This window comes from Rhodococcus sp. PSBB066 (assembly GCF_017068255.1).
In the GTDB taxonomy this organism is placed as follows: Bacteria; Actinomycetota; Actinomycetes; order Mycobacteriales; family Mycobacteriaceae; genus Rhodococcus; species Rhodococcus aetherivorans.
In genome coordinates this window covers 1,766,595-1,821,960 of the sequence record NZ_CP070859.1, presented here as the reverse complement: position 1 = coordinate 1,821,960, position 55,366 = coordinate 1,766,595, and the positions used below count along the sequence as shown (strand labels likewise).

58 protein-coding genes and 2 pseudogenes (2 of these 60 only partly in view) are annotated in these 55,366 nt (G+C 70.9%); 21 read left to right on the top strand and 39 right to left on the bottom strand.

All coding sequences use genetic code 11. The annotated features are described in order from the left end of the window. From JYA75_RS08555 to JYA75_RS08545, 3 genes are all read right to left on the bottom strand, one after another. Positions 1-57: the 5' portion of a TetR/AcrR family transcriptional regulator gene (locus JYA75_RS08555; RefSeq protein ID WP_203329872.1), read on the bottom strand. 549 nt of this gene lie to the left of the window's left edge; only the first 57 of its 606 coding nucleotides appear in the window; its start codon is at positions 55-57; its stop codon lies off the left edge, out of view. Positions 58-162: 105 nt separating this feature from the next. Then, on the bottom strand, positions 163-1,140 hold the full coding sequence (locus JYA75_RS08550) for an alpha/beta hydrolase (RefSeq protein ID WP_043802701.1): 978 nt from the start codon (positions 1,138-1,140) through the stop codon (positions 163-165). Positions 1,141-1,231: 91 nt separating this feature from the next. Continuing rightward, positions 1,232-2,458 (bottom strand): acyl-CoA dehydrogenase family protein, encoded by a 1,227-nt coding sequence (locus tag JYA75_RS08545; RefSeq protein ID WP_185713104.1) that lies wholly within the window; start codon positions 2,456-2,458, stop codon positions 1,232-1,234. Positions 2,459-2,604: 146 nt separating this feature from the next. On the opposite strand from JYA75_RS08545, the gene JYA75_RS08540 reads away from it, so the two are divergent. Further along, on the top strand, positions 2,605-3,003 hold the full coding sequence (locus JYA75_RS08540) for a DUF5313 family protein (RefSeq protein WP_065922066.1): 399 nt from the start codon (positions 2,605-2,607) through the stop codon (positions 3,001-3,003). 168 nt (positions 3,004-3,171) lie between these two features. On the opposite strand, the pseudogene JYA75_RS28740 reads toward JYA75_RS08540, so the two are convergent. Both JYA75_RS28740 and JYA75_RS08535 read right to left on the bottom strand, forming a co-directional pair. After that, a pseudogene (locus JYA75_RS28740) lies at positions 3,172-3,574 on the bottom strand (deaminase); the annotation flags it as partial. Between the two features lie 187 nt (positions 3,575-3,761). Then, positions 3,762-4,043: a hypothetical protein gene (locus JYA75_RS08535; protein ID WP_006941479.1), complete on the bottom strand. Its 282-nt coding sequence runs from the start codon at positions 4,041-4,043 to the stop codon at positions 3,762-3,764. Positions 4,044-4,390: 347 nt separating this feature from the next. Here JYA75_RS08535 and JYA75_RS08530 point away from each other — a divergent pair, with 347 nt between their 5' ends. After that, complete coding sequence (locus JYA75_RS08530) at positions 4,391-5,266, top strand: hypothetical protein (protein ID WP_072636296.1); 876 nt, start codon at positions 4,391-4,393, stop codon at positions 5,264-5,266. 80 nt (positions 5,267-5,346) lie between these two features. Here the strand turns inward: JYA75_RS08530 and JYA75_RS28735 are convergent. From JYA75_RS28735 to JYA75_RS08515, 4 genes and pseudogenes are all read right to left on the bottom strand, one after another. Then, positions 5,347-5,737: pseudogene (locus JYA75_RS28735) on the bottom strand (IS3 family transposase); the annotation flags it as partial. A gap of 585 nt (positions 5,738-6,322) precedes the next feature. Further along, the gene (locus JYA75_RS08525) at positions 6,323-7,021 is read right to left on the bottom strand and encodes a UPF0158 family protein (RefSeq protein ID WP_185713105.1); all 699 of its coding nucleotides are present in this window, start codon (positions 7,019-7,021) and stop codon (positions 6,323-6,325) included. A gap of 444 nt (positions 7,022-7,465) precedes the next feature. Continuing rightward, on the bottom strand, positions 7,466-8,266 hold the full coding sequence (locus tag JYA75_RS08520; RefSeq protein WP_239010548.1) for an extensin family protein: 801 nt from the start codon (positions 8,264-8,266) through the stop codon (positions 7,466-7,468). A gap of 209 nt (positions 8,267-8,475) precedes the next feature. After that, positions 8,476-9,198, bottom strand: a complete 723-nt coding sequence (locus JYA75_RS08515; RefSeq protein WP_185713107.1) for a GNAT family N-acetyltransferase — start codon at positions 9,196-9,198, stop codon at positions 8,476-8,478. A gap of 649 nt (positions 9,199-9,847) precedes the next feature. Here JYA75_RS08515 and JYA75_RS08510 point away from each other — a divergent pair. From JYA75_RS08510 to JYA75_RS29170, 4 genes are all read left to right on the top strand, one after another. Next, positions 9,848-10,072, top strand: coding sequence for a hypothetical protein (locus JYA75_RS08510; RefSeq protein ID WP_185713108.1), 225 nt, complete (start codon positions 9,848-9,850; stop codon positions 10,070-10,072). Positions 10,073-10,160: 88 nt separating this feature from the next. Further along, positions 10,161-11,843, top strand: a complete 1,683-nt coding sequence (locus JYA75_RS08505; protein WP_203329871.1) for an alpha/beta fold hydrolase — start codon at positions 10,161-10,163, stop codon at positions 11,841-11,843. Positions 11,844-12,264: 421 nt separating this feature from the next. Next, on the top strand, positions 12,265-12,894 hold the full coding sequence (locus tag JYA75_RS08500) for an antibiotic biosynthesis monooxygenase (protein ID WP_006941464.1): 630 nt from the start codon (positions 12,265-12,267) through the stop codon (positions 12,892-12,894). 234 nt (positions 12,895-13,128) lie between these two features. Then, positions 13,129-14,115, top strand: a complete 987-nt coding sequence (locus JYA75_RS29170; protein ID WP_312026487.1) for a DUF4188 domain-containing protein — start codon at positions 13,129-13,131, stop codon at positions 14,113-14,115. A 141-nt stretch (positions 14,116-14,256) separates the two neighbouring features. Here JYA75_RS29170 and JYA75_RS08485 read toward each other — a convergent pair whose 3' ends face one another. From JYA75_RS08485 to JYA75_RS08465, 5 genes are all read right to left on the bottom strand, one after another. Continuing rightward, the gene (locus JYA75_RS08485; protein WP_231385953.1) at positions 14,257-14,754 is read right to left on the bottom strand and encodes a GNAT family N-acetyltransferase; all 498 of its coding nucleotides are present in this window, start codon (positions 14,752-14,754) and stop codon (positions 14,257-14,259) included. 86 nt (positions 14,755-14,840) lie between these two features. Next, positions 14,841-15,296, bottom strand: coding sequence for a nitroreductase/quinone reductase family protein (locus tag JYA75_RS08480; RefSeq protein ID WP_231772428.1), 456 nt, complete (start codon positions 15,294-15,296; stop codon positions 14,841-14,843). Positions 15,297-15,310: 14 nt separating this feature from the next. After that, positions 15,311-16,189 carry an alpha/beta hydrolase gene (locus JYA75_RS08475; RefSeq protein WP_029546187.1) on the bottom strand — a complete coding sequence of 293 codons (879 nt, stop codon included), beginning with the start codon at positions 16,187-16,189 and terminating at the stop codon, positions 15,311-15,313. Between the two features lie 20 nt (positions 16,190-16,209). Continuing rightward, positions 16,210-16,842, bottom strand: a complete 633-nt coding sequence (locus JYA75_RS08470) for a TetR/AcrR family transcriptional regulator (protein WP_006941449.1) — start codon at positions 16,840-16,842, stop codon at positions 16,210-16,212. Beyond that, positions 16,839-18,644, bottom strand: a complete 1,806-nt coding sequence (locus JYA75_RS08465) for an amidohydrolase family protein (RefSeq protein ID WP_185713109.1) — start codon at positions 18,642-18,644, stop codon at positions 16,839-16,841. Before JYA75_RS08465 ends, JYA75_RS08470 begins: the two co-directional genes overlap by 4 nt. A 117-nt stretch (positions 18,645-18,761) precedes the next feature. On the opposite strand from JYA75_RS08465, the gene JYA75_RS08460 reads away from it, so the two are divergent. Next, the gene (locus JYA75_RS08460) at positions 18,762-19,832 is read left to right on the top strand and encodes an alanine racemase (RefSeq protein ID WP_203329870.1); all 1,071 of its coding nucleotides are present in this window, start codon (positions 18,762-18,764) and stop codon (positions 19,830-19,832) included. Between the two features lie 32 nt (positions 19,833-19,864). Here JYA75_RS08460 and JYA75_RS08455 read toward each other — a convergent pair whose 3' ends face one another. Next, a complete protein-coding gene (locus JYA75_RS08455; protein ID WP_203329869.1) occupies positions 19,865-21,307 on the bottom strand; it encodes a PLP-dependent aminotransferase family protein in 1,443 nt (480 codons plus the stop codon). Between the two features lie 79 nt (positions 21,308-21,386). Here JYA75_RS08455 and JYA75_RS08450 point away from each other — a divergent pair, with 79 nt between their 5' ends. Continuing rightward, the gene (locus JYA75_RS08450; protein ID WP_029546196.1) at positions 21,387-22,082 is read left to right on the top strand and encodes a pyridoxamine 5'-phosphate oxidase family protein; all 696 of its coding nucleotides are present in this window, start codon (positions 21,387-21,389) and stop codon (positions 22,080-22,082) included. Here JYA75_RS08450 and JYA75_RS08445 read toward each other — a convergent pair. From JYA75_RS08445 to JYA75_RS08435, 3 genes are read right to left on the bottom strand one after another with little or no spacing between them, the layout of a single operon-like run. Further along, entirely contained in the window at positions 22,010-22,462 is a 453-nt protein-coding gene (locus JYA75_RS08445) for a MaoC family dehydratase (RefSeq protein WP_006941443.1), read from the bottom strand. The genes JYA75_RS08450 and JYA75_RS08445 overlap by 73 nt on opposite strands. 17 nt (positions 22,463-22,479) lie before the next feature. Then, positions 22,480-23,244, bottom strand: a complete 765-nt coding sequence (locus JYA75_RS08440; RefSeq protein WP_050035933.1) for a GntR family transcriptional regulator — start codon at positions 23,242-23,244, stop codon at positions 22,480-22,482. Positions 23,245-23,263: 19 nt separating this feature from the next. Further along, positions 23,264-24,415 (bottom strand): acyl-CoA dehydrogenase family protein, encoded by a 1,152-nt coding sequence (locus tag JYA75_RS08435; RefSeq protein WP_006941441.1) that lies wholly within the window; start codon positions 24,413-24,415, stop codon positions 23,264-23,266. A gap of 259 nt (positions 24,416-24,674) precedes the next feature. Between JYA75_RS08435 and JYA75_RS08430 the strand changes: the two genes are divergently transcribed. The 3 genes from JYA75_RS08430 to JYA75_RS08420 are packed head-to-tail and all read left to right on the top strand — an operon-like array spanning position 24,675 to position 26,866. Further along, a complete protein-coding gene (locus JYA75_RS08430) occupies positions 24,675-25,502 on the top strand; it encodes a CoA ester lyase (protein ID WP_037201171.1) in 828 nt (275 codons plus the stop codon). A 1-nt stretch (position 25,503) separates the two neighbouring features. After that, positions 25,504-26,511, top strand: coding sequence for a MaoC family dehydratase (locus JYA75_RS08425; RefSeq protein WP_043802726.1), 1,008 nt, complete (start codon positions 25,504-25,506; stop codon positions 26,509-26,511). A gap of 13 nt (positions 26,512-26,524) precedes the next feature. Beyond that, positions 26,525-26,866 carry a WhiB family transcriptional regulator gene (locus JYA75_RS08420; protein WP_043802729.1) on the top strand — a complete coding sequence of 114 codons (342 nt, stop codon included), beginning with the start codon at positions 26,525-26,527 and terminating at the stop codon, positions 26,864-26,866. A gap of 87 nt (positions 26,867-26,953) precedes the next feature. On the opposite strand, the gene JYA75_RS08415 is transcribed toward JYA75_RS08420, so the two are convergent. Further along, positions 26,954-28,024, bottom strand: a complete 1,071-nt coding sequence (locus tag JYA75_RS08415) for an enoyl-CoA hydratase/isomerase family protein (protein WP_043802732.1) — start codon at positions 28,022-28,024, stop codon at positions 26,954-26,956. Between the two features lie 44 nt (positions 28,025-28,068). Between JYA75_RS08415 and JYA75_RS08410 the strand changes: the two genes are divergently transcribed. After that, complete coding sequence (locus JYA75_RS08410) at positions 28,069-29,295, top strand: CoA transferase (RefSeq protein WP_185713113.1); 1,227 nt, start codon at positions 28,069-28,071, stop codon at positions 29,293-29,295. After that, positions 29,292-30,686, top strand: coding sequence for an amidohydrolase family protein (locus JYA75_RS08405; RefSeq protein WP_065922059.1), 1,395 nt, complete (start codon positions 29,292-29,294; stop codon positions 30,684-30,686). Before JYA75_RS08410 ends, JYA75_RS08405 begins: the two co-directional genes overlap by 4 nt. Positions 30,687-30,867: 181 nt before the next feature. Here JYA75_RS08405 and JYA75_RS08400 read toward each other — a convergent pair whose 3' ends face one another. From JYA75_RS08400 to JYA75_RS08325, 16 genes are all read right to left on the bottom strand, one after another. After that, positions 30,868-31,680: an ABC transporter permease gene (locus JYA75_RS08400; RefSeq protein ID WP_006941430.1), complete on the bottom strand. Its 813-nt coding sequence runs from the start codon at positions 31,678-31,680 to the stop codon at positions 30,868-30,870. Continuing rightward, entirely contained in the window at positions 31,677-32,603 is a 927-nt protein-coding gene (locus JYA75_RS08395) for an ATP-binding cassette domain-containing protein (protein WP_185713115.1), read from the bottom strand. Before JYA75_RS08395 ends, JYA75_RS08400 begins: the two co-directional genes overlap by 4 nt. A 1-nt stretch (position 32,604) precedes the next feature. Then, positions 32,605-32,748, bottom strand: coding sequence for a hypothetical protein (locus JYA75_RS08390; protein ID WP_185713116.1), 144 nt, complete (start codon positions 32,746-32,748; stop codon positions 32,605-32,607). Positions 32,749-33,165: 417 nt separating this feature from the next. Further along, positions 33,166-33,810 carry an NAD(P)H-dependent oxidoreductase gene (locus JYA75_RS08385; protein ID WP_006947373.1) on the bottom strand — a complete coding sequence of 215 codons (645 nt, stop codon included), beginning with the start codon at positions 33,808-33,810 and terminating at the stop codon, positions 33,166-33,168. Between the two features lie 44 nt (positions 33,811-33,854). Further along, the gene (locus JYA75_RS08380; protein WP_029546222.1) at positions 33,855-35,072 is read right to left on the bottom strand and encodes a CaiB/BaiF CoA-transferase family protein; all 1,218 of its coding nucleotides are present in this window, start codon (positions 35,070-35,072) and stop codon (positions 33,855-33,857) included. Next, positions 35,069-35,842 (bottom strand): tyrosine-protein phosphatase, encoded by a 774-nt coding sequence (locus tag JYA75_RS08375; RefSeq protein WP_006947371.1) that lies wholly within the window; start codon positions 35,840-35,842, stop codon positions 35,069-35,071. Before JYA75_RS08375 ends, JYA75_RS08380 begins: the two co-directional genes overlap by 4 nt. Before the next feature lie 102 nt (positions 35,843-35,944). Further along, positions 35,945-37,021 (bottom strand): acyl-CoA dehydrogenase, encoded by a 1,077-nt coding sequence (locus JYA75_RS08370; RefSeq protein ID WP_185713117.1) that lies wholly within the window; start codon positions 37,019-37,021, stop codon positions 35,945-35,947. Then, on the bottom strand, positions 37,021-38,169 hold the full coding sequence (locus JYA75_RS08365; RefSeq protein WP_185713118.1) for an acyl-CoA dehydrogenase family protein: 1,149 nt from the start codon (positions 38,167-38,169) through the stop codon (positions 37,021-37,023). The genes JYA75_RS08370 and JYA75_RS08365 overlap by 1 nt, the downstream gene beginning before the upstream one ends. 23 nt (positions 38,170-38,192) lie before the next feature. Next, complete coding sequence (locus JYA75_RS08360; protein ID WP_043802744.1) at positions 38,193-38,816, bottom strand: TetR/AcrR family transcriptional regulator; 624 nt, start codon at positions 38,814-38,816, stop codon at positions 38,193-38,195. Continuing rightward, positions 38,813-40,363, bottom strand: a complete 1,551-nt coding sequence (locus tag JYA75_RS08355; protein ID WP_029546230.1) for an acyl-CoA synthetase — start codon at positions 40,361-40,363, stop codon at positions 38,813-38,815. The genes JYA75_RS08360 and JYA75_RS08355 overlap by 4 nt, the downstream gene beginning before the upstream one ends. Before the next feature lie 32 nt (positions 40,364-40,395). Further along, the gene (locus JYA75_RS08350) at positions 40,396-41,553 is read right to left on the bottom strand and encodes an acyl-CoA dehydrogenase family protein (RefSeq protein ID WP_029546232.1); all 1,158 of its coding nucleotides are present in this window, start codon (positions 41,551-41,553) and stop codon (positions 40,396-40,398) included. Between the two features lie 46 nt (positions 41,554-41,599). Next, complete coding sequence (locus JYA75_RS08345; RefSeq protein WP_006947364.1) at positions 41,600-42,409, bottom strand: crotonase/enoyl-CoA hydratase family protein; 810 nt, start codon at positions 42,407-42,409, stop codon at positions 41,600-41,602. A 128-nt stretch (positions 42,410-42,537) separates the two neighbouring features. Next, the gene (locus JYA75_RS08340) at positions 42,538-43,881 is read right to left on the bottom strand and encodes a permease prefix domain 1-containing protein (protein WP_203329868.1); all 1,344 of its coding nucleotides are present in this window, start codon (positions 43,879-43,881) and stop codon (positions 42,538-42,540) included. After that, positions 43,881-44,243 (bottom strand): PadR family transcriptional regulator, encoded by a 363-nt coding sequence (locus JYA75_RS08335; RefSeq protein WP_006947362.1) that lies wholly within the window; start codon positions 44,241-44,243, stop codon positions 43,881-43,883. Before JYA75_RS08335 ends, JYA75_RS08340 begins: the two co-directional genes overlap by 1 nt. Positions 44,244-44,385: 142 nt before the next feature. Beyond that, the gene (locus tag JYA75_RS08330; RefSeq protein WP_006947358.1) at positions 44,386-44,637 is read right to left on the bottom strand and encodes a hypothetical protein; all 252 of its coding nucleotides are present in this window, start codon (positions 44,635-44,637) and stop codon (positions 44,386-44,388) included. Between the two features lie 96 nt (positions 44,638-44,733). Beyond that, the gene (locus tag JYA75_RS08325; RefSeq protein ID WP_050035943.1) at positions 44,734-45,138 is read right to left on the bottom strand and encodes a hypothetical protein; all 405 of its coding nucleotides are present in this window, start codon (positions 45,136-45,138) and stop codon (positions 44,734-44,736) included. Between the two features lie 210 nt (positions 45,139-45,348). On the opposite strand from JYA75_RS08325, the gene JYA75_RS08320 reads away from it, so the two are divergent. Both JYA75_RS08320 and JYA75_RS08315 read left to right on the top strand, forming a co-directional pair. Beyond that, on the top strand, positions 45,349-45,687 hold the full coding sequence (locus tag JYA75_RS08320; RefSeq protein ID WP_168580136.1) for a hypothetical protein: 339 nt from the start codon (positions 45,349-45,351) through the stop codon (positions 45,685-45,687). Between the two features lie 54 nt (positions 45,688-45,741). After that, positions 45,742-46,218, top strand: coding sequence for a hypothetical protein (locus JYA75_RS08315; protein ID WP_050035944.1), 477 nt, complete (start codon positions 45,742-45,744; stop codon positions 46,216-46,218). A gap of 39 nt (positions 46,219-46,257) precedes the next feature. On the opposite strand, the gene JYA75_RS08310 is transcribed toward JYA75_RS08315, so the two are convergent. Next, entirely contained in the window at positions 46,258-46,530 is a 273-nt protein-coding gene (locus JYA75_RS08310) for an alpha/beta hydrolase (protein WP_231772418.1), read from the bottom strand. A 67-nt stretch (positions 46,531-46,597) separates the two neighbouring features. Beyond that, positions 46,598-47,305, bottom strand: a complete 708-nt coding sequence (locus JYA75_RS08305) for an SOS response-associated peptidase (protein ID WP_100056014.1) — start codon at positions 47,303-47,305, stop codon at positions 46,598-46,600. 260 nt (positions 47,306-47,565) lie between these two features. Here JYA75_RS08305 and thiD point away from each other — a divergent pair, with 260 nt between their 5' ends. Both thiD and JYA75_RS08295 read left to right on the top strand, forming a co-directional pair. Next, positions 47,566-48,378 carry a bifunctional hydroxymethylpyrimidine kinase/phosphomethylpyrimidine kinase gene (thiD, locus tag JYA75_RS08300; RefSeq protein ID WP_185713124.1) on the top strand — a complete coding sequence of 271 codons (813 nt, stop codon included), beginning with the start codon at positions 47,566-47,568 and terminating at the stop codon, positions 48,376-48,378. Between the two features lie 181 nt (positions 48,379-48,559). Further along, the gene (locus JYA75_RS08295; RefSeq protein WP_029546250.1) at positions 48,560-49,258 is read left to right on the top strand and encodes an SDR family oxidoreductase; all 699 of its coding nucleotides are present in this window, start codon (positions 48,560-48,562) and stop codon (positions 49,256-49,258) included. Between the two features lie 127 nt (positions 49,259-49,385). On the opposite strand, the gene JYA75_RS08290 is transcribed toward JYA75_RS08295, so the two are convergent. Further along, the gene (locus JYA75_RS08290; RefSeq protein ID WP_203329867.1) at positions 49,386-50,786 is read right to left on the bottom strand and encodes an AarF/UbiB family protein; all 1,401 of its coding nucleotides are present in this window, start codon (positions 50,784-50,786) and stop codon (positions 49,386-49,388) included. A 168-nt stretch (positions 50,787-50,954) separates the two neighbouring features. On the opposite strand from JYA75_RS08290, the gene JYA75_RS08285 reads away from it, so the two are divergent. Next, complete coding sequence (locus JYA75_RS08285; protein ID WP_006947344.1) at positions 50,955-51,950, top strand: sigma-70 family RNA polymerase sigma factor; 996 nt, start codon at positions 50,955-50,957, stop codon at positions 51,948-51,950. 9 nt (positions 51,951-51,959) lie between these two features. Here JYA75_RS08285 and JYA75_RS08280 read toward each other — a convergent pair whose 3' ends face one another. Then, the gene (locus tag JYA75_RS08280) at positions 51,960-52,412 is read right to left on the bottom strand and encodes a VOC family protein (RefSeq protein ID WP_029546253.1); all 453 of its coding nucleotides are present in this window, start codon (positions 52,410-52,412) and stop codon (positions 51,960-51,962) included. Positions 52,413-52,858: 446 nt separating this feature from the next. Here JYA75_RS08280 and JYA75_RS08275 point away from each other — a divergent pair, with 446 nt between their 5' ends. From JYA75_RS08275 to JYA75_RS08265, 3 genes are all read left to right on the top strand, one after another. Then, complete coding sequence (locus tag JYA75_RS08275; protein ID WP_006947342.1) at positions 52,859-53,827, top strand: pirin family protein; 969 nt, start codon at positions 52,859-52,861, stop codon at positions 53,825-53,827. A 104-nt stretch (positions 53,828-53,931) separates the two neighbouring features. Next, positions 53,932-54,705, top strand: coding sequence for a pirin-like bicupin family protein (locus JYA75_RS08270; RefSeq protein WP_006947341.1), 774 nt, complete (start codon positions 53,932-53,934; stop codon positions 54,703-54,705). 89 nt (positions 54,706-54,794) lie between these two features. Continuing rightward, positions 54,795-55,366 carry the 5' portion of a PaaI family thioesterase gene (locus tag JYA75_RS08265; RefSeq protein WP_203329866.1) on the top strand. 343 nt of this gene lie beyond the right edge of the window, so 572 of the gene's 915 nt are visible here — the first part of the coding sequence; it begins with the start codon at positions 54,795-54,797; the stop codon falls past the right edge of the window.

The window sequence follows — 55,366 nt, the reverse complement described above, 5'->3', positions numbered from 1 at the left end:
TATCACTGCGTGGCGGGTCCGTTCGGCCCGCGCGACGCGTCCGTCGGTGACGGTCACGTGTCCCTCCTCCCGTGTCGCCGACCGGTTCCTCCCAACCGGTGCGGCGCACTCGATTGTGCCAGGGCCTGTGTCACCGAGGGGGTGGCGCCGCGCGGGGGCGGGTCAGTCGTGGTCGAGGACGGGGGTGCGGGCGGTGGCCCGGACGATCGCGTCGTACAGCGAGCGAGCGGCGCGACGCGTGGCGCCGGCCCCTCGGACGAGGGTGAATCCGTGGAATACGCCCGGCCAGCAGTGCAGTTCGACGCGTACCCCGGCCTGCAGGAGACGCTGGGCGTAGACGAGCCCCTCGTCGCGGAGCGGGTCGAGTTCGTTGACGGTGAGGTAGGTGGGCGGCAGTCCGGTCAGGTCGGCCCGGCGCGCGGGCACGGACTGCTCGGTGGGCTCCTGCCCGCCGAGGTAGTGCCGCCAGCTCTGGGCGGCCTTGCGGTTGTCCCACACGGCGGTGGCGCCGCCGCCGCGCATGGAGGCGGTCTCGAGCCGGTCGTCGAGGGCAGGTTCGAGCAGGGCCTGCAGCGCAATGCGCGGGCCGCCCTCGTCCCGGGCCCGCAGCGCGACGGTCGCAGCGAGGGCGCCGCCCGCGGAATCGCCGAGGACGACGACGCGGTCCGGATCGATGTCGAGACATGCTGCGCCGGAAGCGATCCACTCGAGGACCGCGTAACAGTCGTCGGCGGCAGCGGGATAGGGGTGCTCGGGGGCGAGCCGGTAGTCGACGGAGATGACGACGGCACCGGTCGCGCGGGCGACGGCGGCGGCGAAGGCTTCGCTGTGGGCGGCGCTGCCGAGGACGAATCCTCCGCCGTGGATTTCGAGAACGACGGGCCGGCCCGCGGGGTTGCCGTCGGGACACATGTCGGGCGTGTGGATCCGCACGGGCACCTCGGGGCCGCCGGGCGCGCCGGGGACGAGCCACTCCTCGACGGTGACACCGGTGGTGTCGGCGGGGCCGGCGGCCGCAACGATCGAGTCGAGGGTGCGACGGCCTCCGTCCACGTCGGCGAGATCGAGGTCGGGGAGGGTCGTCACCGCGTCGGCCAGTTCGGGATCGACGTCGGTCGAGACTGGCATGATCTCGGTCATGGCGACACGATAGTGGAATCTGCAGCGCAGGTGCAGATACCGGTCCCGGGTACCGGGACCCCGGACCGCGCGGCCCGGCCCGGGGTCCTGGTCACTCGGCGAGCAGGCCCTTGGCGATGTGCGTCACCTGGATCTCGTTGCTGCCCGCGTAGATCATCAGCGATTTCGCGTCCCGCGCGAGCTGCTCGACGCGGTACTCGGCCATGTAGCCGTTGCCGCCGAAGAGCTGCACCGCCTCCATCGCCACGTCGGTGGCCGCGCGCGAGGAGTACAGCTTCATGGCCGAGGCCTCGGCCAGGCCGACGGGCTTGCCGGCCTCCGTGCGTTCGATGGCGCTGAACACCATGTTGCGGACGTTGATGCGGGCGATCTCCATCTCGGCGAGCTTGAGCTGGATCAGCTGGAACCGGGAGATCTCCGCTCCCCACAGCTTGCGGGTGCGGGCGTAGTCCTTGCACAGGCGCAGACATTCCTCGATGATGCCGAGGGCCAGGTAGGCGATGCCGATCCGCTCGGCGGCGAAGGATTCGCGCGCGCTCTCCTTGCCGTCGCTGCGGCCACCCTCCTCGGTCTCGCCGAGCAGCCGGTCGCGGGTGATGCGGACGTTGTCGAAGAACAGCTCGCCGGTGGGCGAGGAGTTCATCCCCATCTTCTTGAACGGCGGGCTCTGGGTCAGTCCCTCCATGCCCTTCTCGAGCACGAATGCGAGCACCTTGCGGTCCCGGCGGTCGATGCTCGGGTCGCCCTCGTCGAGCTTGGCGTACACGATGAGGACGTCGGCGTAGGGACCGTTGGTGATGAAGGTCTTCTGCCCGTTGAGGATGTAGTCGTCGCCGTCGCGCCGGACGGTGGACTTCATTCCACCGAAGGCGTCCGACCCGGAGTCGGGTTCGGTGATGGCCCAGGCGCCGACCTTCTCGAAGGTCACCAACTCGGGCAGCCACCGCTTCTTCTGGGCGAGCGTGCCGCGGCTGCGGATGGTGCCCGCGGTGAGGCCGAGGCTGACGCCCATCGAAGCGACGAGCCCGAGGCTGACCCCGGCGATCTCGCTGTTGAGCAGGGCCGCCATGCCGCCGGAGCCCATACCGCCGCCCGGCTTGGCGGACGACGCCTCGCCGGCCTCCTCCCGGGCGAGGGCCTTGTTGAGGCCGTCGCGGGCCAGCTCGTCGATGCCGAAGGCGGCGAACAGTCTGCGGATGATGTCGTAGGGCGGCAGCTCACCGCTCTCGAGCCGATCCACGTGGGGGCGGATCTCCTTGTCGATGAATCCGCGCAGCGCGTCACGGAACATGAGATCGGTGTCGGACCACTCGTACATGCCTCGAAATATAGAACACGTTCTCGTGTACGTATACGGATCCACGGAACCGGCAGTGACATCGGGCATATTTAGCCTACGATTAGTTAATGCACGATCTATTTGCGTAGACTCCTGGTGTCGCCCCCGCACGAAAGGCCCGAGAGATGCGCACCCGTCCCGGCCCGTTCCAGTGGCTCGCCTACGCCGTCGGCCGCCCCCTTCCCGCCTCGATGCGCGAGTGGGTGCGCAACGACCTGATCGGCGACCACGCCGTCGCCCGCCACATGGTCCGCAGCCAGGTCCCGTTCCTCCCGCTGTACGCCGCGTTTCTGCTGCTGCCCGGCCCGGTGTGGCTGCGCCTGTCGACGATGGGGCTCGGCGTCGCCCTCGCGCTGTTCTTCTCCGCCGCCTACATGGCGCAGAACCGCCGGCGCCGGCTCGAGCGCAACGGCCTGCCGGGAGACCTCGAGAATCCCCGGCGCGTCCGGGAGCGCGACGCCGAGAAGGCCGCCTACGAGCGGCTCCACTCCACGATGCGCGCCGACCTGCGGACGCGGGGGTAAGGCGCAGTCACCTCTGCCGAGTTGACGTTGCAGAGGTGGGTCCGAGGAAGCTTCACCACAGGACGACCAGCCGTCGGTGTGGCCTTTCAGCCCGAGATCCGGGTTCTCACAGCCGATACGGCAGCGGCGTGCCGATCGCCTCCACCAACGGCAGAAGACGGCACCGATCGTCTCCTCCTCGAGCCGCGCGACGACGTCGACGGCGTCACCGCTCACGACGGTCGCGTTCGGCCAGTCGAGGGCCCCTTCCAGTGTGGTCGACACACCGTGCGGCATGCTCCTCATCCGGGTGACCCATGAGTCGTTCGCGCCGGACTCCTCGGTCCTCGAGGCCGGCAGTCGCACGAATTGCCGATAGGTAGTGGCTCCGAGGACCATCCGGCCGCTCCGCGTCGTACAGGGCGAGGCGGTGGTCGAGCAGCGCGGGGCCCTGCTTACTCCAGCAGCCGCGGTGGGAGCCGTAGCCGTCCGGGCTGGAAAAGACGTCGAAGGTGGAGGTAGCGGTCCTGATGCTCTCCTCGAGAGCGGGTGATCGGGTGTGGATACAGACTGAAACCACGGCCGAACTCATCGCCGTCGGACTCCAGACGTCCGGCCGCCCGGATGCCACCGACGGACCACCGCTCCACGGTGATCGGCATGCGCTAGGGAAGACCAGCCCTCGGCCTCCTTCCGGCGCCGGTGGTCCCACGGGTGCGCTGCTCGCCGCCCGGCTCGGCACGGGCGCCGCCGTCGGCTCCGGCCGACCGGCGGGTGCTCTAATTCGTTCCCGACTCATCCGGTCGCAGCGCCCGAAAAAGCCGGTCCGGGTCGAGTTCGGCTACCGGGGCCACCACCACACCGAGCGCCCGCGCCTCGGCCACCGCACGGGCCAACAGCCGGCGGGCACGCTCGTAGCGGCACCGAAGATCGTCGGTCAGCGCAACATCGCGCAGTGCGACTCCCGCGGGGACCTCCTCGAGCGCCTCCGCGACCAGAGACCGCACGATGAGAACCCCGGTCTGTACACCCTCGACCGCCCAACGCTGCTGCCACTGCATGCCGACCGCCCTCGACTCGGCCCAGCACCGATCACCCGCCGCCATTATCCGCCCCGCAGGCCCACGGCGTCACGCCTGCGAACAAGGAGATCGCCGTCGGTGACGTGCCCGGTGTCGCAGACTGCCGCCGCGACGAGACGGGGTCACCGCCGCGACGACCCGGTCCCGCCGGCCGGCGGGACCGGGTCGCCGGTCCGGGGATGCAGGCGCCCGAGATCGACCCTGGGTGGGCGTCGATTCGACTGCGGGAGGTGGCACGCCGCCTCACACCACCCCGGTTTCGGATCCCGGAGTCCGAGCCGGGTGATGCGGTGACAAACGCCTGATCGTGGAGTTGAGTCGACTCTGTGCGTCCAACCAAACTGTCAGTCGCCTTGGGCCGAGAAGCCCTCGCCGCGCGTACCGAATCCGCGAACGGCTGGTTGCAGGGAACACCACCGGGACGGACGGTCCGGCGTGTCATCGACGGACTCATCGACATCGAGCTCGCCGACCGATCGATGAGCCTCGCAGCCAAGATCTTCACCTCGGTACTGCCGCTGATCATAGCCGCCTCGATCTTCAGTGACTGGGATCTGGCCACCCACGCAATCGAGGAACAACTCGGTATCGACTCGACCGACCTGTCGGCCTGGACCAGCGAATACGACGCCACCGACCCGACCTTCGCGGCATTCGGTGTCCTCGGATTGCTGCTGGTCGCCATCAGCGGCACATCATTCACCCGGACCCTGGCACGGATCTACGGAAAGATCTGGAACGTGCCGCCGATCAGCGCCCGCGATGCCTGGCGGTGGCTGGTGGTCCTCCTCTTGGTCGCTGCGTCGGCTGCGCTGATCGGCGTGATACGGCAGGTGTCCGGTCCGCACTTCGTCGGCAGGTCGCTGGCGATCCTCGGCGAACTGGCGGTGTGGGCGGTCGTGTGGACCGTGTGCCCGTATCTGCTCACCAGGGGCGCGTTGTCCGGTCGCGTGCTGTGGGCCACCGGGATGCTCACCGCGTCAGGCCTCACGGTGGTCCGTGCCGCAGGTCGGATCGTGCTGCCGAAGCTTACAGCCACAGCAGAGACGAAGTTCGGTCCCCTGGGGGTGGTGTTCACCTCGATCAGCTGGCTGTTCGCGCTGTCGATGGTGATCGTGGGTGCCGCGACGATCACCAAAGCACTCGCCCTCGACGAGAGTTACCTCGGCAGATACCTCCGCGGGCCGAGCGCCGGCGCCTGAGGTAGCCCGTCGCACTCAGGCCCGTGAGAAGTAGCTGCCGACGGCACGATGAACCGGCCTGGATCGAGTGGAGACCTCGTTCAGGCCACCTCGAGGCCTGAGGCGGCGGTGGGACGGGGTTCGCGAGAGCGTGTCTCGTAGTCGATCGGCGAGCGGTATCCGATCGACGAATGCAGCCGGTCCGCGTTGACCAGCGCACCCGCTCCGCGGTTTCCGTCTCCACTTCTCCGCTTGCGTCCGCACGGACCACAATCGGTCCCGGCGGATCAATTCGATCTTGTAGAGCCCTACGGTCGGTTCCCTCATCGCGTTGTCGAGGGCGTCCCCGACGCCACCGATCGAGCCGGCGATGCCCGATTCGGTCCGTGCCTCGGTGAACGTCCGTGAGGTGTACTGACCGACCGCATCCGGGCGATACACCAAACCCGTTGAGATGGAACGCAAATCGGTTCTCTTCCGGATGAACAGCGCTTACCCGTGCACGCCGCCGACGGCGCGGGGGCGTGCCGGTGTGGTTGAGCTCGGCCGCCGGCCCGGACGAACGGTGGTGGACGTTTTCCGGGTTACGCTCAACCGGCCCCAGAAGGACGATAGGAAAAGTGCTGTAATGCTCTGCAGTCAAACACTTTATCCGGTGTCGCCGTATACCGAAGCCGCGCGACGGGCAGGCCGGGTCCATCCCGGTCCGACGTCGGCGCGCCAGGGGGCGCGTCGTTCGACGATCGTCGGGTGGCGCGTCGTTATGCCGCGGACGTACGCGCGGAAGACGGCCCGTTCGCAGTTGGTATCGAGCAGCATGAGCTCCACAGTGTCGTGGCCACCTCGTCCGGGATCCGGAGGTGGTGCACCGGGCTCCTCGGCACGGCAGCGCACTGACCCAGCGGACCCCGATTCCCGGCGGTGGCGGCCCGCACCGGCGCACCCGACTGCTCGGCGAGACGGCGCGCTGGGCCGGGAGCCTCGTCCGGCAGCTCGAGGAAATGACGCAGATCGCCGACGAGCACGCTGTCAGAGGACTCGACTCCGGGCCCGTCTCGTGCTCCGCGAGCCCGGTACCTATCCGATATGGCGGGGACGTACCCGATACCCCTGGTCTGTGAGCCATGCGCGGGCGCGACCAGCTCTGCGTTCGTCCGAGAACAGCCGATACCGGTGAAACTCGTTGGGCGACTGCGAGAGCGCGTCCTTGAAGCGGCGGAAAGCGCCTCGCCCACCGAGCGCGATGCGCAGCTGCTCGGCCAGGGCGGGATCGGCCACCGAGTCGAGGAACACCTCCATGTCGCGGTAACCGGGGCGCGATCCGACGCACTCGACGAACAACCAGCGGTCGGGGTCGCCGTCCGCGTCGTCGTCGGACATCTCGTCGATGACCATGGCCGGCCACGTCTGCCCGGTCTCGAGGTCGAGACGGCCGCCGCCGTAGACGACATCGCCTTCGAGCAGCGAGGACAGCTCGTCGAGATCGACCGCCAGTGGCCGGAGCATCGGAGTGGCCCGGGCCAGTGCGGCCTCGAGCTGGTCGGCGAGCTCCGCGTCTCCGGTCCAGCCACGCACGTGCAGCGCCGCGGCGCACCGGGCGGCCACCTCCCGCGCTCCGGGCAGCCGATCGTCGACGGCCGCGACGAGCGCGTCTCCGATCAACTGCAAGACCGCATCGGCGGGTCGTCCCCGCACCAGATCGAGGACCGTGTCGGTACTCGTGTGCAGAGCGGCACGCAGCGCCCGCACCGCGTGTTCGTCCCAGACGGTGTCCATCGAGTGCCGACGATAATCGCACCGGCCCGACGCGGCATCGTTTCGGCCTTCCGGTCGACCACCTCCCTGCCGCTGGCGACAGCCGCACCGTCCGATACGACGAGCGCCCAGGACCATACGGCCCATGGCTCCCTCGCACCGACATGAAAGCGAGAAACTCGCTTTTCGGACCGCCTCACGGTCGAGCTGCGAATCCCGTTGCGGACTGACACCGAGGATCACTGCGATATCCCGCACCGACAGCCCAGGGCGGCGCAGATGCACCACCGCCGCCCGCGCAGCCTGCTCCTGCGCGCGAGCGGCTGCTTCGACCCGGGTGCGCGCCTGGCGTGCTTCGGCGATGGAACGACGGTCCGACCTACCACCATCTGCGGGCAAAGCAGAAGCCGCTGTTGTGGATGCCCGATGCGGTGACCTGGTGCAGCTCCTGCAGGGACGAGCACCCTACCGCAGGTGCGCCGGCGGGTCGCCGGGGGTGATACCGAGGTGGATGTGATCGTGGTGGACGCGGTCGGAGAAGAAGCCCTTGCGTACTCCGTTGAGGTCGACAGGTCCACCGACCTCGGTGGCCCCCAACTCGGCGGCTCGCCGCATCAGCCGAAGCGGTCGATCGTCACCGGCCGGGGCGACCACCGGCCGACCGTCGATCTCGCGGATGTCCACGGCTCGTCCGACGGCGTGGTTGGACACCCGCGCGGTCGGAAACACCGTCTGGATGTGGCCGGTATGCATCACCTGGATCGTCAGGGTGAACTCCCGGGACAGTGCGTGAAGTATCGCCAGCAGCTGGGTGTCGATCCTGCCGGTGCGGACGTCGCTCCGGGCGGGGTCCGGCAGGACGATCTTCGGGTCGGCGAGCACCGCTGCGGCCGTGTCGGTCAACGGCAGCGGCGAACCCAGCGAGGTCGGTGGGACGAGTCGCTCGACGGTCCAGTTGCCGCCGGGTTCTCGGGCCAGCCGCACGTCCACGACGAGTTCTCGGATCCAGGGCCCCGAGACGGTGCGCAGGTTCTGACCGACCAAGGCGATCACCGCCGCGGTGTCGCGGGCCAGCCCACCGTACTGCGGATAGACCACGGTCAGTTCCCCGACGCGGGCGGTGGACGGTTGGAGGACGGACGCGGTCGCTGCCGCCGCCGGTGACGCGCCGGCCCGGACGAGGTTGTCGACGGCCGTCCCGTCGTCGCTCCAGTTGCCGGCGGTTTCCAGAAACGCCGCCGCGGTGCGCTTGATCTCCGGGGACACTTCGCCTGGGGCCGGCCGCCAGCGACTCGCGTCGGCGGACAACGGAGAACGAAGTGGGCCGGCTCCGGGACCAGGGTGAGGTTGCTGCGGTGTCGGCGTGGTTGCCGGGTGCGCAGGTTCGGACGGGGTCGACTCGACGGCGCACGATGCCACGGCGGCGGCCGAGCCCGCGGTCAGCAACGTCAACAGCTGACGCCGGGTCAGATTCATCAGGGATCTGTCCCGCACCGGTCGCAGAAACTGCCGGGGCAGGCCGGAGGCACGACGGGGTGGCGATAGCTGCGTACGGCGACGCCGTCGCGGGTGAGGTGTTCGCGCACCGGGCTCCATCCCAGGTGTTCGTAGAACGCGCCGGCGCCGTCCGGGCCGGCGCTGGTGAGCAGCTCGGCTGTTGCAGCGCCCCGCTCGTGCGCATGGGTGAGAAACAGCTCGACCAGGCACGCACCGACGCCGCTACCCCGCAGCGGCGGCCGGACGGCGACCGCGGCCAGCAGAGCTACCGGCACGGGATCGATCTGGGCCGAGTGCGCGGCAGGCCGTAAGGTGATCGTGCGAAGAAGGCGTCGGGTCCACGGCCCCGCCCGTGTGCGCAGGAACCGCACCGCCAGTGGTGGGTGATGCAGCAGCGACAAGGCTGCGGTCGACGCCAGGGCCAGCATGCAGCGGCGGTCGGCCAGCACCGCCCGCATGTGTGCCGATTCGTCGGTCGATCCGAACAGGAAGGCGCACACGTCCTCGCCGGAGTCGCACCGACGCACCGCGACGAACGCCACTGCATGCGGTGAGTCGAGGAATGTCCTGTGCCAGCGACGCATGAAACGCGGCCCCAGAGCGGGGAAGAACCCGACAGGCAGCTGCTCGATGTGCAGTTGCGCTGTGGCGTCGAGATCGGCGGCAGTGGTGCCTCGCAGGACGAGATCGTTCGCGGTCAACGGACCGGGCCGTGAGGAAGGCGCCGGTCGGGCACGGCACCGCGGGCGGCGGCGACGCAACGTCGGTCGGTACACGAACCGGTTCCCCTTCTGCGGTCAGGTCAGGCCGGGCATGCCGTGGCCATTTCTCGACGTCGCATCTCTCGATACGGCCGCCGAATCTCCGACGCAAGGCCGGACAGCATTGCGCCGATCCCTGGGCACGGAGTCTTCTGCGCCGCAACTGGGTGCTCCGGGCCGTGAGATGGCGGAACCCGAGCGATCGCGCCGACACGAGGAGGGCGACGCGCGTCGCGGCTCCTCCCGCGGGCCCAGAAGCACGTGGCGTAGTTGACGGTGTGGTCTTACCCGAACAGGGTGCTGCTCCTCACGGACGACGGCCTGCCCTCAACCCTCTTCCCCGGTCCGGACCGGGGAAGACGAAGTCCTGTCTCGAGTGTGCCCCTGGCGGTATGGCTTCGCCCGCGTTTCCGAGGAATCTGCTCGAGACCCGAGCCGGGCGTCTCACGGAGCGGACCCTCGCCGGAAGCCACGGCTGGGCCGAAACGCGGCTGCCGGACTCGGCTGTCAGGACAGCGACGGGACGGCGGTAGCCTCAGGTCGTAATCGAGCACCACCTCGATCTCCTCGACGGAACATCCTCGAGCAGATGCACGGCATCGACGACCATCTCCGGGACCTGGTCGAGCCGACGAGCCTGGGCTGCGGCCTCACGGCCGCAGGGGGCGCGGTGTCCGCCACCCGAGCGAACTCGTCCGCGGCGGTCTCGACCGTCACCTCCGGCTCGCGGGCGTGGAACCGGACGCTCGTCCCGGTTCGCCGGCGCCGGCCCCCGAGCGGCCGCGTCATGCCGAGATGGATACATACCGCCTGAATGTCTTACCGCCTAATGTAATTCGATACTGTTGGACGTCACAGCATCAATTCGGTGAGACAATCCAGGAGTCGAAGGGAGGCGCATGATGGCCCAGGCACGAACCGTGATCGGTGAGAGCGTCGAGGAGTCGATCGGGGGTGGCGAGGACGTCGCGCCACCGAGGCTCGGGCCGGCCGTCGGCGCCCTGGCCGACGTGTTCGGTCACGGCCGGGCGGTGGCCCGGCACGGCGTGTCGTTCGGCAGGGAACTGGCGAAGATCGCCGTCGGCCGGTCGACGGTGGCTCCGGCGAAGGGAGACCGCCGGTTCGCCGACTCGGCGTGGAGTGCGAACCCCGCCTACCGCCGGCTCGGGCAGACCTACCTGGCGGCAACCGAGGCCGTCGACGGAGTCGTCGACGAGGTCGGTCGCGCGATCGGCCCGCGACGCACGGCCGAGGCCAGGTTCGCCGCCGACATCCTCACCGCGGCCCTGGCCCCGACGAACTACCTGTGGACCAACCCCGCGGCGCTGAAGGAGGCGTTCGACACCGCCGGACTCAGCCTCGCACGCGGCACCAAGCACTTCGTCTCCGATCTGATCGAGAACCGGGGCATGCCGTCGATGGTCCAGCGCGGCGCCTTCACCGTCGGGAAGGACCTTGCGGTGACCCCGGGTGCGGTGATCTCCCGCGACGAGGTCGCCGAGGTGCTGCAGTACACCCCGACCACGGAGACGGTCCGCCGCCGGCCGGTGCTCGTGGTGCCCCCGCCGATCGGCCGGTACTACTTCCTGGACCTGCGGCCGGGACGCAGCTTCGTCGAGTACAGCGTGGGCCGGGGCCTGCAGACCTTCCTGCTGTCGTGGCGCAATCCCACCGCCGAGCAGGGCGACTGGGACTTCGACACGTACGCGGGCCGGGTGATCCGGGTGATCGACGAGGTGCGGGAGATCACCGGCAGCGACGACGTGAACCTGATCGGTTTCTGCGCCGGCGGGATCATCGCCACCACGGTGCTCAATCACCTTGCCGCGCAGGGCGACACCCGAGTGCACAGCATGGCCTATGCGGTGACGATGCTGGACTTCGGCGATCCGGCACTGCTCGGCGCGTTCGCCCGGCCCGGCCTGATCCGGTTCGCCAAGGGCCGGTCCCGCCGCAAGGGCATCATCAGCGCCCGCGACATGGGGTCCGCGTTCACCTGGATGCGCCCGAACGACCTGGTGTTCAACTACGTCGTCAACAACTACCTCATGGGTCGCACCCCACCGGCCTTCGACATCCTCGCCTGGAACGACGACGGCACCAACCTGCCCGGCGCCCTGCACGGTCAGTTCCTCGACATCTTCCGTGACAACGTGCTCGTCGAGCCCGGCCGGCTCGCCGTGCTGGGCACGCCCGTCGACCTGAAGTCGATCACCGTGCCCACGTTCGTCTCGGGCGCCATCGCCGACCATCTGACCGCATGGCGCAACTGCTACCGCACCACCCAATTGCTCGGTGGAGAAACAGAATTCGCGCTCAGCTTCTCCGGGCACATCGCCAGCCTGGTCAACCCGCCGGGCAATCCGAAGGCACACTACTGGACCGGGGGCACACCCGGCCCGGACCCGGATGCCTGGCTCGAGAACGCCGAGCGGCAGCAGGGCAGCTGGTGGCAGGCCTGGTCCGACTGGGTGCTCGCCCGCGGCGGGGAGGAAACCGCCGCGCCGGACGCACCCGGCAGTGCGCAGCATCCCGCGCTCGACGCCGCTCCCGGCCGGTACGTGCGCGACCTGCCCGCCGGCTGACCGCCCGTCCCCCGGCGACCCGTCCGGACCCGGACCCGGACGGGTGTCCCACCACAGCGGTAGTGACGACCGCTCTGCTCCTGCTGGAGACCCGCTCTCCGGCACCTTGGAGACGTCTCGGGTTTGCAACGCCTTCCGATCGTTGCATCGACCCATGGAACGGGCGCCTCCCGTACCCGTCGGACAACGCGCAGACGCACCCGACGGCGTGGTGACACAACACCGGCGCAGCATTCTGCTGTGGACACCGAGGGCATGCACCTCGGAAAACACGAGACCCCGCGAGCCCGCGACGACTGCGACCGCTCCTGGCCGCCGAGAGAATCGGCCACCGCCCATTGCCTCCGGCGGATTGAGGGAGCAGGGTGAAGCACGGGGGAATGACCGGCGACGCCGCGTCGGCGCCGCCCTGAGGAGAAGGGTGCCGATCATGTTCGCACGCTCCACCACAATTCACGCGCATCCGTCGTACATCGACGCCGGGATCAAGCACGTACGCGACACAGTGATGCCCGCGCTGGCGGACATCGAGGGCTGCCTCGGAATGTCCCTGCTGATCGATCGCGGCTCGGGCCGGTGCATCGCGACCAGTTCGTGGCGGGACGAGGAATCGCTACGCGCCAGCGAGGGCCCGGTGCGGACGCTGCGTGACGCCGCCGCCGAGATCTTCCACGGCACCACGGAGGTCTCGCGGTGGGAGATCGCTGTCATGCATCGCGACCACCATTCCGAGCGCGGGGCCTGGTGCCGCGTCACATGGGTCAAGACCGAGCCGGCCCACATGGACCGCGGCGTGGACATGTGGAAGATGGCCGCACTGCCCCAGATGGAGGAACTCGAGGGCTTCTGCAGCGCCAGCCTGATGCTCGACCGCGCCGCGGGTCGCGGGGTGTCGTCGCTGACGTTCGACAGCGCCGAGGCGATGGAACGCAGCAGAGAACGCGTCGACAGCATCCGGGCCGAAGTGGCTCGCGCGGCGGGCGCCGAGGTGCTCGATACCTGCGAGTTCGAGCTCGCCATCGCGCACCTGCACGTCCCCGAGATGGCGTGAGCTGATCAACTTTCGAGAAGGACGACCCCGGCCGGTTGCGCCGGCTGCCGCAGCGACCGGCCGTCATTCGAAAATCGAATATGTGCTCGAGCAAGGGGAGCGGTCTACGCACCGAAACCGTGTCCGAAGACATGAATGCCGTGTCCGAAGACGTAGATTCAGGGACCGGAGACCGGTCACCATCACTCACACCCGGTGGGGGCGCGGCGGTGCGAGGCCGGATAGGAGGCCGCCATGATCGAAGTCGAGGACAGCATTGTCATCGCGCGCCCGATCGGCGAAGTATTCACCTTTGTCGCGGACCAGACCAACGCTCCCCGATGGCAAGACGGATTGCTGGAAGTACGCCGGATCACCGACGGACCGCCGGGAGTAGGTACCAGGCATGTCGCTGTCCGTAGATTCATGGGACGCAAGCTCGAGCTGACCAACGAGTACGTCCACTACGAGCCGAACACGAAGATCACCTTCACCGGGGCTTCGGGACCGAGCAGTTTCGAGGCGGCGTATCTGACCGACACGACGGCCGACGGGACCCGGGTGACGTGCCGCATGCGGATGGAGCAGAGGGGCCTCTTCAAGCTCGGTGACCCGCTGGTTGCCGCCGGCCTCCGACGGGAATTTGCCGTGAACCTGGAGAACCTCAAGGGTCTGCTCGAAACGAAGGCCGACGGCCACCTGCCGACGAAGGACCGTGTCATGCGTGTCGACCGTTCGACCATCGACCTGTCCGGCTACCCGGACCTGGTCGTCGTCTACCTCGGAATGCGCGTGAATCGTCCTCGCGGCTTGCTGCGGATGCTGGGGCTCGGACCGCAGATCAACCGCTCGTGGAAGGACAAGCCCGACGGGCTGCTGCTGCACGAGGACTTCATCTGGTCCCTGCTTCCGCCCCACGCCGGGATGCGGCAATACTGGCGCGACCTGGACAGTCTGGAACGCTGGACCCGCTCCGACCCGCATCGGCTCTGGTGGCGCACGTTCCTGCGCGACTCCGGCGGCACCGGGTTCTGGCACGAGACCTACTTCATGCGCGGCGGCGTCGAGGCGATCTACGACGACATGGCCGAGCCGACCGGTCTCGCGCGGGTTGCCCCACACGTGCCGGCCCGCGGAGCGATGTTCTCCGCACGACGGCGCGCGGGCGACACGACGCCGGCAACGGTCGCGCCCGTGGTCTTGGAGAGCAACTACTACGCCGACGAACCGGAGACGCGCTGACCTTGCTCCCGGGTGTTCCGAGGGGGCGCGGCGACCGGTCCGGGGAAGTAGCCCCCGCCGGGCCCCGACTGCGGTTCCGCCCGGCCCCGGCGCTGCAGACAGGGATACCCGTCGCTCGCGGTGGTTGTCACAGGGGGCCGGTTATCGGACGAGTCTGACTTCGACGAGAGCCGTGCCCGGGTAGTTCTTCTCCGCTCCGTCGGGCAGGAAGCCGTTGCGGCGATAGAAGCTGTGCGCGCGGGGATTGTCCTCGGCGACCCAGAGTTGCGCACGGTCCCCGGCCAGAACCGCGTCGAGAAGTGCCTGCCCCGCACCACTCCCGTGGTGTTCGGGCAGGAGATAGAGGGTGTAGAGCTGAAGATCTCGGACGGGGTCCTCGTCGTCTATCGGTATGCCTGCAGAAGCGAACCCGACAATCTCCCCGTGAGCCTCTGCAACGCGTAGTCGCGGCGGCCGCCGCGGTCCGTTCAGCATGGAGCGCCACATGGCCGTCCGCTGTTCGAGCGCGTCGTCGTCGAAGAAGGAGCTCGGGAGAAGGTGCCCGTACGTGGCGCGCCAGGTGACGATCAGCACCCGAGCGATCGCATCGGCGTCGGCCGGTCCGGGCGCCCGCACGTGGAACTCCGAAGCCTCCCGCACGGTTCGAGACTAGCAATGCGGGCAGATACCGCACGCCGGGCTCGTCGGAGGGCCGATGCCGACCCTGACCGATTCGGCGAGCCCTGTCAATCCTCGTACGGCGCGAGGACGTAGATCGGGATCTCCCGCTCGGTGCGCCGGGCGTACACCTCGTAGTTGGGCCACACCTCCACCAGCACCTCCCAGTGGATCGCCCGCTCGCTGCCCTCCGAGCGTCGCGGTACCACCACGGTCTCGCGGCCGCGGTAGGTGACCCGGGCCTCGTCGGCGGCGTCGAGATTGCGGGCCCAGCCGGGCAGCTCCGGCATCCCCCAGTTCGAGCCGGCGACGAGCCAGGCGTCGTCGTGCGGAACGCCCAGCAGCGGCGTGCTCCGCTCGACCCCGCTCTTGCGGCCGCGGACCGTGAGGACGAGCTCCGGCAGGCCGGCCAGGGTGAGCAGGGTGACGCGGCCGAACGTGACCCGCTGGATGGTGTGGTCGACGGTGACGATCTGCTTGCCGAACCGCGGCAGCCACGGCTGGCTCCCCAGTTTCACCGCCACCGGCCGGATCGGATTCACGCCGGCGACCAGGCCGCCAGGACCGTGCGCACGGCGGTGACCACCGCCAGCGGCTGGTCGATGACCGGGTGATGTCCCGCGACCGGCAGATCCGTCACCAGCGCGTCCGGACCGAACTGGGGCCGCATCCGGGCCAGCAGGTCGGGACCGACGATGCCGTTCTCCGAGCGGAAGTAGGCGATGCGGCACTTCGCCTCGAAGCTCTCGAGGCTGGTGCGCCGGTCCTTGGTCATCCGCAGGGCGTCGAACTTCCAGCTCCACCCCCCGGGCACCTGCCGCATGGACTGCCGCGCGATGTGCTCGAGCACGTACGGCTCGGCGGTCTCCTGGGGCGGGACCAGCCGGAACCGCGCCATCGCCTCCTCCGCCGTCGGATACACCTTCGTGCCACTGCGCTCCCGCGCGGCCTGCGCCCGCATCTCGATCTCCTCGGGCGTCAGGTCCCGGATCGGGGAGTCGAGGATCACCACCCCGTCCAGCCGGTCGCCGTACAGATGGGAGGCCGCGAAGGAGACGATCCCGCCCATGCTGTGGCCGACCAGCACCGGGGGCCCGGCGATCCCGCCGGCCTGCGCCACCGCGAGCACCTCCGCGGCCCACAGTTCGAGGGAGTAGCCGTCGCGGTGGCCGCTGTCCCCGTGCCCGCTCATGTCCAGCGCGACGACGCGCCGGCCCTCGGCGAGCTGGGGTGCGACGTGATCCCACCAGCGCGAGTGCGCCATCCCGCCGTGCACCAGCACGATGCCGGGACGGCCCTCCTCACCCCACGCGCGGTAGGCGATCGAGACGCCGTCGACCTCGACGTTGCCGGTCTCCACCGGCGCGGCAAGTGCCTCGACGAACCACTTCGGCGCCGATTCGTTGTCGATGCTCATTACCCGAACCTACTTCGCTCTCACCTTCCGGTCACCAGCTGGGCCACCAGAGCGAGACGCGGCTCCTCCTGCTCGGGCTGCGGGTGGACCACCGCGGCGACGGCCTCCCCGTCCAGCAGGTGCACGATCGTGAACAGCAGCGTGTCGAATTCCGCCGGTTCGAACCGGGAGGCGATCGGCAGGGTGCGGCCGAACTCGGCGATCTGGGCGTGGTACCGCTGCGCCATCGGAGCGAGACGGGCGCGCAGCGCGGGATCGGTGCGCGCCGCGCCGAGCAGTTCGTACCAGGCGGCGTTGATCGGGGCGCGGCACGCGGCCCGCAGCAGCCGCAGGCACTCGCGGACCGACTCGGGGCTGTCGCCGGGCCCACCGAGTTGTTCGAGCCCGAGCCGGAAGTTCGCGAACTGCCGCTCGCGGACGGCGTCGGCGGCGGCGACCATCAGATCGAGCCGGGCCGGGAAGTGCCGGAACACCCCACCGGAGGACACCCCGGAGCGGCGGCACACCTCCCCGATGGTGGTGGCGGTGTAGCCGAGTTCACCGAGGGCCTCGACGGTCGCGTCGAGGATCCGCTCGATCGTGGCCGTGCGGCGCTGCTGCTGGGTGCGCCGCCCCGCGACCGGGTGTCGTTCTCGCTCCGGCGCTTCCGTCATCGGGTGCCGCTCCGCTCCGGCACGGGTCCACGCGCGTCGACGCCCGCGCGCAGGAAGCGCCCGGTGCCGACGGTGGCGCCGTAGCCGGGCACGAACTCGCCCGCACGGAACACCACGCGCCCGGCCACCGCGGTCGCGGTGACGGCGGCGTCGTTGCGGTTGACCATGCGGCTCAGTCCGCCGAACTCGGGCATGGGCGCCTCGTGGTAGGCGTCGGTGTCCTCGTTCAGACCGGCCGGGTCGACCACCACGAGGTCGGCGCGGTCGCCGATGCGCAGGTGCCCGGCGTCGATGCCGTAGAAGTCGCCGAGTTCACCGGTGAGCTTGTGGATCGCCGATTCCAGCGGCATGACGGGCTTTCCGCGCCCGGCGTACTCGTGGATGCGGCGCAACATGCAGATGCCGTAGTTGTAGAACGCCATGTTGCGCAGGTGCGCGCCGGCGTCGGAGAAGCCGACGGTCACGCCGGGCTGCCGCAGGAGCCGGTTGGCCACCTCCGGCCGATCGTTCGCGATCACCGTGTGCCAGCGGAACTTCCGTCCGTGTTCGACGACGAGGTCCAGGAAGGTGTCCACCGGGTGCACACCGCGTTCGCGCGCCACGTCGCCGATGGAGCGGCCGACGAGCGACGCGTCGGGGCACTCCACGATGGTGGTGTCGTCGAAGTCGCGGTGCCACACGCGCGGCGAGAACTTCTTGTCGAAGTCCTGCCGGAACCAGCGGCGGTACGCCTCGTCGCGCAGCAGCTCGTTGCGGGCGACCTCCTCCTTCAGGTGCAGGGCGGCCCGCCCCGAGCCGAACTCCTCGAACACCACGAGGTCGATCCCGTCGGAGTACACCTCGAACGTGGTGGGCAGGTGCTGCCAGCGGAAGGCGCCGCGGCCGATCCGGTTGGCGGCGAAGGCGATCGGAGCGAAGATGCGGTGCACCCAGCGTTCGGCCTTGGTGTCGGCGGCGGCGAGCACGGCGGCCTTCATCGGCTTGCGGCCCAGGCCGGTGGTGGCGAGGGCGAAGAACGCCACGTCGTACTTGGTGTTGAGGTTCGGCACGGCCTGCAGGACGCGGCCGCGGCGGCGCAGGATGCGGTGTATCCGGCGGAACTCGGACCACGAGGCGTGGGTCGAGGGCAGCGTGCGGGAGCGGTAGCGATCGCCGTCGAGTTTGTCCCAGGGATTCGTCATGGTGGACACGCCGAGGAATCCGGCGTCGAGGGCGTCCTCGATACCGGCCTCGATCGCGGCGAGTTCGGCACGGCTCGGAGCGCTGGCGGGATCGGTGGAGCGGCCGAGCCCCAGGACGGCGGCCCGGACGTCGGAATGCCCGATGAACGCGGCGACGTTCGGGCCGAGCGGCAGGGCGTCGAGCGCGGCGACGTATTCCCGGGGCGACGACCAGGTCCTGCCCTGCTCGAGCGCGGCGAGCACGTGTTCGCGGGGCAGCGCCTCGACCCGGCTGAACAGGTCCGCGGCGTCGAGCGGCGGCACGAACACCGTCGAGAGCGAGCAGTTGCCCATGAGGACGGTGGTGACGCCGTGCCGCACCGACTCGGGCAGGCCGGGCGAGACGAGCACCTCGGCGTCGTAGTGGGTGTGGGGGTCCACGAAGCCGGGCATCACCCACCGGCCTTCCGCCTCGATCACCTCGGTGTCCGGCCCGATGGGCAGCGGTTCGGCGCTCGCCGCCGCCACCACGCCGTCCCGGATACCGAGGTCGCGGACGACGCCGGGTGCGCCGGTGCCGTCGAACCACAGACCTCCGCGGACAACCAGGTCGAACTCGGCGGGCGCCGGTGTCGTGTCCATGTGACCTCCCTCACGTCGATGCACCGAGCATAGCGAGAAAGAGGACGACCGCTCTCTATTTTCGGTAACTCCCCGGGCAGGCGCCGGACCGGTCGGGGCCACGAATAGAGTGCGGCCATGCCCGCGTTCCCGGCCGTCCCCGCCACCCCCGCTCTGCTCGTCGACCGTGACATCCTCGACCGCAACATCGCGCGGATGGCCGACGCGGCGCGCATTCGTGGCGTGGCCCTGCGCCCGCATGCCAAGACGCACAAGTGCGTCGAGATCGCCCGTCGCCAGATCGCCGCCGGCGCCGTCGGGCTGACCGTCGCGACGGTCTCCGAGGCCGAGGTCTTCGCCGATGCCGGTTTCCGCGACCTGCTCATCGCGTATCCCCTGTGGACGGACGCCGCGCGCGGGGCCCGGCTGCGTGCGCTTGCCGCGGAGGTCCGCCTGACCGTCGGGGTGGACTCGGCCGAGGGCGCGCGGGCACTCGCCGAGCACGCCCGACCGGGCCTGCACGTGCTCGTCGAGGTCGACAGCGGTCACCACCGCACCGGGGTCGCCCCGGAGCGGGCCGGGTCGGTCGCCGTCGCGGCCGCCTCGGTCGGGCTCGAGGTGCGCGGCGTGTTCACGTTCCCGGGGCACTCCTACGGGCCCGGTCGGCCGGCCGTCGCGGCGGCGGACGAGGCCACGGCACTGAGCCGGGCGGTGGCGGCGGTGGCGGCCACCGGACACGACGCGAGCGTGGTCAGCGGCGGCTCGACCCCCACCGCGCACCTCGACGTGCCGGCTGCCACCGAGCTGCGGCCGGGCGTGTACGTCTTCGGCGACGCGCAGCAGCTCGAGCTGGGCACGGCCGGTGCGGACGCGATCGCGCTGACGGCGCTGTCGACGGTGGTGTCGGCGCGTGACGACACGGTGGTGCTCGACGCCGGCAGCAAGGTGCTCGGCGCCGATCGCGCCGCCTGGGCGACGGGCTACGGCCGCATCCTGGGCGCACCGGACGCGCGGATCGTCGCGCTGTCCGAGCACCACGCCACCGTGCAGTGGCCGGACGCCGCCGATCGCCCCGCGCTCGGCACCCGGGTCCGGGTGATCCCCAATCACGTGTGCACCACGGTCAATCTCGCCGACGACCTGATCGTCGTCGCCGGGGACACGGTCGTCGACCGGTGGCCCGTCGTCGCCCGCGGCTGCAACACGTAGGCGGCTCCGCCGCCGGTGCGTCCTTTGGGCGGCTAGGACAGCCCGAAGGACACACCGCGCAGGGCCGCCCCGATCGCGTCGGCCGCGTCCACCGCCCGGGATTCCGGCAACCGCGCGTACCCGCACACGAGTCCGCGCGGACCGCCGGGGGCCGCGCTGTACGTGCTGAGCGGCGCGCTCTCCACCCCGAGCCGTCGTGCTGCGGCGGCGACCGCCACGTCGTCGACGTCCTCCGGAAAACGCAGCACCACATGCAAACCCGCTTCGATACCGGTCACCGACACGCCGAACCGCTCGAGATCGCGTAGCGCACCGACGAACGCGGACCGCCGGGCGCGGTACGTGCGGGACGCACGCGCCAGATGCCGCGACAGCGCCCCCGACTCGATCAGCCGGGCCAGCGCGGACGCGGTGACCGAACACGCCACCTCCCCGCTCTCGGTCACGGCTGCCGCGATCCGCGAACGCAGCGGGACCGGGGGTATCAGCCACGCGAGCCGCAGATCCGGCGACAGGATCTTCGAGGCGGTCCCCACGTAGGCGACGCACTCGCGCCCGCCGTCGATGCTGCGCAGCGCCGGGAGTGCGGACACGTCGTATCGGAACTCGCCGTCGTAGTCGTCCTCGACGACGACAGTCCCGGTCTCGGCGGCACGGGCGACGAGCCGTGCCCGACGGGACACCGGCATGCGCGCCCCCATCGGATACTGATGAGCGGGTGTGCAGTACACCGCGGCGTCGGTCTCCCGCACCAGGTCGGGATCCAGACCGTCCTCCCCCACCGGGATCGGCCGCGGCCGGGCGCCCTCGCCGACGAGCGCCCGTCGCGCACGGCCGTACCCCGGGTCCTCGAACGCGACGTCGCGGCCCCGCAGCGTCGCGGCGATCGCGAGCACCCGGATCGCGGCGGCGACGCCCGGCAACACGACGATCTCGTCCGGGCCGCAGGCGAGGCCCCGCGTCCGCCGGAGGTGATCGGCCAGCGCCCGGCGCAGCTCCGGATGCGCATCCGGATCGGCGACGCCGAGGGTGCGTGGTGCCGCGGCGGCCGCACGCCAGGCCCGGCGCCACTCCGCGTCCGAGACCAGCGCCGGGTCCGGTATGCCCGGCCGCAGGTCCAGTACGGGCGCGCGACGAGCCCGGTCCGGCTCCGACGGTGGCGCGGCGGCCACGACCGGGTGTGATGCGGCGTGCGCCCGGGCCGCCACGTCCGCTCCGGCCGCGACGCGCGTACCCGAGCCCGCCCGGGCCACAGCGAAGCCCGAGGCGCACAGCTCGTCGTACGCCTCGACCACGCAGCCGCGGGACACCCCGAGCTCCGCGGCCAGCGTGCGGGTCGACGGCAGGAGATCGCCGACCCGGATGTGACCGCACCGGATGCGGTCGACGACGGCCTCGGCGAGACGCTGCCGCAGGGGGGCGCCGGTGTCGGGCAGCTCGAAGGTCAGATGGACGACGGGCGCGACGCGGGGCACGGCACGACAATACTGGTCCTGGATTCGGCGGGTTTTGTGGATCTGTTCATCGGTCCGCATATCGACGAGGCTCGCCTGCATGGACAACATCAGGCGCTATCCCGAACGGGCCCGGACCCGGCGGGCCGACCTCGACGCGGTACTGGACGCGGCGGTCACGTGCACGTTCACCACCGTCGCCGACGGCCTGCCGTGGGTCGTACCGATGCTCTACGCGCGCGACGGCGACCGGCTCCTCCTGCACGGCTCCACCGGCGCGGGCGCGCTGCGCCTGGCGACGTCCGGGGCGCCGGTGGCCGTGTGCGTGTCGATCCTCGACGGCGTCGTCGTGGCGCAGGACCTGTTCCACTCGTCCGCGAACTTCCGATCCGCCGTGGTCCGAGGCGAAGTCACCGTCCTGTCCGCAGAGGAGTCCGCCGGCGCACTGGACGTCCTGTCGGACGGCCTGATACCGGGGCGCAGCGCCGAAACCCGGGCACACACCAGGAAGGAACTGGCGGCCACGGCCACCCTGGCGCTGCCCATCCGGCCGGGGCAGTGGACGGTCAAGATCCGCGACGCACCGCCGTCCGCGCCCGACATGAGCGACGGCTCCTGGGCGGGCGTGGTCCCGTTGCGGACGGTCGCGGGCCGGCCGGTCGCCGCGCCGTGGGTCGCGGACGACGTGCCTGTACCCGCGTCCGTCCGCAGGCTGGTGGACCGCTACGCGACGAGCACGACGATGGTCTCCGCGACCAGCGCCGGCTTCTCGGCACCCTCGGCCTCGACGGTGTAGGTGACGGTGAGGTTCGCGCCCTTGGCGGTGCGCTCGAGGGACGCGAACTTCGCGGTCGCCCGCACCTTCGAACCCACCGGGACGGGCGACGGGAAGCGAACCTTGTTGGCGCCGTAGTTGATCTTCATCTTCAGGCCCTCGATGGCGAAGATCTGCGATCCGAGGACGGGCAGCAGCGAGAGGGTGAGGTAGCCGTGGGCGATGGTCCGGCCGAAGGGGCCGGACTTCGCCCGCTCGGGGTCGACGTGGATCCACTGATGGTCGCCCGTGGCATCGGCGAACTGATTCACCCGTTCCTGGGTGATCTCGAGCCAGTCGCTGTGGCCGAGGTCCTCGCCGACGGCCGCCTCGATCTCGTCGATTCCGTTGAAGGTCCGCATGTTCCATTTCTCCTGTGTCAGGGCCGCAGTGGCCGGTGCCCGGCGCGGCGGAGGGTGACGCGATACGTGTAGTGCTCGGGCAGAAAGTAGCTGACGGACAGCTCGGTCGGTTCGCCCGCATCGTTCGAGTACAGCCGGTCCACCCGCAGCAGCGGATGTCCGGCTCCGCAGTTCAGCTCGCGCGCAACCTCTTCCGTGGCCCGCGCGACGGTGATCGTCTGCGCCGCCTCGACGATGGGGTGCTCGAGGTACGGCTCGAGCAGGCCCATCACCGTGTTCCGGCTCGACGCCCCGGCCGCGAGCTCCGAAGCGCCCTGCACGTGCGCGGCCACGTGATCGGGCAGGTACACGGTGGTCAGCGCGAACGGGATCCCGTCGTGCACGCGGCGCAGCACCACCGCGTGCACCAGATCGGTGTCCAGGCGCAGCCGGCTCGCGGCCTCGATGTGCACGCCGCGGCGCAGCGGCGCGACGATCTCCATCGTGGTGTCGGCGGCGAGGTCGAGCAGGTCCTCGATGGAGCCGAGCTGGCGCCGGTAGCGCCGCCCGTCCTCGTTGGCGAACGTGCCGCGGCCGGGCACCCGGTAGACGACGCCGTCGGCGACGAGGTCCTGGAACGCGCGCCGCACCGTCTGCCGGCTCAGCCCGTAACGCTGCGCGAGTTCGGCCTCGGTGGGCAGGCGGACGCCGCCGCGGTACTCACCGGCGTCGACGGCCTCGCGCAGCCGTCGCGACAGCTGCGCGTACGCCGGTTCCGTGTCGCGTTCGCCCATGACGACCATGAATCCTAGTGACGGCTGGTCACAGGCCGCCGCGGGCCACCAGTTGGGACGCGATGACGCCCTTCTGGATCTCGTTGGTGCCCTCGCCGACGATCATCAGCGGGGCGTCGCGGAAGTAGCGTTCGACGTCGTACTCGGTGGAGTAGCCGTAGCCGCCGTGGATGCGCACCGCGTTCAGCGCGATCTCCATCGCGATCTCCGAGCAGTACAGCTTGGCCATGCCGGCCTCCATGTCGCACCGCTCGCCGCTGTCGAACTTCTCCGCCGCGTAGCGGGTCAGCTGCCGCGCCGCGGTGAGCTTGGTGGCCATCTCCGCCAGGTAGTTGCCGATCGACTGGTGCTTCCAGATCGGCTGCCCGAAGCTCTCGCGCTGCTGCGCGTAGGCGAGGGAGTCCTCGAGCGCGGCCGCGGCGACACCGAGGGCGCGGCACGCGACCTGGATGCGGCCGGTCTCGAGACCCTTCATCATCTGCGCGAAGCCCCGGCCGGGCTCGCCGCCGAGGATCGCCGTCGCCGGGGCACGGTAGCCGTCGAAGCTCAGCTCACAGCTCTCGACGCCCTTGTAGCCGAGCTTGGGCAGATCCCGCGAGACGGTCAGGCCGGGTCCGTGCTCGACCAGGACGATGGAGATGCCCTTGTGCCGCGGGGTGGCGGCCGGGTCGGTCTTGCACAGCAGCGCGATCAGCCCGGCGCGGCGGGCGTTGGTGATCCACGTCTTGGCGCCGTTGATGACCAGGTCGTCGCCGTCCCGGCGGGCGGTGGTGGTCATCGCCTGCAGGTCCGAGCCGCCGCCGGGCTCGGTCAGCGCCATCGTCGCCCGCACCTCACCGGTCGCCAGCCGCGGCAGGTACGTGCGCTTCTGCTCCTCGGTGCCGAACAGCGACAGCAGCTTGGCGACGACGGTGTGCCCGCCCATCGCGCCGGCCAGCGACATCCAGCCGCGGGCGAGTTCCTCGGTGACCTGCGCGTAGCACGGCATCGACACCGGCATCCCGCCGTACTCCTCCGGCACCGCCAGCCCGTAGATCCCGATCTGCTTCATCTGCTCGATCCACTTCTCGGGGTACTCGTTTGCGTGCTCGACCTCCTGCACCGACGGCTTGACCTCCCGGTCGATGAACTCGCGCACCGTCTTGACCAGGAAGGTCTCTTCGTCGCTCAGGTAGCTCACGGAAAATCCTCGAATCGACACGGGACCTGCGATCCCACCCGTCATTTGTACGGCCATTTTTGGCCTCACGCCCTCGCGATGTCAATACCTCTGGGCGCGAGACACCCCCTGAACGGCCTATGTGTCGCCCCAGTCCTCGCTTATGAGTCGGCGCCGGGTAGCGCCGGACCGGACAATGGCCGTACATTTATCCCGTTCCCGACCGCCCCACAGCAGAGGTTGATCCGTGAATCCTGCGCAGCCCCGCCGCCGGCGAGCCGTGCTCGTCGCCCCCGGCTCCGACGAACGCAAGGCCGGCAAGGCGCTGGCCTCCTCGGCCGACGAGGTGGTCCTCGACCTCGAGGACGCCGTCGCCACCGCCCTCAAGGACACCGCCCGCGACCTCGTCGCCGATCTGGTGTCCACCCGCGGCACCGGCCGCGCGATCGCGGTCCGCGTCAACGGTCCCGGCACGCCGTGGTTCGCCGACGACCTGCGCGCCTGCGCCGCCCTCGGACCGGCCCTGTCGTCGATCGTGGTGCCCAAGGTGGAGGGCCCGGCCGACCTCGCCGAGACCGACCGGATCCTCACCGAGGCGGGCGATGCCGACCTCGTGGTGCAGGCACTGATCGAGACCCCGGCCGGGGTGACCCGCCTCGACGAGATCGTCACCGGCCCCCGGCTGGCCGCGGTGATCCTCGGCTACGCCGACCTCGGCGCCGCGCTCGGCCGCGCCCGCACCGCCGCCCCCGAGCACTGGCTGTACGTGCAGGACCGCCTCCTGCACGCCGCCCGCGCCGCGGGCGTGCAGGCGATCGACGGACCGTTCCTGTCCATCACCGACGACGAAGACTTCCGTCGCGCCGCCCGCTGGACCGCCGACCTCGGCTTCGACGGCAAGTGGGTCATCCACCCGGCCCAGATCGACTCGGCCGCAGCGGCCTTCACCCCCGACGACGCGCAGGCCGAGCAGGCCCGACGGGTGCTGGCCGCCCTGGCCGAGGCCGAGGCCCGCGGCGCCGGAGCCGCCCAGCTCGACGGACAGATGCTCGACGAGGCGGTCGCCGTCGCCGCCCGCCGCACCCTCGCCCTGATCGGAGACAAGTGAGATGACCACCGCACGCACCGCCACCGAGGTCGGCGGACCCTACTTCGACGAGCTCACCGTCGGCCAGGTCTTCGACACCGCCCCGGCCGTCACGATCACCGACGGCCTCGCCGCCGCCCACCAGGCGATCCTCGGCGACCGGCTGCGCCTGCCCCTCGATGCGCACCTGTCGGCGGCCGTCGCCGGTGGGCCCGTCGCGCACGCCGGCCTCGTCACCGACCTGGCGATCGGCCAGTCCACCCTGGTCACCCACCACGTCAAGGCCAATCTGTTCTACCGCGGCCTGCGCTTCCACCGCTTCCCCCATATCGGCGACACCCTCTACATCACCACCGAAGTGGTGGGCCTGAAGGAGAATTCGGCCAAGCCCGGCCGCAAGCCCACCGGGCTGGCGGCGCTGCGCATGAACACCGTCGACCAGAACGGGCACACCGTCCTCGACTTCTACCGGTGCGCGATGCTGCCGCTGAGCGAGAATCCCGATCCCGCGCGCGTCGTGCCCGCCGACGATCTGTCCGCGATCGGCCCGCAGGAACCGCCGCGGTGGTCCGCCCCCGCCGACTGGGACCTCGCCACCTACCGGACCCGCGTTCCGGGACCGCATTTCGATCCGTCGCTCGCCGGTGCGGTGCTGCGGTCCAGCGGCGACGTCGTCTCCAGCGCACCCGAACTCGCGCGCCTGACCCTCAACATCGCCGCCACCCACCACGACGAACGCGTCGGCGCCGCAGGACGACTGGTGTACGGGGGCCACACCATCGGCCTCGCCCTGGCCCAGGCCACCCGCGCGCTGCCCAACCTCGTCACCGTCCTCGGCTGGCACTCGTGCGACCACACCGGCCCGGTCCACGAGGGCGACACCCTCACCAGCGACCTGCACATCGACTCCGCCCAGCCCCTCGACGGCGGCGGGGGCGTCCTCGAACTGCGCTCGATCGTCCACGCCCACCGCGGCACCGACGCGCCGGCACCCGTGCTGGACTGGCGCTTCACCGCCCTCATGGCCTGACCCCGGAACCGACATGACACTCCCCGCCTTCGCCCCGAGCCCCACCGAAGTCCCGGACCCACACGACGGGCACCACTGGCGTCTGCACGCCCGCTGCCGGTTCATCGGACCGGACACCTTCTACGCCCCCGAGGACGAGACCTGGGGCGAGCGGCAACGCCGGGAACGAGCGGCCCGGGACATCTGCGCGGCCTGCCCGGTCCGCATCCCGTGCCGCGACGATGCCGTGAAGAACAAGGAACAGCACGGGATCTGGGGCGGACTGACCGAAAGGGAACGCCGCGGACTGCGGTATGTCCGCTGGCTGCCGGACGGTTCTGCGACTCGTGGGGCGGGTACGTCGGCGGCCGGCTGACCTCCCTCGCATGCGCTCGGGCCCGAGCGAATGTATCGCCCACTCGATCTGATCGAGTGGGCGATACATTCGCTCACTCCCCTTCGCTCACTCCCCGCGGACGGCGATCTCGTCGATCAGCCCCCACTCGAGCGCCCGCGGTGCCTCGAGCGCGACGCCGGTGACGAACAGGTGCAGCGCGCGCCAGCGGCCGATGCGGCGGGGCACGCTCACGGTGCCGCCCGCGCCGGGGATCAGGCCCATCGTCACCTCGGGCAGCCGGAAGAGCGTGTCGGGGGCGGCGACGATCCGGTGTGCGAACGCCGGGACCTCGATGCCGGCGCCGACGCAGTGCCCGTGCACGCGCACCTCGGTGCGGTCCGCGAGCGCGGCGATCAGCCGTCCGGCGCCGCCGCGGGTGCGGATCAGGTGCGCGGTCGCGGTGTCCGGGGTGTGGCCGAACTCGTCGAGGTCACCGCCGGCGCAGAACGACGGCCCGGCGCCGTCGAGCACCACCCGCGCGACGGTGTCGTCGAGCAGCGGCAGGCGCAGCGCCTCGACCAGGGCGTCGCGCAGCGCGGTGCCGTAGGCGTTGCGGCGTTCGGGCCGGTTGAGGGTGAGGTGCAGGGTGTCGCCGTCGCGGTGGATCAGCACCGGATCCGCGACGGGCGGCGGCGGCAGCGGCCGCCCGAGCCTGCGACGCTCGTCGAGCCAGCCACCGAACTCGGCGCCGCCCTGCAGGGTGGAGTAGGCGAGCGATTCGACGTCGATCGCCTCGGGCACCGGCAGCGCCTCGGTGATCCGCAGCACCTGCCCGGCGACGAGGGCCGACTGCGGATACCGCCCCATCGCCCGGACGAACTCGGCGAGCGCCGCGTCGACGTCCTCGGTGCCGACCACCGCCCGGTCCGCCGGATCGGGCCCCGCGACGTACGTGAGGTCCAGCGCGGCGGTCAGCGGCGCCAGGGCGGCCGGGACGGCGCCAGTGCAGCGCCCGACGAGCAACCGATCCAGTGCCGGCACCCGGGCGGCCACGGCCTCGACCATCGATGCGTCGGCGTCGTCGAGGTCGACGATCAGCACGGGTTCGCACAGGGCGGCGCCGTCGCCGAGAACCGGTGTGTCCGCGGCGCCGCCCGCGAGGTCCGCCACCGTGAGGGTTCGTACGCCTGTGCCCATGTCCGCCGTCCTGAGGTCGTTTCGCGGACTGTAGCATCGGCAGCGTGTCGACCTCCGCGCGCCCGGATGTGGTGCGGGACTGGGCCGAGAGCGGAATCGCTTCTCTCACCGGCCGTCCCGACGGGCCACCCCTGATTCCCCCCGGTCGCGCGGCGACCGTCGCGCGGGAACGCACCGCCTGGATCGCCGACGTCACCGGCGGAGCGGTGCAGCTCGACGGGGCGCGCATGCTCGCCGAGCGCGCCGCCTTCACCGGGCATCGCCGCGGCGGCGCGACGTCGGCCGGCGGTTCGTGCCGGCTGCTGCCGACGGCCGACGGCTGGGCCGCCGTCTCCTGCGCCCGACCCGACGATCCCCTGCTGCTCGGCGCCCTCGTCGGCGCCGACGTCGGGGACGACCCGTGGCCCGCGGTCGAGGCCTGGCTGCGCGAGCACACCGGCGCCGACCTGGCCGAGCGCGCCGACCTGCTCGGCGTCGCGGCCGGACCCGTCACCCCTGCGCACGCTCCTGCCCCCCTGCGACCGCCGGCGCCGCGCCCCGTCGACGGGTTGCTCGTCGTCGACTTCAGTGCGCTGTGGGCGGGACCGCTGTGCGCGCACGTGCTGGGCCTGGCGGGGGCGCGGGTGATCAAGGTGGAGACACCGTCCCGGCCGGACGGCGCCCGCCGCGGCAATCCCGACTTCTATCGCCTGCTGCACGGCGGCCACGAGGCCGTGACCCTCGATCCCGCCCTCCCCCACGAGCGCGCGGCCCTCGCCGCGCTCGTCGCGGCCGCCGACATCGTGATCGAGGCGTCCCGCCCGCGCGCGCTGGCCGGATTCGGCCTGCACGCAGACGAATTCGTCGCCACCGGCGGGACCTGGATCTCGATCACCGCGCACGGACGCGCCTCGAACCGGATCGGTTTCGGCGACGACATCGCCGCGGCCGCGGGACTGGTCGTCCGCGACGGCGACGGGCCGATGTTCGTCGGCGACGCGATCGCCGATCCACTCACGGGTCTGACCGCGGCGGCGCTGGCGATGTCCACACCCGGCGACGGCGGCGGGGTGTTGTGGGACATCTCGATGTCGGCGACGGTGGCCGCCACCCTGGACGGAGCCGAAACTGCTGCGGCGCAGGCATACCGGCGGGGCGAGAAGTGGTACGTCGACACCGCGGCGGGCACCGCGCAGATCGAGACGCCGCAACCACGCGCCCCGCGCGGCGACGTCGCCGAACCGGGTCGCGACACCGCCGCGGTGCTCGCCGAACTGGGGTCGGCGCGGTGACCGGCCTGCTGCTGCGCGACGTCGCGCTGCCGGCCGGCCGGTGCGACGTCGCGGTCCGCGACGGCCGCATCACGGCGATCGGGGTCGGCCTCGAAACCGACGGCGAGGTGATCGACGGCCGTGGTGGGGCGCTGCTGCCGGGACTGCACGATCATCACCTGCACCTGCACGCGATCGCCGCGGACGCCACCTCGGTCCGGTGCGGGCCCCCGCACGTGCGCACACCCGGCGACCTGGCCCGGGCGCTGGACGCCGCGCCCGGCGACGGCTGGGTCCGCGGCGTCGGCTACGTCGAGACGGTCGCGGGCCTGCTCGACGCCGCGGCGCTGGACCGGCTGCACGCGCGGCGACCGGTGCGGGTGCAGCACCGCAGCGGCGCGATGTGGGTGCTCAACTCGGCGGCGACGATCCTGGCCGGACTGGACTCGGCCGACCATCCCGGGGTGGAGCGCGACGACGCCGGTCGCCCCACCGGGCGGGTGTGGCGGGCGGATGCCTGGCTGCGCGAGCGGCTGCCCGCCACCGGGCCGCCCCCGCTCGATGCCGTGGGCGCGGACCTGACCCGCCTCGGGATCACCGGGATCACCGACGCCACCCCAGATCTGGCGCCGGGCTCGCTGGCCGCGCTGATCGACGCACACGTCTCCGGCGCGCTGCCGCAGCGAGTGCACCTGCTGGGGGTGCCCCTCGGCGACGAACCCGAGGATCGACCGGCGACCGTGACGACCGGCCCGTACAAGATCGTTCTCACCGACTCGGGACTGCCCGACTTCGAGGCCCTGGCCGGCACCGTCCGTCGCGCCCACGCCCGCGGCCGGCCGGTGGCGGTGCACTGCGTCAGCCGCGAGGCGCTGCTGTTGCTGCTCGCGGTGTTCGAGGAGGCCGGCACCCGTCCCGGAGACCGGATCGAGCACGGGGCGCTGGTCCCGGCCGAGTCGATCGGCGAGCTGCGTCGTCGCCGGGTGTGCGTGGTGACCCAGCCCGGCTTCCTCGCGCACCGCGGCGACGACTACCTCGAGCGGGTCGATACCCGGGATCTGCCGGACCTGTACCGCTGCCGGTCCCTGCTCGACGGCGGCGTGCCCGTCGCCCTGTCGAGCGACGCCCCGTACGGGCCGCTCGACCCGTGGGCTGTGATCGCGGCCGCGACGAACCGTCGCGCCCCCACCGGCGACGTCGTCGGTCCACAGGAGCGGATCACCGCCGCCGCCGCCCTCGACCGCTACCTGTCCCCCCTCGACGACCCCGGTGCCGAGCCGCGCAGGGTGCGGGTGGGCGCGCCGGCGGATCTGGTGCTGCTCGACCACCCGCTCACCGATGCGCTTGCGGAGCCGACCGCGGAAGCAGTGCGCTGCACCGTGATCCGCGGCGAGATCCGGTATCGCCGCTGAGCCCGGGCCCGGTCGGACGAGGTCCTGCCCGGGCTGCTGCACCCGTTCGCGGGTCACGCCCGCACCACCGTCATGAATACCTGTTCCTTGGTCGAGGAGTGCGTCCGCGCTGCACGACGAGGTCGTCCCGGTGGGTCGCGATCTTCGTCTCCAGCGCGGCGCACCGCCCAGGTGGGCTGCCTCAACGCGCGACCAATGCGCGCACCCGGCGCGCGATGCCGGGCAGGAGCGTCACCACCGCCCCCAGCGCGACCGCGGCGACGACGGCAGTGGCCGTGTCGCCGAACGTGGCGGTGCCGAGCTCGTGGCCGCGCAGGGCATCGGTGGCGTGCGCGACCGGGTTGAGCGTCGCGGCGGCCTGCATCCAACCGGGCATGGTCTCGATCGGGGCGAAGGCGCTCGAGACGAACATCAGCGGCATCATCACCATCATCCCGGCGAACTGCACCACGTCGGGACGGCGGAGTCGGTCACCGATGAGCCCGAACAGGGCACTCATCGCCGCGGCCAGCACGGCGAGAACGACGATCCCGGCCAGGGCGTCGACGACGGTGCCATGGAACTCGAATCCGAGTACGACGGCGGCGACACCGAGGAGCGCGGCCCGGGCGAGCGTGAATGCGGCTTCGTTGAGCGTGCGCGCCACACCGGGCAGCGCCCCCCGCATGGGTAGCGCGGCGAAGCGATCGTGCAGGCCGTTGGTGTGATCGATCGCCGCGGACACCCCCGCGTTGGTGCCGGCCATCACGGTGGAGACTGCCAGCATGGCGGGGGTGAGGAAGTCGATGTAGCTGACCCCGGGAGGGAAGCCGGGTCCGGCCGCCACACTGCGGAACACCTGACTGAACAGGACCAACATCGCCATCGGCATGGTCAGCGAGAACATCAGCAACTGCGGGACGCGGGCACTCGTGCGCAGATTGCGGACCACGAGAGCGGCGAGCTGGTCCGCGGCGGGTGAGCGCCCGGGTCCGGTGGTGAGCATGGCGTTCATCGGGTGGCTCCGTTGTGGGTGAGGTGGGTGAAGACGTCGTCGAGGCTGGGCGAGGTGACATCGAGGTCGCTGATGCCGACGCGGTCCCGGGTGAGCTGGGCGACGAGTTGGGCAGCGGTCATCGCGTCGCCCACCGTGAGTGCGACACGGACCCGGCCGTCCTCGACGGGATTTTCGGCGTCGGGGCGGAACGGCAGGTCGCCGAGCTGGTGCGTGGGGATCGTGGCGGTCACCACCTTGCCGCCGACAATCCGCTTCAGCTCGGCGGGAGTGCCGCGGGCGGCGACCCGCCCCTGGCTGAGCACGACAATGTGGTCGGCAAGCCGGTCGGCCTCTTCGAGGTACTGGGTCGTGAGCACGACGGTGGTGCCGTTGGTGGTGAGTTCGTCGACGACGTCCCAGAGCGCGTTGCGGGCGATGGGATCCAGGCCGGTGGTCGGCTCGTCGAGGAACAGTACCGACGGAGATCCGACCAGGCTGGCGGCCAGGTCGACCCGACGTCGTGAACCGCCGGAGAGCTCACCGACCCGCCGCGACGCGAGGTCGTGCAATCCGAGCCGGTCGATCAGGGTGTCGGCCCGAGCCCGTGCCCGACCACGCAGTCCGGCGAGGCGGCCGATCAGTTCCACATTCTCTCGGGTAGTGAGGAACTCGTCGAGGCCGGCGTACTGGCCGGTGACCCCGATCCGGCGGCGGACGTCCATCGCATCGGTGACGACGTCGAGGCCCTCGACCAGCGCCCGGCCGACGGTCGGCCGCACCAGCGTGGTGAGCACGCGAATCAAGGTCGTCTTACCGGCGCCGTTGTGGCCGAGCACGCCGAGCGTCGTGCCCGCCCCCACCTCGAGGTCGAGGCCGTCGAGCGCCCACGTCTTGTCGTAGGCGACATGGAGATCTTCCACAACTACTGCAGAGGTGTTCATCTCACGCCTCCGAAGCGGTGCCGGGCACGTGCACCGCCGGCGCGCCGCGATGTCGCCGGCCCGGACGGTGGGGCACCCCCGCAGGGAGGGGCGGTGCGTTGGTGTCGTCGACGTCGAGCGCGATGTGGACACGGCTGGTCATCATCTGAGGGTCCTTCCGAGACGCGCTCCCCTGGGTGGGGAACTTGACTCTTCTGACGAGCGACCCGCGATGTGGACGCATCACATCGACAGCGTCCGCTCGAGCGCGGCGCGGCAGGACCGAACGAAGGGATCGTGGTGGGGAGCCCGATCGGCCCAGAACCGGCGCATCTCCCAGGGCAGATGCGAACGGCGGAAGGACCCGGGCCGTCTCCCGCAGGTCGCACAGGTCTTCGACGACCTGACTGCCCGCGCACCCGCGGGCTCGGTGCAGCAGGCCGAGCTGCTCGCCCCGGCCGCCTCCATGTGGAGCTTGACCGGCTACCAGGCGAACTCGGCGTCCCTGGCGCGGATTACCTTGAAGCGGTCGGAGCCGACGCCGAATTCGCCTGAGAACCAACGGGAGGACCGGCCGCGCCGGTCACGCGCCGAGGTCGTGCGCGAGCCGTTGCACCCGCTCGCGCGCCGCGTCCAGGCTCGCCGTGGAGCGCTCGTTCATCGGCGCCAGCGCCGGAATACGGGACGCGAGAGTGTATTCGGCGGTCACGACCGTGACGTCCATGCCCAGTGACGTGCCGAGCACCTGCTGCAGCGGCGGCACGGTGTGGTCGAGGCCCTCGTCCGGATCGCCGGGCCCGTAGGCCAGCCCACGGCTCGAGATCACCACGACGGGCGTGCCCGCGAACGGCTGGTCCGGCGTGTCGAACGGCACGGTGGTGCCGAGCACGTGGACGTGGTCGATCCACGCCTTCAGCGTCGACGGCAGCGACCAGTTGTACATCGGGGCGCCGATCACGACGACGTCGGCGGCGGCGACCTCGGCGATCAGCTCGGTCTGCACCGCCTCGGCCGCAGGATCGACGGCGACGCCGGAAACCCGCAGCCGGGGCGCATAGTGCAGTTCCGCGTCCGCGAGATGCGGGACCGGGTCTCGGTGCAGGTCCCGCTCGACCACGGTGTAGCCGGGTCCGCGGCGGCGCCACGTGTCGGCGAACAGGCGGGTCAGTTCGCGCGTGACGGACGTCTGCCGGTTCGCGGACGAATCGAGCTGCAGCAGCTGGGGCACGTCGGGCTCCTTCGGGTTCGGGTACTGCGCTGGACGGCAACCGGCTACTGCACGATGCCGGCGGCACGCAGCCCGGCGACCTGCGCGTCGGTGAGGCCGAGTTCGGCGAGCACCGCGTCGGTGTGCTGTCCCAGCGCCGGTACCGCACCCATGCGCATCTCGACATCGGAGAAGGTCATGGGCGGCAGCACCGCCCGCACCGCGCCGGCCTCGGTGCCGACCTCCCGCCAGCGGTCGCGCTCGGCGAGCTGGGGATGCTCGATCAGGTGCTTCATGTCGTTCAGGCGGGCGGCCGGAACACCGGCCGCGGCGAGACGCTTGTCCAGTTCGGCGGTCTCGAAGCGGCGTGTGTTCTCGGCGACGACCGCGTCGGTCTCGGCGCGGTGCTGCACCCGCAGGATGTTCGTCGCGAACTTCGGGTGCCCGGCGAGATCCGGGCGGCCGAACACCTCGGTGACCAGCGCCCGCCAGCCCCGGTCGTTCTGCACGCCGATGAGGATCTTTCCGTCGACGGTCGGGTACGCGTCGTAGGGCGCGATCGACGCGTGGCTCAGCCCCATCCGCTGCACCTGCGTGTCCTGGTACATCTGCAGGTACATCGGGTGGCCGAGCCACTCGACGGTCGCGTCGAACATCGACACGTCGATCGTCGCCCCCGCGCCGGTGCGTTCGCGCCGGAACAGCGCCGCCTGGATCGAGGTGAGCGCGTACATGCCGGCCGCGATGTCGGAGGTCGGGATGCCGGTCTTGGTGGCGGTCTCCGGGGTGCCGGTGATCGAGCACAGCCCGGTCTCGGCCTGGACCAGCATGTCGTAGGCCTTGCGCTCGCGCAGCGGGCCTTCGGTGCCGTAACCGGTCATGTTCACCACGATCAGCTCGGGCCGCTCGCGCCGCAGCTCGTCGGCGCCGAGCCCGAGCCGCGCCGCCGCGCCGGGCGCGAAGTTCTGGATCACCACGTCGGCCTCGCCGACGAGCCGGCGCACCGCGGCAACGCCCTCGGTGGCCTTGAGGTCGACGCAGATCGACTCCTTGCCGCGGTTGAGCCACACGAAATGCGATGCCAGCCCGTGCACGGCGGCGTCGTAGTTGCGGGCGAAGTCGCCCTCCCCGATGCGTTCGACCTTGATGACACGGGCGCCGAGATCGGCGAGATGGCGGGTCGCGATGGGGGCGGCGACCGCCTGCTCGAGGCTGACGACGGTGATGCCTTCCAGCGGCAGTCCCGCCGATCCCCCGGCTTTCGGCTCGCTGTTCTCGCTCATCGCGTCGGTGCCTTCCTGTCTCCGTATACCGTTGCAGCCACGTCTTCTCCTCGGGCACGTGCGCGCCACCGCCGCACGTCGTCCTCCCCCGCCCCGTGGTCGATCAGCCACGCCCCCGGCCCTCCGGGATGCGCGACGAGGCGTTCGACGATCGGGGAGATCGCCTCGGCCGGGGCGCGGAACAGGTCGGACGGCACCGCCCGGTCGCCGCCCGGGAACGAGCCGCCCACGCGCAGCCCGACGGCCTCCCAGCGACGGAGGAGCAGGGGCATGTTCGTGTCGGTGGCGGCGTAGTCGTCGACGACGGCCTGCGGTTCCACGCCCGCGGCGAGCAGCAGGACGGCGACCGCGAGACCGGTGCGGTCCTTGCCGGCGGTGCAGTGCACGAGGACCGGGCCCGCGGCCCGCGCGACGACCGGCACGAGCCCGGCGAACAGCGGCGCGGCCACGTCGAACACCCGGCCGTAGAGTTCGGCGAGGCCGAGGCCGGTGCGCCCGGCCGGCGCGGCGTCCGCGTGCAGCGACAGGCGATGCACGTGCGTGCCGTCCGGCCAGGTGAAGGCGCGGTGCCCGCGTTCGGCGTCGGATCGCAGGTCCACCACCGTCGTGGGCGGCCGGTCGGAGAGGATGCCGCGCACCACGTCGCCGGTGTAGCAGGCGTCGCCCCGATACAGCACGCCGGGCGCGGTGCGACCGCCGTCGGTCAGCGGCAGTCCGCCGAGATCTCGCAGATTCACCGGTCCGGGCACGCGCTGTTGCTCGTCCTGCACTCGCACCTCTCCTCGTCGGTCCGGCACCGCCGGAACACGCGCCGTCACCCCACAGTTCATACCGGGCCGGTGGTACCTGTCCAGCGGGCCGCGGCGGATGCCCTATTCCGGTCGGCCGTCCGCGATCAACGGCCACAGCCCCCGGGACCCGGCGTCGACGGCCGCCGCGGTGAGCACCTCGTCCCAGAACCGCACGGAGCCGAACTCCCTGCGCCACGACAGCAGCCGGTTCGCGTGCCGGTGCAGCTCGTGCTCCATGGTGAAGCCGATCGCGCCGAGGCTCTGGTGGGCGTTGCGCACGACCACCGACGCGGCGTGCCCCGCGCAGGACTTCGCGGCAGCGATCGCGAATCCCGCTTCGTCGCTGCCGAATCCGGAATCCTCGGCGATCGTCACGGCTGCCTGCGCGGCGGCACGCGCGAGCGCGCCCTCGGCGGCGATGTCCGATACCAGGTGCTGCACGGCCTGGAACTTGCCCAGGGCACGGCCGAACTGCACACGCGTGGTGGTGTGCTCGACGACCAGGTCGAGCACCCGCTCCATCGCGCCGCTCATCGCGAGAGCCCGGGCGAGCGCCCCCCGGCGCAGGAACTCCTCCGCGGTGCCCGCCGGAACTTCGGCGCCGGACAGCGCGGCGACGTCGACACGGATGTGGTCGCGCGGCTCGGACGCGACGTCGACCGCCTCGGTGACCTCGACGTCGGCGCGGGCGACGTCGGCGACCCGCCACGTGCCGTCCGCCTCCCACAGCACGACCACGGCGTCGACGTCGCGGGCCCACGGCACGTGCCGGGCCGAGCCGTCGGCGGCCACCACGGCGGCGGTGCGTGCCGCCGCCGGATCGGTCACCGCGCGCTTGCAGCCGGACAGCTGCAGCAGCCAGCCCGCGAGGAGGTCGTTCTCGGCCACCGGCACCGCCGCGGCACCGGCGCCCGCGGCGCCGAGCAGATATGCGGCCTCGGCCCAGCCCGCCTCGCTGCCCCCGTCCGCCTCCGGACCGGTGAGCCGGGCGAGACCGAGTTCGACCAGAGTGGACCACAATTCGCGATCGAGGCGCAGCGGCCCGGTGAGGCGGTGATCGTCGCCGCGGCGCTCGCCGAAGACCTGTTCGAGCATCTGCGCGAATTCGCGCATCTCCACATCGTTATCGGTCGACGTGCCGTTCGTCGCGTTGCTCATCAGCGCATCCCCAATCCCCGCGCGATGACCCCGCGCAGAATCTCACTCGTGCCGCCTCGGAGGGTGAATCCGGGACGCTGCATGACACCCGACCGCACCAGCTCGGCGAACTCGTCACCAGCGGTGTCGCTCTCGCCGGCCAGCTCGTCGGCGAGGTCCGCGATGTCGCCCTCGGCCTGCGTGCCGAGCACCTTGACCACCGAGGCGGCGACCTCCGCGTTCTCGTGCCGCTGCAGCGCCTCGGACACCCCGCGCGACATGTGGTGCAGGCCGAAGATCCGGCCGACGAACGCGCCGATGCGGGGGTCGGCCGGCAGGCGGCCGGCGGCTGCCTCGTCCACCGCGCCGGCGAGCACACCGAAGGTGGACATGAAGCGTTCCGGGCCGCTGCGCTCGTAGCCGAGTTCGGAGGTGACCTGCGCCCAGCCGTCGCCGATCGTGCCGAGCACGAGGTCGTCGGGCACGAACACGTCGTCGAGGACGACCTCGTTGAAGTGGTGCTCACCGGACATCGACAGCACGGGCCGGATCTCCACGCCGGGCGAGTCGAGCAGGACGATGAACTGGCTCAGCCCGGCGTGCCGGTGCGCCGGGTCGAGCGGGGCGGAGCGGGCCAGCCCGAAGAAGGCGTCGGCGTGGTGGGCGCCGGAGGTCCACAGCTTGGTGCCGGTGATGCGCCAGCCGCCGTCGACCTGCACGGCCTTGGTCTTCACGCTCGCCAGGTCCGATCCGGACTCGGGCTCGCTCATGCCGATGGCCCAGCAGATCTCGCCGCGAGCGATGCCGGGAAGGAACCGTCGCTTCTGCTCCTCGGTGCCGTACTTGAGCAGCGAGGGCGCGGCCTGCCGGTCCGCCACCCACTGGGCGGCGACCGGCGCGCCGACCGCGAGGAGTTCCTCGGTGACGACGAAACGCTCCATGAAGGTGCGGCCGTGCCCGCCGTACTCGGTGGGGATGGTCATGCCGACCCAGCCGCGGGTGGCCAGGGCCTTGGTGAAGTCGGTGTTCCAGCGGGCGAGCCAGGTGTCCACGCCCGGGGTGAACACGCCGGCCTCGATCTGCTCGCGCAGGAAGGCGCGCACCTCGGCCCGCAACGCTGCGAGACTCGGGTCGGGGGCACCGGCGGACGGTACCAGTGATGTACGCATGGTCGTCTTCTTCCGTGAGGGGGTCAGGGTCGCGGCTGCAGCAACAGCAGGGCCAGATCGCCGTACCGGGCCGCGATGTCGGCGGGGGTGTCCGGACCGTCCGGGTCGTACCAGTTCGCGATCGAGGTCGTCATCGCCAGGATCGAGCGGCGACAGTCCTCCGGATAGGGGGTGGTGAACGCTCCGGATCGCATCCCGTCGTCGATGATGCTGCCCAGCAACTCGTTTCCGGAACGCCGCCGCTGCTCGTAGACGGCCGCGTTCTCCGGTTCCAGGTTGCGAACCTCGGTGCCGATCATCAGGCTCTGTTCCTGGCAGATGGTCCGGAACCGGACCAGGGCGACCACCAGGGCCCGGAGCCGCTCCACCGGGTCGTCACCGACGCGTGACAGCTCCTCGTCGCACATCGCGTCGAAGGCGTTCACGCCGTCGATGAGGATGGCCAGCAGCAGGTCCTGCTTGTTCTTGTAGTGGTAGTACAGCGCCGACAGGCTCACGCCCGCCTCCTGGGCGATCGTCCGGATCGACGACGCACCGTATCCGTTGCGGACGAACTCGCGACGCGCCGCCTCGATGAACACCCGTTGCCGCTCCGACGGCGCCACGGTGTCGCCCTGTCGTGCGTATGTTCCCCGTCGAACACTCATCCGTTTCCTCCGGCGGTCGCGGGGCGCAGCGCCCCCTTGACGAGCTTGCCGGTGGGTGTCCGGGGCAGCGCGTCGACGAAGTCGACGCTGCGCGGGCACTTGTACCCGGCGATGCGGTCGCGGCAGTAGGCGATAAGCTCCGCAGCGAGCGCGTCGTCGCCGGCGACGCCCGCCGCCGGCTGGACGACCGCCTTGACCGATTCGCCCATCTCGGCATCCGGCACACCGATCACTGCCACGTCGAACACCTTGGGGTGCAAGGCGAGGGCGTTCTCGATCTCCTGCGGATAGATGTTCACCCCGCCGGAGATGATGGTGAACTTCGCCCGGTCGGTGAGGAAGAGGTAGTCGTCCTCGTCCAGGTATCCGATGTCCCCGGTCGTCGCCCAGGTGGGGTGGAGCGGGTTGCGGGACTCGGCCGTCTTCTCCGGGTCGTTGTGATACTCGAAGCTGTAGCCGGGACGTTCGAAGTAGATCAACCCGATCTGTCCGTGCGGCAACTCCGTTCCGTCCTCGGCACAGATGTGCGCGAGGCTGGCATGGCCGTGTCCGGTGCGGCCGACGGTGCCGGGCTTCCGGAGCCATTCCTGCGGCGAGACGATGGTGCTGCCCACGGATTCGGTGGACGAGTAGTACTCGTAGATCACCTCGCCCCACCAGTCGATCATCGCCTGCTTGACCTCGACGGGGCACGGCGCGGCGGAGTGGATGGCGGCGCGCATCGCGGACAGGTCGTAGCGGCCGCGGACCTGCTCGGGCAGCTTCAGGAGCCGGACGAAATGCGTGGGCACCCACTGACTGTGGGTCACGCGGTAGCGCTCGAGGTCGGCGAGGCAGGTCTCGGCGTCGAACCTGCCCGCGACGATCGCTGTGCCGCCGAGTGCCTGCGCCGCGGCGCCGAACCGCAGGGGCGCGGCATGGTAGATCGGGGCGGGCGCGTAGTACACGCAGTCGTCGTCGAAGCCGAAGCTCTGCAGCAGCCCGACCGCGTTGGAGGCCGCCTGCTCACCGACCTGCGCTCCGCTGAGCGCGGGCTTGATCCCCTTCGGCCGGCCGGTCGTGCCCGACGAGTAGAGCATGTCCGTCCCGCCGGGCTGGTCGACCGGCGCGGTGGTGCTCATCGCGGCGATCTCGGCCTCGTATCCGAGGTGGCCGGGAACGTCGCCGCCGAACGCCAGGCGGTGCCGCACCTTCGGCGTGTCGCCGGCCACGGCGACCGCGAGGTCCACGAGCGGCGCGGACACCACGAGAGCCGCGGCGTCACAATCGTCCACGATGTAGGCGACCTCGGGCGGGGCGAGATGCGTGTTCACGAACGTCACGTACATGCCGGAACGCACTGCAGCCCAGTACAGTTCGAAGACGGTCACGTCGTTGACCGACAGCACGGCGAGGTGGTCGCCCGCGCCGAGGCCGTGGGCGCGGAGCCAGTGCGCGAACTGCACCGAACGGTCCTCGAGCTCGCGGTAACTGATCTCGCGCCCCGTGGCCGCCTCGATCGCCGCCGGCTTGTCCGGGGTGATCGAGGCATAGCGTCCTGGATACATTCGTGCTCCTTCTGCCGGTCCCACCGGGACGTCTAGAGGCCGAGGTCCTTGGCGATGATCGTCTTCATGACTTCGCTGGTGCCGCCGTAGATCCGGCTGACGCGGGTGTCGGCGTAGAGGCGGGCGATCGGGTATTCGGTGATGTAGCCGTAGCCACCGTGCAACTGCAGGCACTTGTCGATCACGCGGCCGGCGACCTCGGTGCAGTACAGCTTGGCACGGGCGGCGTCCGCCACCGACAGCTCGCCCCGGTCGAGCAGCTCGAGGCAGTGGTCGGCGAAGACTCGCGCCGCCTGCACCTCGGCGGAGCATTCCGCGAGAACGAACTTGGTGTTCTGGAAGGAGGCCACCGGCTTGCCGAACACCTTGCGGTCCTTGGTGTATGCGACGGCATGCTCGATCGCGGCCGCGGCCTGGCCGACCTGGTTGAGCGCGATACTCAGACGTTCCTGGGGCAGGTTGTGGGCGAGGTAGCCGAAGGCCTTGCCCTCCTCGCCGAGGAGATTCTCCACCGGAACCCGCACATCCTGGTACGACAGCTCGGCGGTGTCCTGCTGGTGCAGCCCGATCTTGTCCAGCTTGCGACCGACGGAGAACCCCTCGGCATCGGTGGGCACGCAGAGGATCGACAGGCCGGCACGGCGGTCCTCCGGGTCGAACGGCGCCGTCCGGCAGACGGTGAGGACCAGGTCGGCGGTGACGCCGCCGGTGATGAACGTCTTCGCGCCGTTGACGACGTAGTGCGAGCCGTCGGCGGACAGCTTGGCGGTGGTGGCGATGTTGGCCAGGTCCGAGCCGGTGCCGGGCTCGGTCATCGCGATGGCGGTCATCATCCGGCCGGACGCGAAGTCCGGCAGCCAGCGCTTCCGCTGCTCGTCGCTGCCGTACTCGAGCAGGTACGGCAGGATCAGGCAGGAGTGCACGGTGTAGGAACCGAACGACACGCCGGCCCGGGCCACCTCCTCGAACACGATGGCGTTGTACTTGAAGCTCGATTCGCCGCCGCCGCCGAACTCCTCGGGCACCTGGATACCGAGGACGCCGAGCTCACCGAGACGGTGGAAGAACTCGCGCGGCGGCCGGCCCAGCGCATCCCACTCCGCCTGATGCGGCAGAACCTCGCGGTCGATGAAATCCCGCAGCATGGAACGGAATTCGTCGTGTTCCTGAGTGAAGATCGTCCGCTCCACGGCCGTCTCTCCTTCGTTGTGTGCGGCGGCTCGGGGGCCGGGGCGGTCAGTTGCCGGTGAAGTTCCCGGTGCGGCGTTCGAGGAACGCCGAGAGTGCCTCACCGTGGTCGGCGGTGTGGTGCGAGAGGGCCTGGAACGCGGCGGAGAGCTCGAGGATGCTGTCGAGATCCTGGCGCTGCCCCTCGCGCATCAGCTTCTTGGTCATGCGCAGCGCGTGCGGCGGATTCACCGCGACGCGGGCGGCGAGTTCGTTCGCGGTGACCAGCAGCTGCTCGGGTTCGACGACGCGGGAGACCATGCCCCAGTCCAGCGCGGTCGCCGCGTCGACCCGGTCGCCGGTGAAGGCCATCTCCGCGGCCCGCGCCGCACCGATGGCGCGGGGCAGCAGCCACGCGCCGCCGTCGCCGGGGATGATGCCGAGCTTGACGAAGCTCTCGGCGAAGAATGCGGTGCTCGAAGCGATCCGCATGTCGCACATCATGGCCAGGTCGCAGCCGGCGCCGACCGCGGGTCCGTTGACGGCGGCGATGATCGGCACCTCGCAGTGGTAGATCGCCTTGGGCAGCCGCTGGATTCCGCGACGGTAGCCCTCACGCAGCTGATGCGGGGCACCACCGAACATCCCGGCGCGGTCGGCCATGTCCTTGACGTTGCCGCCGGCCGAGAACGCGCTGCCGGCGCCGGTGAGGATCACCACGCGGGTCTCGTAGTCCGCGTTCGCCTCCTCCACCAGCTGCACCAGCCGCTCGACGACGTCGTCGCCGGAGATCGGATTGCGCGCCTCGGGCAGGTTGATCGTCCACGTCGTGACGTGGCCTTCCCGGCGGGAGAGTACGACGTCCTCGGGTGCGCTCATGCGGAGGTCCTTTCGGCCGGCGATCGGCGGCAGCAGCAGATTAGGTCGAACGATCGTTCAAATTACTGCCTCGCGGACCGGTTGTAAAGGCGTGGACAGACCGACGGCCGGTATTCGGTGACCGACGGTCACGCGAAGTCGAACATCGGCGGGAGGAGGCAGACGACCAGCGCCGCCCAGATGCCGAAGACGGGCAGGTAGCGGGTCTGCCAGCGTTCGAGGGAGCCGAACCCGCGGCGGCCACGGACGAACCCGAGGACGAGCCGGGCCGACCAGGCAAGATTGACCAGTAGGACCAGGTTCATCCCGAGAGCGGCCACCTTGTTGGGGGTGAAGCCGAACTCCGCGATCCGGGTGAGCATGGCTGTGAGCATGAGCAGGTCGACCGCGAGAGCGAGGACGACGAGGACGAGCTGGAGACGGTCGAACAGGTCGGGCGGCAGGTGAGGTTCGCGGGCGGAGATCGCATACAGCAGCAGCCCCAGGACGACGACGAGGATGAGGTCCATCAGGATCAACAGGTTTCGGTCGACGTCGACGACGCTCCCGGTCGTCGCGAACGCCGCGAGCAGCACCAGCAGCATGAGGATTGTGAGGGGTGTGAACACGCGGGTGAGGACGGGCGCGATGTTCTCCACCACGTTCTGCTTCGCCTCCACGAGCCAGGCGGCGACGACGACCGCGCCCGCCGCACCGAACGGCAGCACCCAATCCTCGACGACCCACTCGGCATCCGTGCCGAGCGCGTCGAACGCGCCGATCGTCAGGCCCACGAGGACGCCGCCGCCGAGGGCGAGCAGGGTGAGATAGACGACCCATTCGCCGGTGAATCGGACGAAGTCCATCCACCGCCGGTCGGACCGCCACTCGCCTCCGACGTAGGCGAGGCCGACGACGAACCACAACGCGATCGGGGCATGGATCGCGGCGATCACCTCGGTCGATCCGTTCGGGACGAAGGGAAACGCGTTCGTCACGACCGCCACCAGGGCGAACGGCACCAGCAGCGCCGCGGCGCCGCGGGGCGTCACGCGGCGCTTCCAGGCGAAGTACCCGGCGAGGAACGGAAGCACGAGAAGGCTGACGTTGCGCACGACGACGTCCTCGTCCAGTGTCGCCAGTCCGGCCTTCAGGGCGACCGCCGCGCCGACGGCGAGCGCGAGCACGACGAACAGCTCACGTGTGGGCCGCGTGGCACCGTCGTCCGGTGCGGGCATCAGCACGAGTTGCTTCCACAGGCGTTCGGAATGCTCCCGCGCGAACTCGCGGGAGATGTCGTCCACGCTGCCCATGCGTTTGACCGCGACCAGGAAGGCCTCGTCGGTCCCCAGTCCGGCGGCGGACAGATCCGAGATCTGGTCGCGCAGGTGGTCTTCCATCTCGTCGGCGTCGGCGGCGGATATCGCGCGACGGCGCTCGACGTAGCCGCGCCACTGACCGATCTGCGACTCCAGCGCGGCATCGGTGTCCATCACGACCATCCTCCGGCGGGGGTCGCGGGCACCTCGGCGCAGCGCCAGACCTGGTCCAGCGCGTCCGCCACGACGTCCCACTGACTGCGCCGTTCCGCGAGCACGCTCCGGCCTGCGTCGGTGATCGCGTAGTGCTTGCGCCGTCGCCCACTGTCGGAGCTTCCCCACGACGCCGACACGTATCCGGACCGTTCCAGGCGATGCAGCAGCGGGTACAGCATTCCGTCGGTCCACTGGATCCGTCCACCGGACAGATCCTTGACTCGTTTGAGGATGGCGTACCCGTAGGAGTCGCCGTCGGCGAGGATTCCGAGCACAAGCGGGGTCGCCGAGGCCGCCACCAGGTCCTTGTCGAGGTACATAGAACTCCTATGCCTAGATCAGCTAGGTATCAATCTAGCAGATTCAGGCATGAGCCGACCGCACTTCTCGATGCGCCCGGTTCGTCCAAGGCCGGCACGCCGGCGGGGTTGATCGCGAGGGTCCGGAGCGTACGGACAGCGGTCAGGACTTCTTCGGCTCCGCCTCGACCTCGTCGTCGTCGGCGAAGACGAGCCGGCCGTCGTCCAGCGCGACGGCCCACCGGCGCACCGGCGCCCAGTCCCGCCCGAGCTGCTCGCCGGCCCGGGCGGCTTCGCTCGCATAGTCCTCGACCACCACTCCGGGCAGTCGGCTCTTGTCGTCGCCACGACGCACCACCACCCGCGAGCCGACGGTGAGCCCGCCCCTGCCTGCAACTCCCGAGTTGTCACTCATGACAAATGATCATTGCATCGATCGCTCTTCCGGACACCCCTACCACGGCAGGACCGCCTCCGTGTCGGCACCTGCGCGTCACCGGCGGCGCCCATCTCACTCGACCACCGGGAAGAGGGACTCGCCGTCCTCGGGGCTGCCGCCGATCTGACCTCGATCGACCCGCGAGTCCTCGACGATGACACCCTCGACCAGCTCTGCGTGCTTACGTCCGCCGTCGTAGACCTCGTCGACGATGTCCTCGGTCAGCTCGTCGTCCGGCATGGCCGCAACCGGCCGCTCGAGCGGCTCCGGGGGCGCCACGTCGGGTTCCTCCTCGGCGAGGCGCTGGTCCAGCGACTCGCCTTCTTGCTCCTCCCGCTGCGTGGTGCCGAACCGGTCGGCCCCGCTCCAGCCCTCCGGCGGGTCCACGACCTCGTCGCCGTCGTCGTTGCGGACTTCGTCGGAATCGAGGCCCTCGCTCGGGCTGAGCGTGTCGCCGGGACCGTCTTCGATACTCATGGCTGCGAGGTACCCGAGCCGTGGGACCGCGAAACGCGGACGGGTTTGTCTGCCCCGGATACCGTCTATGCCCGGGGCACGACCACGGCGAGGGAGCCTTCCCATGGGCGAGAACGACCTCTTCCAGCACATCGAGGGGCTGGTGAGCGAGAAAAGGTCGACTCCCGTCGCCGGTGACGGACACCGCGAAGGACGAGGTGGGGAGTAGACATGGGCGAGAGCTCGGGAACCGGGGACGCGGAGACGCTGACCGTGAAGCTGGAGGACGCGGGCGGCACGTCGTGGTGGGCCTCCCTGCTCGCGACGCTGAGTTCGCAGTACGGCAACGCGTACAAGCGGTTCGTCGGCCGGGTGGACGGGGAACGCCGCTATGTCGGTCCCACCTTCCCGGTCCCCCGGACGTGGGGGGACATCCCGCCGCAGGAGGCGTGGGCGCCGGAGATGAACCGAAGCCTCGCCGAGGTGCTCCGGCACATCGAGGACGATCACTGGGTGCAGACCGGTAACGGGCAGCAACCGTGGGAGTTCCGGTTCACCCGGCCTCAGTGACCGGATTGCGAGGAGGATTCCGTGCGGGTACGATTGTCGAAAACTGTTGCTGCAGTGGCTGTCTCGGTAGGATTGGTCGCGTCGTGCGGCGACGGCGACACCACGCCGGGCGCGCAATCGACCACGAGCGCGTCCGTTCCCGCGTCGGCACCGGCACCGGCGACGACGGCCGAGAGCGCCCCCGCGTCCTCCTCGCCGGAGACGTCGCCGGCCGCGACGAGCGAGGACGCGACGCCACCGGCCGGGTCGTCCTTTCCCGGAGAAGACCTCACCCCGGAGGAGGCCGAAGCGCTTCAGCGCGCGGTCGACGAGGGTAGCCAGCCGTGGCGGCTGGATCCGTCCCTCGTCGCGCAGGCGTTCGTGGCGGACCGATTCGGATGGAGCGACACCGACGCACGCGCGGCCGACCCGCACACCGTCGAGGTGACCAACCGGGTGGACGGCAGCATCGTGGTGCTCCAGCTGCGCCGGCCCGTCCGGGAGAGCGCCGACGGAATCTGGGTCGTCACGGACGGCGTCCGGATCGGCTGAACCACCAGCGGAAGTGCAGCCGGCACCCGCTCGCCGGAATCATGCCTCCGCCGCGGCCCGCCGGACCAGGTCGACGATCGCCTCGGGGACATCCGACTGCGGCGCATGCCCGGCCCACGACAGCGGCACGAACCGCGCCCCGGGAACCAGCGGGACGTACCGCACCGTCTGCGCAGAGGCGACGACGTCGAGTACGCCCTGCGCGAGGGTGACGGGGCACATGATCCGGTCGAGACCCGTCGGCACGTCCGTCGGCACGGCGTTCCACAGCATCGACCGGTACCCCTCGGATTCCGCGAATCCTCCCTTCACGGAATGTGATTCGGATCGCGAGGCGCGCCACGGCAGGGCCGCCCGAGCCCCGGTGGCCCCGCGCCGCTCACACCGGCTCGAGCAGTTCCGGGCGGTTGTTGCGAGGGTTGTTGACCGCGGTGCCGACCTCGTAGGGCTCCAGGTGGGGTTCGGGGACGGAGGCGATCAGCGCGTCGACGTCGTCGCGGTCGGTGAGGGCCGGATCGAGCCACACGTCGTGGAAGGACGGCGGCAGCACCAGCGGGCACCGCTCGTGGATCTGCCCGGCGGCGTCGGTGGCCTCCGTCGTCAGCACCGTGACGGTCCACAGCCACTTGTCGGGATGGTCGTCCGGCAGGCTCGGATCCGGCCACAGCTCGTACAGGCCGGCCATTCCGAGCACGCCGTCGCCGTGCAGGAAGTACGGCACCTTGGTGCCGTCCTCGCGTTTCTGCCACTCGAAGTACCCGTCGGCCGGCAGGATGCACCGTCGCCGCGCGGCCGCGGCCTTGAACGACGGTTTCTCGGTGATCGTCTCGCAGCGGGCATTGATCAGCCGGTTGCCGATCTTCGGGTCTTTGGCCCACGACGGCACCAGCCCCCACCGGGCGGACCGGAGCTGACGCACCGCCTCCGCGCCCGGATCGTCCTTCGGGGCGCGCTCGAGCACCACCCGCACCGTCTGCGTCGGCGCGACGTTGTACGACGGGGGCAGCGGCTCGCCCACCGTCTCCACCACGTCGAACAGGGAGCGCAGTTCCTGATCGGTGACCGTGCTCGCATACCGACCGCACATGCCGCCCACCTTCTGTCGTCGTGCCTCGACTGGTCGGTTCCCATGGTGCCGCACCGCACCGACACGCGCCGGACCGCATGTGACGCCGGTCATCGGCGCGGGTCGTCCGGCCGGGACGCACGGCCGGGCGCGCTAGCCTGGTGCCGGGACCGATCGTGCGAACCCGGCGACGACGTCGCGGGCAGCCGTGGTCTCCCCCGACGTGCCGGTACCTTCCGGGTCCGGCACGCAGTCTGTCCCCCATCGGATTGGAGTACATCGTGGTCGACCTCGCCTATGTCATCGCCGGGTCCGAAGCCACCGGCGGCGCAGGGTTGCAGGTGGATCTGAAGACATTCCAGGAGCTGGGCGTCTACGGCGTCGGCACCACCACCTGCATCGTCTCGTTCGACCCGCGGAACGACTGGTCGCACCGCTTCGTCCCGATCGCGCCCGAGGTCATCGCGGACCAGATCGAGGCCGCCACCGCGGCCCACGACCTCGACGTCGTCAAGATCGGCATGCTCGGCACCCCCGCGACCATCGAGGTGGTCGCCGAGGGCCTGCGTCGCCGGTCGTGGCGGCACGTCGTCCTGGACCCGGTGCTGATCTGCAAGGGTCAGGAGCCCGGCGCCGCGCTCGACACCGACAACGCGCTGCGCGAGGCCGTGCTGCCCCTGGCCACGGTGGTTACCCCCAACCTGTTCGAGGCCCGCACCCTGGCGGGGATGGACCGCATCGACACCGTCGACGACCTCGTCGAGGCCGCCCGCCGCATCCACGCCCTCGGCCCGCGGTACGTCCTGGCCAAGGGCGGCGTGGAGCTGGCCGGCGACGACGCCGTCGACGTGCTCTTCGACGGTGTGGAGGTCACCGTGTTCTCCGCGCCGAAGGTCGGCCGGGAACGGGTCTCCGGCGCCGGCTGCACGCTCGCCGCGGCCGTGACCGCCGAACTCGCCAAGGGCGCCGACGTGCCCGCCGCCGTCGCGCTGGCGAAGGACTTCGTCACCGCCGGCATCGAGGGCCGGGTCGGGGCGCACACGCCGTTCGACACGGTGTGGCAGGGCGCGTACGCGGCGTCGCGCACGGCATAGGACCACCCCCGTCCGTCGGCGATCCGGATTCGACTATCGGAGTGCATGTTTCGGACATCGACAACCGCCGGGACGGTTGTCGATGTCCGGAACCGGCGCGTGTGGCTCGGTATCGCGATGCGCGGGCACGTCCGACGCCTATCGTGGACGGGCATCCGTCCGCTCGGCCGAGAGGATTCCCATGACCGCGATCCGGACCGCGCTCGTCACCGGCGGCACCGGCGGGCTCGGTGCCGCCGTCACGACACATCTGCTCGAGACCGGCTGGCGGGTCGTGGTCCCCTGGGTGGCTCGTACCGAACTCGGCCGGCTCGCGGACCATCCGCGTCTGCATCTCGTGGAGGCGGACCTGTCCGACGAGGCGCAGCTGCGGCAGGCCGTCTCGCTCGCGGCGGCCGAGGAATCCGCGCCCCTGTTCGGTGTGGTGAATCTGGTGGGCGGGTTCACCTCGGGGCCGCGGGTGCACGAGACTCCGATCGAGGTCCTCGACGCCCAGCTGGATCTCAACGTGCGCACCGCCTACGCCGTGACCCGCGCGGCGCTGCCGCACCTGCTCGCGGGCAGCGGTGGGTCGGTGGTCTGCATGTCGACCGCGGCGACGAAGCGGCCGTTCGCCGGGGGCGCCGCCTACGTCGCGTCGAAGGCCGCCGTGACCGCACTGGTCGAGACCCTGGCCGTCGAGTACGCCGCCGACGGCGTCCGGGTCAACGCGCTGCTGCCCGTCGTAATCGACACGCCCGCGAACCGGGCGGCGATGCCCGACGCGAACCGGCGCTCGTGGTCGCAGCCCGCCGAGATCGCGCGCGTGATCCGGTTCCTGCTCTCCGACGACGGCGCCGCCGTCACCGGGGCTTCGATACCCGTCACGCATGTGGGCTGACGCGCCCGGCGCACTCCGCACCCGTCGGGCCGCCCCGGCTCGAACCGAGCGAATGGACCATGCTGTCGACGTGAGGAGCTGAACGATACATTCGCTCGCCCCCGCGCCCCGCGCGCCCGCGCCCGCGCTACGCGGGTAGCTCGAGCCCCTGCTCGCCGGCGCGGCGCGCCACCTCCTCCGGGAAGACGTTGCGCAGCAGGTACAGGTCCTGGCCGATGACCCAGCCGGGGGCGAGGGCGGTGGCGTAGCGCTCGAAGTAGCCGAGCTGCTTGCCGAACAGCACCAGTTCCTCCGGGCTGGCGATCCCCCATTGCTTGCCGAGCCGGATCAGCGCGACGATGAGTTCGCTGAGCCGGAGCTGTCCGAGGTCGCGGCCGAGGAGCGGAGCGAGGGCCTGCGCCACCTGCCGGCCGATCTCGGCGTCGTCGGCATCGAGTCCGCTGGTGTAGCCGAGTGCGCGGATGCCTTGCGCCACGCGGGCGAAGTCCCCGTCGATGGCGGTCGCGCGGAACAGGTCGCGCAGGATGGCGCGCCAGTGCTCGGGCAGCTCGCCGACGATGCCGAAGTCCAGGAAGGCGAGGCGGCCGTCGTCGAGCAGCCACAGGTTCCCGGCGTGCACGTCGCCGTGGAACGGCCCGTGCAGGACGACCGATTCGATCCATACCTTCACCCCGCGGCGGATGAGCAGGCGGGTGTCGATGCCGGCGTCGGCGGGCACGCGGTCCATGGGCACACCGCGAAGGCGTTCCATGCAGATCACGCGCGGCCCGCAGTAGTCCCAGTACACCTGCGGCGTGGCGACGGCCGTGTTGTCCCCGAACGCGCCGATGCACTCCCGGAACCGGCTCTGCCGGTCCGCCTCGACCGCACTGTTGAGTTCGGTCATCGTGGACGAGTGCAGGTCGCGGATGATGGCGGTGGCGTTCGCGATGCGGAAGAACTCGAAGGCCTGCAGCAGGCGCGCGCCGAGGTAGGCCGCACGCAGGTCGATGAGCATGCGGTGGGCGATGCCGGGCCGCTGCACCTTCACGACCGCCTCCCGCCCGTCGTGCAGCACGCACGCGTGCACCTGGCCGACGGACGCGGCGGCCAGCGGCAGGTCGTCGAACCGGGCGAACAGTTCGCCGACGGGATGCCCGAGGTCTTCCTCGATCACGTCGCGGGCCTGGTCCGCGGAGACGGGCGCGACGTCGTCCAGGCAGCGCAGGCACGCGTCGGCCAGCGGCTTGGGGAACACACCGGACGACGACGCCATGAGCTGGCCGAGCTTGACGAACGTGGGGCCGAGGATCTCGAATGCGTCGACGGTGCCCTCGGCGGCGGCGTCGGCCGGGCCGCGCCCGTCGGGTCGCAGTGGCCAGGCCAGCAGCTTCAGCAGCACGCTGACGACGAGCACCACGGCGACGACGACCGTGCGGCCGGCTTCGCGCAGACCGAAACGCTCGAGCGGGGGCATGTCGACGTGCAGGGCCGACGCGGGCGGTCCCCCGGCGTACGGGCCTGTCGGTCGTGGCGCGATGTCGGGCACGCGTCCCCCTCGTCCTTGCTGCCTGCCGGCGGGGCTGTCGGCCGGGGGCAGTTACTGGACGGTACCCGGAGTGCACAGATAGTTCGAGACCCTGTTTCCTGTCGGCCCCCAGGGCTACGCTCACGCTCGTAACTGCACTTCGGACCGACGGGCAGGCGGGGGCACACCATGACGGAGCAGGTTCTCGATTCGCAGGACGACTTTCTGACGCTCGCCGGTCCGTACCGGCGTGAGCTGCTGGCGCACTGTTACCGGATGAGTGGCTCGATCCACGACGCGGAGGACCTCGTGCAGGAGACGTACCTGCGCGCCTGGCGCGGCTACGCCAACTTCGGCGGCCGCTCGTCGCTGCGGACGTGGCTGCACCGCATCGCGACCAACGTGTGCCTGACCGCGCTGGAGGGCCGATCGCGCCGGCCGCTGCCGACGGGGCTGGGGGCGCCGAGTTCGGATCCGGTCGACGACCTCGTCGAGCGCGGGGAAGTGCCGTGGCTCGAGCCGATTCCCGGCGGATCCCTCGGCGACGACGGTCGGCCGGACGACCCGACGGACCCGGCGGCGATCGTGACCTCGCGCGAGTCCATCCGTCTGGCGTTCGTGGCGGCGCTGCAGCATCTGTCGGCGCGGCAGCGGGCAGTGCTGCTGCTGAGGGACGTGCTGCAGTGGCGGGCGACGGAGGTGGCCACCGCGCTGGACACCTCGACGGCCGCGGTGAACAGCCTGCTCCAGCGGGCCCGCGCGCAGCTGCAGCAGGCGCAGGTGACGAAGGAGAATCTGGTCGAGCCGGAGAGCCCGGAGGCGCAGGCGCTGGTGCGGCGCTGGGTCGAGGGGTTCGAGAAGTACGACATCGATTCGATCGTCGAGATGCTCACCCAGGAGGCGGTCTGGGAGATGCCGCCGTTCGAGGGCTGGTACCGCGGCGCCGAGGCGATCGGGACCCTCATCCGGACGCATTGCCCGGCGAGCGGGCCGGGAGACCAGGTTCTGCTGCCGACGGTGGCGAACGGGCAGCCCGCCCTCGGCCTCTACATGAGAGGCGAGGACGGGCAGCACCATCCGTTTCAGCTGCAGGTGCTCGATGTCGTGGGCGACCGGGTGGTGCATGTGACGGTGTTCTTCGACACCGAGCTGTTCGCCCTGTTCGGGCTGCCCGAGCACCCCTGACGCCGGCCGCTACGTCTGCACGGACGTCTCGGCCTGGGGTCCCATCGCGGCGGCCGCGGCCTCGACGTCCATCCACATGACCTCCCAGACGTGCCCGTCGAGGTCGCGGAAGGCCCGGCCGTACATGAAGTCGGTCTTCATCTCCTCCGAGCCGGCGGTGATCCAGTCGCTGCCACCGGCGGCGAGCGCGGCGTCGACGAGCCGGTCGACCTCGTCGCGGCTCTCGGCGGACACGCTCATGAGCACCTCACGGGCCGTGGCGGTGTCGCAGATGTCGCCGGTGATGAAATCGCGGAAGCGCGGCTCCTCGAGGAGCATCACGTAGGTCTGTTCGTTGATCTCGAGGCAGGCAGTGTTGGCGTCGCAGAACATCTCGTTGAAGGTGAAGCCGAGAGCGTCGAAGAACGTGCGGGTGGCGGCGACATCCTTGACGGCCAGGTTGGCGAAGAGCATGCGGGACATCTTCAACTCCTTGCGTGTGAGCGGGCGGACGGTACCTCGGGTGAGGGTGTCGAGCAGGTAGACCACCCGGCAGCGGGAAACTCATCGCCCGCCCGGGATCGCCGAAATCCCGGCGCAGAGCCGTGCGAGGAACTATGCTCTGCGGCCGGTGCTCAGCGCACCGAAGCGATGGACCATACCCCAGCGGGTATGTATCCTGGCTTCATCCGGCCGACGGAGACGATCGGCCGTCACAGACACCGCGTCCCACCTCCCTCCCCCCGTAGGCGGGACGTGGCGCCGGGCGTCACGCGCCCGGCGCGGACCCCCTGCCCTCCCCTCCCCTCGGGCAGGGGGTTTGCCGTTTCCGGACCGGCCGGCTCGCGCCCGTCGCACGGCAGGAACAAATCCCCCGGCCGGTCGGTTAGAGTAGTTGAACAGTCAACTACATGCCGAAGGAGCCCGCCATGCCCGCGGTGACCGTAGACAACATCCTCACCCTGCCCCGCATCCCGTCCCCCGCGCCCGACGCCCCCGCCCGTCCCGTCCTCGGCGTCCGTACCGCCCCCGTCGGATACGAGGGTGAGGGTTTCCCCGTGCGCCGGGCATTCGCAGGCATCGACCAGCGCTTCCTCGATCCGTTCATCCACATGGACCAGATGGGCGAGGTGCAGTACGCACCCGGTGAACCCAAGGGCACCCCGTGGCACCCGCACCGCGGCTTCGAGACCGTCACCTACATGATCGACGGGATCCTGGAGCACAAGGACTCCAACGGCGGCGGCGGCACCATCGGCGGCGGCGACACCCAGTGGATGACGGCGGGGTCGGGCATCCTGCACATCGAGGCCCCGCCCGAACATGTCGTGGCCAGCGGCGGCCTGTTCCACGGCGTGCAGTTGTGGGTGAACCTGCCCCGGGACAACAAGATGGCGCAGCCCCGATACCAGGACATCTCCGGCAGCCAGGTGGCCCTGGCCTCCTCCCCCGACGGCGGCGCCCTCGTCCGCGTCGTCGCCGGCGAGATCGGCGGTGTGCGCGGCCCCGGCGTCACCCACACCCCGATCGCCCTCGCCCACCTGACCGTCGCGCCCGGCGCCTCGGTGACCCTGCCGTGGCGCCGGGAGTACAACGCGCTCGGTTACGTGCTCGCCGGGGACGGCACCGTCGGCGCGGAGCGCGCACCGATCCGGGCGGGACAGACCGCCGTGTTCGGACCCAACGGTGACAGCGTCACGTTCACCGCCGCCGCCACCCAGGACTCGCGCACCGCGTCGCTCGAGGTGTTCCTGCTCGGCGGGCGGCCGATCCGCGAGCCCGTGGCGATGTACGGGCCGTTCGTGATGAACACCAAGGCCGAGATCATCCAGGCGTTCGAGGACTTCCAGGCCGGCCGGCTCGGGACCGTCCCGGCCGAACACGAGCAGTTGCCGTAACGCGCGCCGGGACCGGGGCGCGCATCCGAAAGCTGCGCGGCCCGGCCCGTCCGCGCCCCGTTCCGCTCCGTACCCTGAACCGCGATACCTTTCGAGGAGACACCATGACCGACGCCCCGACCATCGACATCCGGCGCGCCGAGGACCGGCTGACGACGAAGATCTCCTGGCTCGATTCGAAGCACTCGTTCTCCTTCGGGCACCACTACGACCCGGACAACACCCACCACGGGCTGCTGCTGGTCAGCAACGACGACACCGTCCTGCCGGGCCAGGGCTTCGACACGCATCCGCACCGCGACATGGAGATCGTGACCTGGGTGCTGCGCGGCAGCCTCGTGCACCAGGACTCGATCGGGCACTCCGGCGTCATCTACCCCGGCCTGGCGCAGCGGATGAGCGCCGGGACGGGCATCCTGCACTCGGAGAAGAACGACTCCTGGCGACTGCCCGGCGTCACGGGGCTGCACGCCGGGGAACACGCCGAACCGGTGCGCTTCATCCAGATGTGGGTGGTCCCGGACGAGTCGGGCATCACCCCCGGCTACGAACAACTCGAGATCGACGACGAGCTGATGCGCGGCGGACTGGTGCCCGTCGCGACCGGGATCCCCGAGCACCGCGACCACGCCGCCATCCGCATCCACAACAGGTACGCCGGGCTGTCGGTCGCCCGGCTGCAGCCGGGCCGGACGGTCGTCCTACCCGATGCGCCGTACCTGCACGTGTTCGTCGCCCAGGGCACGGCCGAGCTCGAGGGCGCCGGCACCCTGCGGGAGGGTGACGCCGTGCGACTGACCGGGTCCGGCGGACAGCGGATCCACACCGACACGGCCGCGGAGATCCTCGTGTGGGAGATGCACGCGCATCTCGGCTGACCGGGGTGGGCGGGACGCCCCGGTCCCGGCCTCGGTACGGTGACCGAGCGAACCCTCGCTCCGTCCCTCCCGATCCCAGGATGCCTCCCGTGACCGTCACCGCCCCCGAAACCGATCGCCTCAACGCCTTCATGGGCATCGACACCGTGGCCGGGGAGCCCCGAACGGTGGCGTTCCGCCAACCGCTCGGCAACCGGTTTCTCGACCACCGCGGCCGCACCACCGTCGGGTCCGTCGGTGTGCTCACCGACGTCGTGCTCGGCGCCGCCCCGCACCTCGTGTGGCGGGGCCAGGGTCGCGACACCCGTTCCGTACTCACCCAACTCAGCGCGTCGACCGCGAATCCGATTTCCGCCCAGGGGAATCTGCACGGTACCGGCCGCGCCGTCCACGTGGACGAGGACACGGCACTGAGCACCGCGCAGATCCGCGACGACGCAGGCGATCTGGTGATCCAGCTGACGGGGCGGTCCATGGTCGTGAATCGTCCCGCCGTGTTCGACGCAGACTCGTTCGCGGACGCGTCCGGTCTGTCCCGGCCCACCCCCGAACCCTGGACGGATCCGGCGGAGCTCACCGACCGCCCCGGGCTCGACGTAGTCTCCGGCATCGCCGCCGGCACGGTGGCCCGCGGACCGCTCGCGGGACTACTCGGCCTGCG

Coding starts and splice junctions, on each gene's coding strand:
- JYA75_RS08505 (WP_203329871.1), top strand. CDS start 10,161: ATGGCCCAGGCACGAACCGTGATCGGTGAGAGCGTCGAGGAGTCGATC.
- JYA75_RS08550 (WP_043802701.1), bottom strand. CDS start 1,140: ATGACCGAGATCATGCCAGTCTCGACCGACGTCGATCCCGAACTGGCC.
- JYA75_RS08425 (WP_043802726.1), top strand. CDS start 25,504: ATGACCACCGCACGCACCGCCACCGAGGTCGGCGGACCCTACTTCGAC.
- JYA75_RS08460 (WP_203329870.1), top strand. CDS start 18,762: ATGCCCGCGTTCCCGGCCGTCCCCGCCACCCCCGCTCTGCTCGTCGAC.
- JYA75_RS08390 (WP_185713116.1), bottom strand. CDS start 32,748: ATGATGACCAGCCGTGTCCACATCGCGCTCGACGTCGACGACACCAAC.
- JYA75_RS08525 (WP_185713105.1), bottom strand. CDS start 7,021: ATGGACACCGTCTGGGACGAACACGCGGTGCGGGCGCTGCGTGCCGCT.
- JYA75_RS08415 (WP_043802732.1), bottom strand. CDS start 28,024: ATGGGCACAGGCGTACGAACCCTCACGGTGGCGGACCTCGCGGGCGGC.
- JYA75_RS08420 (WP_043802729.1), top strand. CDS start 26,525: ATGACACTCCCCGCCTTCGCCCCGAGCCCCACCGAAGTCCCGGACCCA.
- JYA75_RS08380 (WP_029546222.1), bottom strand. CDS start 35,072: ATGAGCGAGAACAGCGAGCCGAAAGCCGGGGGATCGGCGGGACTGCCG.
- JYA75_RS08360 (WP_043802744.1), bottom strand. CDS start 38,816: ATGAGTGTTCGACGGGGAACATACGCACGACAGGGCGACACCGTGGCG.
- JYA75_RS08320 (WP_168580136.1), top strand. CDS start 45,349: ATGGGCGAGAGCTCGGGAACCGGGGACGCGGAGACGCTGACCGTGAAG.
- JYA75_RS08280 (WP_029546253.1), bottom strand. CDS start 52,412: ATGTCCCGCATGCTCTTCGCCAACCTGGCCGTCAAGGATGTCGCCGCC.
- JYA75_RS08295 (WP_029546250.1), top strand. CDS start 48,560: ATGACCGCGATCCGGACCGCGCTCGTCACCGGCGGCACCGGCGGGCTC.
- JYA75_RS08450 (WP_029546196.1), top strand. CDS start 21,387: ATGGACAACATCAGGCGCTATCCCGAACGGGCCCGGACCCGGCGGGCC.
- JYA75_RS08285 (WP_006947344.1), top strand. CDS start 50,955: ATGACGGAGCAGGTTCTCGATTCGCAGGACGACTTTCTGACGCTCGCC.
- JYA75_RS08400 (WP_006941430.1), bottom strand. CDS start 31,680: ATGAACGCCATGCTCACCACCGGACCCGGGCGCTCACCCGCCGCGGAC.
- JYA75_RS08340 (WP_203329868.1), bottom strand. CDS start 43,881: ATGGACACCGATGCCGCGCTGGAGTCGCAGATCGGTCAGTGGCGCGGC.
- JYA75_RS08365 (WP_185713118.1), bottom strand. CDS start 38,169: ATGCGTACATCACTGGTACCGTCCGCCGGTGCCCCCGACCCGAGTCTC.
- JYA75_RS08445 (WP_006941443.1), bottom strand. CDS start 22,462: ATGCGGACCTTCAACGGAATCGACGAGATCGAGGCGGCCGTCGGCGAG.
- JYA75_RS08345 (WP_006947364.1), bottom strand. CDS start 42,409: ATGAGCGCACCCGAGGACGTCGTACTCTCCCGCCGGGAAGGCCACGTC.
- JYA75_RS08275 (WP_006947342.1), top strand. CDS start 52,859: ATGCCCGCGGTGACCGTAGACAACATCCTCACCCTGCCCCGCATCCCG.
- JYA75_RS08540 (WP_065922066.1), top strand. CDS start 2,605: ATGCGCACCCGTCCCGGCCCGTTCCAGTGGCTCGCCTACGCCGTCGGC.
- JYA75_RS08470 (WP_006941449.1), bottom strand. CDS start 16,842: ATGACGGAAGCGCCGGAGCGAGAACGACACCCGGTCGCGGGGCGGCGC.
- JYA75_RS29170 (WP_312026487.1), top strand. CDS start 13,129: ATGATCGAAGTCGAGGACAGCATTGTCATCGCGCGCCCGATCGGCGAA.
- JYA75_RS08325 (WP_050035943.1), bottom strand. CDS start 45,138: ATGAGTATCGAAGACGGTCCCGGCGACACGCTCAGCCCGAGCGAGGGC.
- JYA75_RS08395 (WP_185713115.1), bottom strand. CDS start 32,603: ATGAACACCTCTGCAGTAGTTGTGGAAGATCTCCATGTCGCCTACGAC.
- JYA75_RS08440 (WP_050035933.1), bottom strand. CDS start 23,244: ATGGTCGTCATGGGCGAACGCGACACGGAACCGGCGTACGCGCAGCTG.
- JYA75_RS08535 (WP_006941479.1), bottom strand. CDS start 4,043: ATGCAGTGGCAGCAGCGTTGGGCGGTCGAGGGTGTACAGACCGGGGTT.
- JYA75_RS08510 (WP_185713108.1), top strand. CDS start 9,848: ATGCACGGCATCGACGACCATCTCCGGGACCTGGTCGAGCCGACGAGC.
- JYA75_RS08305 (WP_100056014.1), bottom strand. CDS start 47,305: ATGTGCGGTCGGTATGCGAGCACGGTCACCGATCAGGAACTGCGCTCC.
- JYA75_RS08355 (WP_029546230.1), bottom strand. CDS start 40,363: ATGTATCCAGGACGCTATGCCTCGATCACCCCGGACAAGCCGGCGGCG.
- JYA75_RS08330 (WP_006947358.1), bottom strand. CDS start 44,637: ATGAGTGACAACTCGGGAGTTGCAGGCAGGGGCGGGCTCACCGTCGGC.
- JYA75_RS08545 (WP_185713104.1), bottom strand. CDS start 2,458: ATGTACGAGTGGTCCGACACCGATCTCATGTTCCGTGACGCGCTGCGC.
- JYA75_RS08270 (WP_006947341.1), top strand. CDS start 53,932: ATGACCGACGCCCCGACCATCGACATCCGGCGCGCCGAGGACCGGCTG.
- JYA75_RS08370 (WP_185713117.1), bottom strand. CDS start 37,021: ATGAGCAACGCGACGAACGGCACGTCGACCGATAACGATGTGGAGATG.
- JYA75_RS08465 (WP_185713109.1), bottom strand. CDS start 18,644: ATGGACACGACACCGGCGCCCGCCGAGTTCGACCTGGTTGTCCGCGGA.
- JYA75_RS08475 (WP_029546187.1), bottom strand. CDS start 16,189: ATGAGCATCGACAACGAATCGGCGCCGAAGTGGTTCGTCGAGGCACTT.
- JYA75_RS08335 (WP_006947362.1), bottom strand. CDS start 44,243: ATGTACCTCGACAAGGACCTGGTGGCGGCCTCGGCGACCCCGCTTGTG.